This is a genomic window from Massilia haematophila, assembly GCF_042647645.1.
GTDB classification, from domain to species: Bacteria; Pseudomonadota; Gammaproteobacteria; order Burkholderiales; family Burkholderiaceae_D; genus Telluria; species Telluria haematophila.
The window spans coordinates 4,045,787-4,103,457 of sequence record NZ_JBHRVV010000001.1; the positions used below are offsets into that span (position 1 = coordinate 4,045,787).

At 65.4% G+C, this 57,671-nt stretch carries 46 protein-coding genes and 1 tRNA gene (1 of these 47 cut by a window edge); 23 read left to right on the forward strand and 24 right to left on the reverse strand.

The annotated features are described in order from the left end of the window. Positions 1-533: 533 nt before the first annotated feature. The 3 genes from ACFOPH_RS17915 to ACFOPH_RS17925 all read right to left on the reverse strand — a co-directional run bounded on the left by ACFOPH_RS17915 (position 534) and on the right by ACFOPH_RS17925 (position 4,574). On the reverse strand, positions 534-1,460 hold the full coding sequence (locus tag ACFOPH_RS17915) for a hypothetical protein (protein WP_379736729.1): 927 nt from the start codon (positions 1,458-1,460) through the stop codon (positions 534-536). 286 nt (positions 1,461-1,746) lie between these two features. Next, complete coding sequence (locus ACFOPH_RS17920) at positions 1,747-2,982, reverse strand: pyridoxal-dependent decarboxylase, exosortase A system-associated (RefSeq protein WP_379736731.1); 1,236 nt, start codon at positions 2,980-2,982, stop codon at positions 1,747-1,749. Then, a complete protein-coding gene (locus ACFOPH_RS17925) occupies positions 2,979-4,574 on the reverse strand; it encodes an acyl-CoA ligase (AMP-forming), exosortase A system-associated (RefSeq protein WP_379736733.1) in 1,596 nt (531 codons plus the stop codon). Before ACFOPH_RS17925 ends, ACFOPH_RS17920 begins: the two co-directional genes overlap by 4 nt. Positions 4,575-4,737: 163 nt before the next feature. Between ACFOPH_RS17925 and ACFOPH_RS17930 the strand changes: the two genes are divergently transcribed. The 10 genes from ACFOPH_RS17930 (at position 4,738) to ACFOPH_RS17975 (ending at position 14,447) form a co-directional block, all read left to right on the forward strand. Continuing rightward, the gene (locus ACFOPH_RS17930) at positions 4,738-7,005 is read left to right on the forward strand and encodes a GNAT family N-acetyltransferase (protein ID WP_379736735.1); all 2,268 of its coding nucleotides are present in this window, start codon (positions 4,738-4,740) and stop codon (positions 7,003-7,005) included. Further along, complete coding sequence (locus ACFOPH_RS17935; protein ID WP_312549687.1) at positions 7,002-7,250, forward strand: acyl carrier protein; 249 nt, start codon at positions 7,002-7,004, stop codon at positions 7,248-7,250. The genes ACFOPH_RS17930 and ACFOPH_RS17935 overlap by 4 nt, the downstream gene beginning before the upstream one ends. Before the next feature lie 16 nt (positions 7,251-7,266). Then, positions 7,267-8,106: a hydrolase 2, exosortase A system-associated gene (locus tag ACFOPH_RS17940; RefSeq protein ID WP_379736737.1), complete on the forward strand. Its 840-nt coding sequence runs from the start codon at positions 7,267-7,269 to the stop codon at positions 8,104-8,106. Beyond that, entirely contained in the window at positions 8,099-8,950 is an 852-nt protein-coding gene (locus ACFOPH_RS17945) for a hydrolase 1, exosortase A system-associated (protein ID WP_379736739.1), read from the forward strand. The genes ACFOPH_RS17940 and ACFOPH_RS17945 overlap by 8 nt, the downstream gene beginning before the upstream one ends. Positions 8,951-9,097: 147 nt before the next feature. Continuing rightward, the gene (locus tag ACFOPH_RS17950) at positions 9,098-10,384 is read left to right on the forward strand and encodes a hypothetical protein (RefSeq protein ID WP_379736741.1); all 1,287 of its coding nucleotides are present in this window, start codon (positions 9,098-9,100) and stop codon (positions 10,382-10,384) included. Continuing rightward, positions 10,377-11,300 (forward strand): aminoglycoside N(3)-acetyltransferase, encoded by a 924-nt coding sequence (locus ACFOPH_RS17955; protein WP_312548495.1) that lies wholly within the window; start codon positions 10,377-10,379, stop codon positions 11,298-11,300. The genes ACFOPH_RS17950 and ACFOPH_RS17955 overlap by 8 nt, the downstream gene beginning before the upstream one ends. A gap of 108 nt (positions 11,301-11,408) precedes the next feature. Then, a complete protein-coding gene (modA, locus tag ACFOPH_RS17960; RefSeq protein ID WP_312548494.1) occupies positions 11,409-12,167 on the forward strand; it encodes a molybdate ABC transporter substrate-binding protein in 759 nt (252 codons plus the stop codon). A gap of 21 nt (positions 12,168-12,188) precedes the next feature. Continuing rightward, positions 12,189-12,860, forward strand: coding sequence for a molybdate ABC transporter permease subunit (gene modB, locus ACFOPH_RS17965; protein WP_312548493.1), 672 nt, complete (start codon positions 12,189-12,191; stop codon positions 12,858-12,860). Between the two features lie 11 nt (positions 12,861-12,871). Beyond that, positions 12,872-13,573, forward strand: coding sequence for an ATP-binding cassette domain-containing protein (locus tag ACFOPH_RS17970; protein ID WP_312548491.1), 702 nt, complete (start codon positions 12,872-12,874; stop codon positions 13,571-13,573). Positions 13,574-13,631: 58 nt separating this feature from the next. Beyond that, positions 13,632-14,447: a TOBE domain-containing protein gene (locus ACFOPH_RS17975; protein WP_312548501.1), complete on the forward strand. Its 816-nt coding sequence runs from the start codon at positions 13,632-13,634 to the stop codon at positions 14,445-14,447. Positions 14,448-14,459: 12 nt separating this feature from the next. Here ACFOPH_RS17975 and ACFOPH_RS17980 read toward each other — a convergent pair whose 3' ends face one another. From ACFOPH_RS17980 to ACFOPH_RS18005, 6 genes are all read right to left on the reverse strand, one after another. After that, on the reverse strand, positions 14,460-15,881 hold the full coding sequence (locus tag ACFOPH_RS17980; protein WP_312548489.1) for a right-handed parallel beta-helix repeat-containing protein: 1,422 nt from the start codon (positions 15,879-15,881) through the stop codon (positions 14,460-14,462). Next, positions 15,878-17,239, reverse strand: a complete 1,362-nt coding sequence (gene prsR / locus ACFOPH_RS17985; RefSeq protein ID WP_312548487.1) for a PEP-CTERM-box response regulator transcription factor — start codon at positions 17,237-17,239, stop codon at positions 15,878-15,880. The genes ACFOPH_RS17980 and prsR overlap by 4 nt, the downstream gene beginning before the upstream one ends. 13 nt (positions 17,240-17,252) lie before the next feature. Next, positions 17,253-19,334: an XrtA/PEP-CTERM system histidine kinase PrsK gene (gene prsK / locus ACFOPH_RS17990; RefSeq protein ID WP_312548486.1), complete on the reverse strand. Its 2,082-nt coding sequence runs from the start codon at positions 19,332-19,334 to the stop codon at positions 17,253-17,255. A 100-nt stretch (positions 19,335-19,434) separates the two neighbouring features. Then, on the reverse strand, positions 19,435-20,838 hold the full coding sequence (locus ACFOPH_RS17995; RefSeq protein WP_379736744.1) for a TIGR03013 family XrtA/PEP-CTERM system glycosyltransferase: 1,404 nt from the start codon (positions 20,836-20,838) through the stop codon (positions 19,435-19,437). Between the two features lie 31 nt (positions 20,839-20,869). Continuing rightward, complete coding sequence (locus tag ACFOPH_RS18000; protein WP_312548484.1) at positions 20,870-21,922, reverse strand: SDR family oxidoreductase; 1,053 nt, start codon at positions 21,920-21,922, stop codon at positions 20,870-20,872. 115 nt (positions 21,923-22,037) lie between these two features. Further along, positions 22,038-23,327 carry a nucleotide sugar dehydrogenase gene (locus ACFOPH_RS18005; RefSeq protein WP_379736746.1) on the reverse strand — a complete coding sequence of 430 codons (1,290 nt, stop codon included), beginning with the start codon at positions 23,325-23,327 and terminating at the stop codon, positions 22,038-22,040. Between the two features lie 482 nt (positions 23,328-23,809). Between ACFOPH_RS18005 and ACFOPH_RS18010 the strand changes: the two genes are divergently transcribed. Together ACFOPH_RS18010 and ACFOPH_RS18015 are read left to right on the forward strand one after the other, a co-directional pair. Next, the gene (locus ACFOPH_RS18010) at positions 23,810-24,883 is read left to right on the forward strand and encodes a GNAT family N-acetyltransferase (RefSeq protein WP_379736748.1); all 1,074 of its coding nucleotides are present in this window, start codon (positions 23,810-23,812) and stop codon (positions 24,881-24,883) included. 217 nt (positions 24,884-25,100) lie between these two features. Beyond that, on the forward strand, positions 25,101-26,621 hold the full coding sequence (locus ACFOPH_RS18015) for a GMC oxidoreductase (protein ID WP_379736750.1): 1,521 nt from the start codon (positions 25,101-25,103) through the stop codon (positions 26,619-26,621). A 95-nt stretch (positions 26,622-26,716) separates the two neighbouring features. On the opposite strand, the gene ACFOPH_RS18020 is transcribed toward ACFOPH_RS18015, so the two are convergent. Then, a tRNA-Arg gene (locus ACFOPH_RS18020) sits at positions 26,717-26,792 on the reverse strand. A gap of 194 nt (positions 26,793-26,986) precedes the next feature. Here ACFOPH_RS18020 and ACFOPH_RS18025 point away from each other — a divergent pair. After that, positions 26,987-27,904 (forward strand): c-type cytochrome, encoded by a 918-nt coding sequence (locus ACFOPH_RS18025; protein WP_379736752.1) that lies wholly within the window; start codon positions 26,987-26,989, stop codon positions 27,902-27,904. A 358-nt stretch (positions 27,905-28,262) separates the two neighbouring features. Next, on the forward strand, positions 28,263-30,563 hold the full coding sequence (locus ACFOPH_RS18030) for an RIFT barrel domain-containing protein (protein ID WP_379736754.1): 2,301 nt from the start codon (positions 28,263-28,265) through the stop codon (positions 30,561-30,563). A gap of 87 nt (positions 30,564-30,650) precedes the next feature. Here the strand turns inward: ACFOPH_RS18030 and ACFOPH_RS18035 are convergent, their stop codons facing one another. The 6 genes from ACFOPH_RS18035 to ACFOPH_RS18060 form a co-directional block, all read right to left on the reverse strand. Then, positions 30,651-30,851, reverse strand: coding sequence for a hypothetical protein (locus ACFOPH_RS18035; RefSeq protein WP_312548476.1), 201 nt, complete (start codon positions 30,849-30,851; stop codon positions 30,651-30,653). Positions 30,852-31,058: 207 nt separating this feature from the next. After that, on the reverse strand, positions 31,059-33,140 hold the full coding sequence (locus tag ACFOPH_RS18040; RefSeq protein ID WP_379736756.1) for a M13 family metallopeptidase: 2,082 nt from the start codon (positions 33,138-33,140) through the stop codon (positions 31,059-31,061). Between the two features lie 126 nt (positions 33,141-33,266). Beyond that, positions 33,267-35,321 carry a M13 family metallopeptidase gene (locus ACFOPH_RS18045; protein ID WP_379736758.1) on the reverse strand — a complete coding sequence of 685 codons (2,055 nt, stop codon included), beginning with the start codon at positions 35,319-35,321 and terminating at the stop codon, positions 33,267-33,269. Continuing rightward, a complete protein-coding gene (locus ACFOPH_RS18050; RefSeq protein WP_312548473.1) occupies positions 35,318-35,581 on the reverse strand; it encodes a hypothetical protein in 264 nt (87 codons plus the stop codon). Before ACFOPH_RS18050 ends, ACFOPH_RS18045 begins: the two co-directional genes overlap by 4 nt. 159 nt (positions 35,582-35,740) lie before the next feature. Continuing rightward, entirely contained in the window at positions 35,741-36,715 is a 975-nt protein-coding gene (locus ACFOPH_RS18055) for an IS1595 family transposase (protein ID WP_379736760.1), read from the reverse strand. Between the two features lie 419 nt (positions 36,716-37,134). Next, positions 37,135-40,383: a S41 family peptidase gene (locus ACFOPH_RS18060; RefSeq protein ID WP_379736763.1), complete on the reverse strand. Its 3,249-nt coding sequence runs from the start codon at positions 40,381-40,383 to the stop codon at positions 37,135-37,137. A gap of 180 nt (positions 40,384-40,563) precedes the next feature. On the opposite strand from ACFOPH_RS18060, the gene ACFOPH_RS18065 reads away from it, so the two are divergent. From ACFOPH_RS18065 to ACFOPH_RS18080, 4 genes are all read left to right on the forward strand, one after another. Continuing rightward, a complete protein-coding gene (locus tag ACFOPH_RS18065; protein ID WP_379736765.1) occupies positions 40,564-41,481 on the forward strand; it encodes a LysR family transcriptional regulator in 918 nt (305 codons plus the stop codon). Positions 41,482-41,661: 180 nt separating this feature from the next. Further along, positions 41,662-43,077 (forward strand): S41 family peptidase, encoded by a 1,416-nt coding sequence (locus ACFOPH_RS18070; RefSeq protein ID WP_312548468.1) that lies wholly within the window; start codon positions 41,662-41,664, stop codon positions 43,075-43,077. 197 nt (positions 43,078-43,274) lie between these two features. Beyond that, entirely contained in the window at positions 43,275-44,396 is a 1,122-nt protein-coding gene (locus ACFOPH_RS18075) for a beta-ketoacyl-ACP synthase III (protein WP_312548467.1), read from the forward strand. Between the two features lie 188 nt (positions 44,397-44,584). Then, on the forward strand, positions 44,585-45,343 hold the full coding sequence (locus tag ACFOPH_RS18080) for a hypothetical protein (RefSeq protein WP_312548466.1): 759 nt from the start codon (positions 44,585-44,587) through the stop codon (positions 45,341-45,343). Positions 45,344-45,552: 209 nt separating this feature from the next. On the opposite strand, the gene ACFOPH_RS18085 is transcribed toward ACFOPH_RS18080, so the two are convergent. The 8 genes from ACFOPH_RS18085 to ACFOPH_RS18120 all read right to left on the reverse strand — a co-directional run bounded on the left by ACFOPH_RS18085 (position 45,553) and on the right by ACFOPH_RS18120 (position 53,649). After that, positions 45,553-47,583, reverse strand: a complete 2,031-nt coding sequence (locus ACFOPH_RS18085) for an NADPH-dependent 2,4-dienoyl-CoA reductase (RefSeq protein ID WP_312548499.1) — start codon at positions 47,581-47,583, stop codon at positions 45,553-45,555. Positions 47,584-47,740: 157 nt separating this feature from the next. Further along, positions 47,741-48,196, reverse strand: a complete 456-nt coding sequence (locus tag ACFOPH_RS18090; RefSeq protein ID WP_312548464.1) for a hypothetical protein — start codon at positions 48,194-48,196, stop codon at positions 47,741-47,743. Between the two features lie 18 nt (positions 48,197-48,214). After that, complete coding sequence (locus ACFOPH_RS18095) at positions 48,215-48,670, reverse strand: DUF2721 domain-containing protein (protein WP_312548463.1); 456 nt, start codon at positions 48,668-48,670, stop codon at positions 48,215-48,217. Positions 48,671-48,749: 79 nt separating this feature from the next. Beyond that, positions 48,750-49,706, reverse strand: coding sequence for a prolyl aminopeptidase (gene pip, locus ACFOPH_RS18100; RefSeq protein ID WP_312548461.1), 957 nt, complete (start codon positions 49,704-49,706; stop codon positions 48,750-48,752). A gap of 51 nt (positions 49,707-49,757) precedes the next feature. Next, positions 49,758-51,074, reverse strand: coding sequence for an amino acid deaminase (locus ACFOPH_RS18105; protein WP_379736769.1), 1,317 nt, complete (start codon positions 51,072-51,074; stop codon positions 49,758-49,760). A 17-nt stretch (positions 51,075-51,091) separates the two neighbouring features. Next, positions 51,092-51,499 carry a DUF2750 domain-containing protein gene (locus ACFOPH_RS18110; RefSeq protein ID WP_312548459.1) on the reverse strand — a complete coding sequence of 136 codons (408 nt, stop codon included), beginning with the start codon at positions 51,497-51,499 and terminating at the stop codon, positions 51,092-51,094. Between the two features lie 170 nt (positions 51,500-51,669). Beyond that, positions 51,670-52,410: an acetoacetyl-CoA reductase gene (gene phbB, locus ACFOPH_RS18115; protein WP_379736771.1), complete on the reverse strand. Its 741-nt coding sequence runs from the start codon at positions 52,408-52,410 to the stop codon at positions 51,670-51,672. Between the two features lie 60 nt (positions 52,411-52,470). After that, on the reverse strand, positions 52,471-53,649 hold the full coding sequence (locus tag ACFOPH_RS18120; RefSeq protein WP_312548457.1) for an acetyl-CoA C-acetyltransferase: 1,179 nt from the start codon (positions 53,647-53,649) through the stop codon (positions 52,471-52,473). A 353-nt stretch (positions 53,650-54,002) separates the two neighbouring features. Between ACFOPH_RS18120 and minC the strand changes: the two genes are divergently transcribed. From minC to hemA, 5 genes are all read left to right on the forward strand, one after another. Beyond that, complete coding sequence (minC, locus tag ACFOPH_RS18125) at positions 54,003-54,797, forward strand: septum site-determining protein MinC (protein ID WP_379736773.1); 795 nt, start codon at positions 54,003-54,005, stop codon at positions 54,795-54,797. Between the two features lie 36 nt (positions 54,798-54,833). After that, a complete protein-coding gene (gene minD, locus ACFOPH_RS18130) occupies positions 54,834-55,649 on the forward strand; it encodes a septum site-determining protein MinD (RefSeq protein ID WP_312552477.1) in 816 nt (271 codons plus the stop codon). A gap of 1 nt (position 55,650) precedes the next feature. Beyond that, positions 55,651-55,902, forward strand: a complete 252-nt coding sequence (gene minE / locus ACFOPH_RS18135; RefSeq protein WP_136221750.1) for a cell division topological specificity factor MinE — start codon at positions 55,651-55,653, stop codon at positions 55,900-55,902. 414 nt (positions 55,903-56,316) lie between these two features. Continuing rightward, positions 56,317-57,006, forward strand: coding sequence for a response regulator transcription factor (locus ACFOPH_RS18140; RefSeq protein ID WP_312552471.1), 690 nt, complete (start codon positions 56,317-56,319; stop codon positions 57,004-57,006). 230 nt (positions 57,007-57,236) lie between these two features. Then, positions 57,237-57,671, forward strand: partial view of a glutamyl-tRNA reductase gene (hemA, locus tag ACFOPH_RS18145; protein WP_312552470.1) — the beginning only. 849 nt of this gene lie beyond the right edge of the window; 435 of the gene's 1,284 nt are visible here — the first part of the coding sequence; its start codon is at positions 57,237-57,239; its stop codon lies off the right edge, out of view.

Consider the following 57,671-nt stretch of genomic DNA (forward strand, 5'->3'; position numbering starts at 1 on the left):
TCGGAGGTCGGCACGACCGCAAGCGTTCCCGATGCGATCGGCATCAGGACAGGGACCGAAGGAAAAACAAGACCGCCTAGACCACATCGGAGGCTCGGCATCGGGAACTGGGCTAGGTCTATCTAACGAGACTTATTTGAAATTGGGTAGGCGGTGTGCGATGAGCGGAATCGACCTTACCGAAAAACAGTGGCGTCAGCTTGAACCGGGATACGAATGACGCTGCCGAGGCGTAAAAGAAGGCAGTAACCGACGAGTGATTAAGGCGTTCACGCGGCGGAATCGCTAGCAAAATGCATGTATGCGTAGATGGACATGGTTGTCATTGGCCATCCTCGTCATCGCTGGACAATGTAGCGATACAGCTAACGTTGGACAGGTGCTTGACGCCATCTTTGTGCCACGTGCGGGTTGAGGTCGTCCACGGAAACGTCTCACTTCCCTATGCGTCGAAAACGCGGACACAACTATTTGGCGGGCGTGACTATCGCCACAACGATCCAATGGCTCCTCTGAACTCAGTCAGACAGACCTTAGTCCTTGCTGTGCCGCTGCGCCCAGTCGATTTGCGCGCGCTTCGGCCACACCAGCGCCCACGACGCCGGGCGGTACTGGCCGGCGGCGTGCAGCGCGCGCCGCTTTTCCGACGTGGCGGTGGCGTTCTTGACGGCCTGCTCGTCGTGCGCGACGAACAGCGCGCGCGCCCCGCCCTCTTCCGGCACCGTGCGCAGGTAGGCCAGGTGCGGGCTGATGATCTCGACCATCGGGTCGTAGAACCAGCTGCCGGCAATCATGCCCAGCGCGTCGGGGTGCAGCGCGTACAGGTCGACGCAGCAGCGGTAGCACTCGTTACGGCCTTCCTCGTTGAATTCGTCCTGGTACAGGCGGTTCACGTGGATCGCGAAATACGGCTTGAAACCGCCGGCGCGCGCGAACAGCAGGGCGCGTCCGGGCAGTTGCAGCAGGCCGCCCTGCCACAGGATCGAGCGGCCCATGCCGGCGCGCGGATCGATCACGCTCGAGGCGCCCGCGTACAGGCGCAGCGTGGCCAGGCCGAACTCCTTGAGGAACACGTCGCCGTCCAGCCGGCAGTAAGGCAGGAAGGCCTCGTCGTGGTTGGCGATGCGCGCGAACTGGCGCAGCTGGTGCGCAAGCACCCGTGGCGGCAGGCGCCGCAGCAGCTCGCCGTCGAGCGATGCGCGCACGCCCATCAGGACGGCGGCCAGCAGGAAGCAGGCCCCGGCCTGCTCGCCACGCTCCTCCAGCACCTGGTTGTAGAGGGTGCGCGCTCCCGGGGGGATGCGCTTGAAGCTGCCGCAGGGCGGCGGGTCGGCGAACTGCGCGAGGAAGGCGCGCACGCGCTCGGCCGCATCGGGCAAATGGACCGCGCACAGCGCGAGGGCACGCTGCAACTGGTCGGACAAACGGGATTCGAAGCTGGAAGTCTGTTGCGCTAGCATGGTCTTGGTCCTGGGTGGCCGCAGCCGGTCCGTTCCGGGAGCGCGCAAAGCGTGCGCGTATAGCCGCCGCAGGTCAACACAGTGGATTACCTACTGTGTTTATTTTCCTGCAACAATTAATTTATCGCAAATCTTACAGGAGCGGCCACACGATTGCACCCATGTGGCATGCACGACACAGCTTAGAGCGCCTAAAAAAACCTTCAGAGCAAGGCGCGGCGACGAAGACAGTACGCCTGTACGGCGAGGAGCTGCAACGCAGCTATGGAGGTTTTGTTAGGCGCTCTCATACCAGCACTTCAGGCGCGTCTGGGTGGCTGAGAAAACCCTGCGGACTGGCCGAGCGGCCGTAGGCGCCCGACTGGAACACGACCACCAGGTCGCCCACCTGCGCCTGCGGCAGCTCCATGCGGTCGGCCAGCAGGTCGAGCGGGGTGCACAGCGGGCCGACCACGGAGGCGGTTTCGAGCGGACCGCTGGCGCTCATCCGGTTGCCGATCGCGACCGGGTAGTTCTTGCGGATCACCTGGCCGAAGTTGCCGGACGCGGCCAGGTGGTGGTGCAGGCCGCCGTCGGTGACGAGGAAGACCTGGCCGCGCGAAACCTTGCGGTCGATGACGCGCGCCACGTAGACGCCCGCTTCGCCGACCAGGTATCGTCCCAGTTCGATCGAGAGCTGGGCGTCGGGCAGGCTCGCCTTCACGCGCGGCAGCGCGGCTTCGAGTGCGGCGCCGATCGGCGCCAGGTCGAGCGCCGCCTCGCCCGGGAAATACGGAATGCCGAAGCCGCCGCCGATGTTCAGGATGCGCACCGGATCGCGCGCGTCCTGCGCCAGGCGTTCGGCCAGCAGCAGGGTCTGGGCCTGGGTCTCGACGATGGCCTCGGCCTTCAGGCTTTGCGAGCCGCTGAAGATGTGGAAGCCCAGCACCGCCAGGCCGAGTTCGAAGGCCAGCGCCAGCATGCGCGGCGCTTCCTCGGCGTCGATGCCGAACTGCTTGGCGCCGCCGCCCATGCGCATGCCGGAACCCTTCAGCTCGAAGTCCGGATTGATGCGCAGGACCAGCAGCGGCGCGATGCCAACCTCATTGCCGATGCGCGCCAGCGCGCGGATCTCGCGTTCGGACTCGGCATGCACGACGGCGCCGGCGGCCACCGCACGCGTGAGTTCCGCATCCGATTTGCCGGGGCCGGCAAAGCTAATGCGGTGAGGCTCCATGCCGGTGTCGAGCGCCACCTTCAGCTCGCCGCCAGACGCCACGTCGATGCCGTCGACCAGCCCCGCCATGTGCTGCACCAGCGCCGGCATCGGGTTGGCCTTCATCGAGAAGTGCAATTCGACCGCCTGCGGCAGGTGGGCGCGCACGTGGGCGACACGCTCGCTCAGGAGGCGCCGGTCATAGGCATAGAAGGGCGTGCTGCCGACGCGCTGGGCCAGGCGCGGCAAGGGGATGCCGCCGACCTGCAGGCAGTCGTCGACGACCGGGAACAGGGTCTGGGCGGCATGGACGGGCTTGGCGTTCATTGTGTATTTCCGGAGATCGTATCGAACATCGTCAGGTAATCGAGGCGTAGGATCTTGCGGTCGATCTTGCCGTTCGGGTTGCGCGGAAAGGCTTCGCGGCTCAGCGTCACGTGGGCCGGCACCATCCAGGCCGGCAGGCGGCGCTGGCATTCCTTCAGCAGGGCTGCGCCCGCGAGCGCGCCGTCCTTCGGCAGCGCCAGCAGCACGATGGCCTGGCCCAGCTGCGGATGCGGCACGCCGAAGGCCACCGCCTCGTCCACCAGGCCGGTGGCGTAGACCGCCTCCTCGACCTCGGTCGGGCTGACGCGGTAGCCCGACACCTTGATCATGTCGTCGCTGCGGCCGATGAAGTACAAGTAGCCCTCCTCGTCCATGCGCACGGTATCGCCGGACCAGACCGCCATCTCGACCAGCGGCAGTGCCGGGTCCTGGCCGGGCGCCGGCTTGAAGCGCTCGGCGGTCTTGACGGGATCGTTCCAGTAGCCGAGCGAGACCAGGGCGCCGCGGTGCACCAGTTCGCCCGGTTCGTTCGGTGCGCACGGCGTGCCGTCCGGGCGCACCACCATCACCTGGGCGTTCGGGATCGCGCGGCCCATCGAGTCCGGGCGGCGCTCGAGTTCCGCCGGCGGCAGGTAAGTCGAGCGGAAAGCCTCGGTCAGGCCGTACATCAGGAACAGTTCGGCCCGCGGCAGGGCCGCGCGCAGGCTGGCCACCGTCGTCGTCGGCATGGCGCCGCCGGAATTGGTCAAATAGCGCAGCGTGCAGTCCTGCGGCCACGGCAGGGTGCACAGCTGGAACCACAGCGGCGGCACCGCGGCCAGGCCGGTGATGCGCTCCTCGACCACGGCCTTCAGCACGTCCTTCGCGAACAGGTGGTTCAGCAGCACGGCGGTCGCGCCGGCCAGGAAGGCGCAGGTCAACTGGCTGAGGCCATAGTCGAAGCTGAGCGGCAGCACCGACAGGATGCGGTCGGCGGGCGTGATGTGCAGATAGCTGGCGACGCTGCGGGCGCCGGCCACCATGTTTCGATGCGACAGCACCACGCCTTTCGGCTTGCCGGTGCTGCCCGAGGTGTAGAGGATGGCCGCCATGTCGGCGTCGATCGCGCGGCGCGCGGCCAGCACGGCGGCATCCGGTGCGGCCTGGGCCATGTCCCAGGCACGCACGGCATATGCCGACTGCGACTGCGGTACGGCGGCGCCGGTGACGAACACGGTTTTCAGATCCGGACAGGACACCAGCACGGCTTCCAGCTGGGCCAGGCGCTCGTTTGATGTCACGAGGATGCGCACGTTGCAGTCGGCCAGGATGTGGGCGACCTGCTCGGCCTTCAGTTGCGGATTCACCGGCACGAAGACGGCGCCGGCCAGGGCGGCGCCGAACATCGCGGCCACGTTCTCGACGCGCTTTTCCAGGAACACGGCGACGCGCTCGCGCGGCTGCACGCCGGCATCCAGCAAGGCGCCGGCCGCGCCTTCGACGGCAGCGGCCAGCGCGGCATAGTCGAGCCGCGCCGAGCCGTGGACGAGCGCCTCGGCGCCGGGCGTGCGGCGCGCGGAATCGAACAGGAAATCGTGGATCAGGTCAGCCATGGCAAAAGGGGTTCGTGGATGGCGCCGGCAGCGAGGGAAGCACTGCTCTTCCCCAGGGCGCAGCCCGCAATCTTAACAGCTTGCAGCTTTTGACCGCAGCACGCCATTTGGTTTTCGACATGTCTCGTGGCAAATTTTTCAACACAAGGTTTATACTGGTCCAATGCTTGCGTATTCGCCATCCACCGCGTCTTCCTCCGCGTCTCCCGCCGCCGGTCCCGCGATTCCCCTTGCGCCGGTGCTGTCCGCCGCGTCGTTTCGCCGCCCGGCCAACACGCACGAATCGCCCGCGCGCACCGTGCTCGACGCCGGAGCATACCGGCTGGTGACCAGCGGGCGCGTGGCGATCGCCCTGGCCTTGCGCGAGCTGGGCGTCCAGGCCGGCGACACGGTGCTGGTGCCGGCCTACCACAGCCCTTCGATGATTCCACCGGTGCTGTGGCGCGGCGCCACGCCGGTCTTTTATCGCGTGACGGCGGACGCCGGCGTCGACCTCGACGACCTGGCGGCCAGGATCGGCCCAGGGACGCGCGCCGTGATGGTGACCCATTATTTCGGCTTCCCCCAGGACCTCGCCCCGATCCGCGCCCTGTGCGACGCGCGCGGCCTTGCCCTGGTCGAAGACTGCGCCCACGCCTTCATCGGCGAACATGGCGGCCGTCCCCTGGGCAGCTGGGGCGATTATGCGATTGCCAGCAGCATGAAATTTTTACCGATCTACGAAGGCGGCGCCCTGGTATCCAGCCGCCACGATTTGAGGAACGTGACCCTGCGCTCGGCCGGTGCCGGCTTCGAAGCCAAGGTCGCATTGAATTCCCTGGAAAAAGGGTTTGCCTATGGCCGCCTGCCGGCCGTGCGCGCCGCCTTGTGGCTGCCGCTGCGCGCGAAAAGTGCGCTATGGGGCATGCTCAAGCGTGGACGCAAGACTGCCGCCCCGGCGCTGGCGCCCGCTTCCTCGGACAGCAGCTTCGATTTCGACCCGCGCTGGCTCGACAAGCGCTCGTCCCTGTTTTCCCAAGCGGTGCTGAAAGCGGCGTCGCCGGCGCGCATCCAGGCGCTGCGGCGCCGCAATTACCGGCGCCTGGACGAGGCCCTGCGCGGCCTGCCCGGCCTGCGCGCCCTGCATCCGCAGCTGCCGGACGGCGCCTGCCCCTGGGTCTATCCGCTGCTGGCGGACGAGCCGGAAGCGCTGTTCCAGCGCCTGAAGGCGCGCGGCGTGCCGCTGACGCGCTTCGCTTATCCGCTGTGGCAGGGGGGTGGACGACGCCACCTGCCCGAACGCCGCGATGCTGTCGCGCCGCGTGCTGTCGCTGCCCTGCCACCAGGAGCTGCGCGAGGACGAACTCGACTGGATCATCGCGGCCGTGCGCAAGGAGGCGAGTGTATGAGCTGGAGCGTCGTTCCCGCGCGCGAGTTCGCGCGCCATGCCGAGGCCTGGGCCGCTTTGCACGCGCAGGGCCCGGCCACGAGCCTGCTGGCCGTCGATTTCGTCGCGCCCCTGGTCGAACAGTTCGGTCGCCCCGGCGACCTGCTCGCCATCGAGAAGAAGGGGACGGTCGTGCGCGCGATGGCGATCGTGCGCGCGACCCGGCGCGGCGCCTGGGCCACTTTCCAGCCGGCGCAGGCGCCGCTCGGCCTGTGGCTGCAGCAGCCGGGCCTGGACACCGAAGCGCTGGCGCGCAGCCTGCTGGGCGCCCTGCCCGGGTTCCCGCTGATCTTCGCGCTGACGCAAATGGACCCGATGCTGATGCCGCGCCCGCTCGATGGCGCCTGCGTGCGCACCCTCGACTACATCGACACCGCGCGCGTGACCCTGTCCGGTTCCTTCGCGGACTACTGGGGCGAGCGCGGCAAGAACCTGCGCGGCAACCTCAAAAAGCAGCGCGCGCGCCTGGAACGCGAGGGCGTCGTCACGCGCCTGCAGGTCGACCGCGCTCCGGAGGCGATGGCGCAGGCGGTGGAAGACTACGGCCGCCTGGAAAGCTCGGGCTGGAAAGCGAATCAAGGCACGGCGGTGCATGCCGGGAATGCCCAGGGCCGCTACTACCGCGCCATGCTCGAAGCGCTGGCCGGCCGCAACGCCGCCAGCGTTTACCGCTATTATTTCGGCGAGCAGTTGGTCGCGATGGACCTGTGCGTCGAGGATGACGCGAGCATCGTGGTACTGAAGACCAGCTACGACGAGAGCGTGCCCGGCAACCTGTCGCCCACGCTCCTGATGCGCGAGGAAGCCTGCCGCCGCCTGTTCGACGAGGGCCGCTTCGCGCGGCTCGAGTTCTACGGCCGCGTGATGGAATGGCACCTGCGCTGGACGGACGAGGTACGCACTATGTACCATGTCAACTATTACCGCTGGCCGGGGCTGCGCCGCCTGCACGCCCTGCTTGAATCGCGCACCCGCCCGGCACCAACACCGACGACGAGCTTATGAAGTACCTTGAAGAAGTCAAAACTCTCCTGATCGACGTGCTCAACCTGGGCCCGGCCGGCCAGGCCCTGGACGCCGATTCGCCGCTGCTGGGCAGCCTGCCCGAGCTCGACTCGATGGCCGTGGTCACCCTGATCGGCGCGCTCGACGAGCATTTCGGCATCGCCATCGACGACGACGACATCAGCGCCAGCACCTTCGCGACGCTCGGCAGCCTGGCCCGGTTCGTGGCCGAGCGCGCCGAATAAGCCGCTTGATCCCGCCATGACGCCGCCCGGCCACGCCCCCGCCGACGCCTTTTTCCTCGACACGCCCGACGGCCCGCGCTTCTGCCTGTTCCATGCGCCGCTGGGCGAATGCCGCGGCGCACTGGTCTATGTGCCCCCGTTCGCCGAGGAGATGAACCGTTCGCGCCGCATGGCCGCGCTGCAGGCGCGCGCGCTGGCCGCGCAGGGCATCGGCGTGCTGCTGCTCGACCTGCACGGCTGCGGCGACAGCGCCGGCGACTTCGGCGACGCTTCCTGGGACGGCTGGCTGCGCGACATCGCGGCGGCGCGCGCCTGGATCGAGGACAAGCTCGGGCGCAGCGCCGGCCTGTGGGGCCTGCGCCTGGGCGCCCTGCTGGCGGTCGCGCACGCCCAGCGCGCCCCGCAGCCGCCCGAACGGCTGCTGCTGTGGCAACCGGTCACCCTCGGTTCCGGTTACCTGAACCAGTTCCTGCGTCTGCGCCTGGCGGGCGAACTGCTCCAGGGCGGCAGCGACAGCGGCGGCACCGAAGCGCTGCGGGCAAGCCTGAAGGCCGGCGAATCGCTGGAGATCGCCGGCTATACGCTGTCGCCGGCGCTGGCTGACGGCATCGACGCGGCCGACGCGCGGGCGCTGGCGCCGCGCTGCCCGATCCACTGGTGCGAAGTCGTCGCCGCGCCCGGCCGGCCGCTGCCGCCGGCGGCGGCGCGCGTGGTCGACACCTGGAAACTGCAGGGCAGCCGGGTCGAGGTGCACCTGGCCGACGGTCCGCAGTTCTGGGCCGCGCCGGAAACGGTCGACTGCCCCAACCTGATCGCGGCGACCAACGCCGCCCTCACCCTTCCCGCCCATGCCTGAAGAACGCGCTCTCTCCTTCGCCTGCCGCGGCGCCTGGCTGTACGGCATCGTCAGCCTGCCGGCGACGCCCCATCCGCGCGGCGTCCTGATCGTGGTCGGCGGTCCGCAATACCGTGCCGGCAGCCACCGCCAGTTCACCCTGCTCGCGCGCGACCTGGCCGCCGCCGGGATTCCCGCGATGCGCTTCGACTACCGCGGCATGGGCGACAGCGAGGGCGACCTGCGCAACTTCGAGAACGTCGACGACGACCTGCGCGCGGCAATCGACCGCTTTTTCGTGGAATGCCCCGGCATGAAGGAAGTGGTGCTGTGGGGCCTGTGCGACGGCGCCTCGGCGGCGGCGATGTATGCGCCGCAGGATGCGCGCGTGGGCGGACTGGTGCTGCTCAATCCCTGGGTGCGCACCGAGGAAGGCGCGGCGCGCGCCACCATCAAGCATTACTACCGCGCGCGCCTGTTCGACGCGCGCCTGTGGAAGAAGATCGCCGGCGGCCAGTTCGACGTGAAAGCCTCGCTGCGCTCGCTGTGGCGGGACCTCGGCAAGGCGTTCCGGCCGCGCCCGGCCAGCGCCAGCGCCACGGCCGGCAGCAACGCGCCCCTGCCCGAGCGCATGCAGGCGGCGCTGACCCGTTTCGGCGGACGCGTGCTGGTAGTGCTCAGCGGCGCCGACCTGACGGCCCAGGAATTCGCCGACCTGTCCGCGCGTCCCGGCGCCTGGCAGCGCCTCCTGGCGACGCCGCGCTTCACGAAGCAGAAGATCGACAAGGCCGACCACACCTTCTCGCGCCGCCCCTGGCAGGACCAGGTGTCGAACTGGACCCGCGACTGGCTGCGTTCCTGGTGAGCGCACCACTGTTGCGTACTTACACTTCATCACTTTCCTAACTGAAAATATCTTTTTAAAATGTATTTTTAGCAATTAGCTCATGGCAAAATAGCCTACTGGGATACCCGTGCCGGCTGAAGGCACTAACCGCATGCGAGGACACCAGTGCTAAAACTACTAAAATCGGTCAAGAACCATTTTTCCCCGCAACCAGCGCTGACGGTTCTCGCCCAGAGCGAGCTGAAGGCCGACATGCAGGGCTTGCCGGCGCACGATCCCGGTCCCGAAGCCGTGATCGCCGGCTGCACGACATGGTTATGCCTGGCGCAGGACAGGTCGGCATCGAACGATGGCGGCGTGGCGCGCGACTTCTCGCTGCAGAATGGCTGGGCCACCTCCTACCCCGAAACCACCGGCTACATCGTCCCGACCATGATCGCCATGGCGCACCGCAACGGCGACGCCAGCCTGCACGCGCGTGCGCGGCGCATGCTGGACTGGTGCGTGGCGATCCAGTTCGCGGAAGGCGGCTTCCAGGGAGGGAAGATCGATGCCAAGCCCCGTGTCCCGGTCACCTTCAACACGGGCCAGATCCTGCTCGGGCTGGCGGCCGGCGCCGCCGAATACGGCGATGCGCGCTACCTCGACGCCATGCACCGCGCGGCCGCCTGGCTGCGCGACAGCCTGGACGCCGACGGCTGCTGGCGCAAGTTCGGCACGCCGTTCGCCAAGCCTGGCGAGAAGGCCTACGAAACCCACGTGTCGTGGGGGCTGTTCGAGGCCGAGCGCGTTGCCCCCGGCCACGGCTACGGCGCCGCCGGCCTGCGCCAGGTGGAGTGGGCGCTCACCAAGCAGCAGGCGAACGGCTGGTTCGCTTCGAACTGCCTGACCGACGTCGACCATCCCCTCACCCACACCATCGGCTACGTGCTGCGCGGCGTGATCGAGGGCCAGCTGCTGTCCGGGCGCGCCGACCTGCTGGAGGCCGCGGCGCGCACCGCCAACGGCCTGCTCGGCGCGATCGACAAGGACGGCTACCTGGCCGGGCGCCTGGACCGCAACTTCGGCGCAGCCGCAAACTACGCCTGCCTGACCGGTTCGGTGCAGATCGCGCATTGCTTCTTCCTGCTGCACCGCCTGACCGGCGACGCCCGCTACCTGGCCGCCGGCCGCACCCTGAACGCCTTCGTGCGCCGCACCGTGCGCCTGGACGGCTCCGGCGACACGGTCGGCGGCATCAAGGGCTCGTTCCCGGTCGACGGCGCCTATGGCCAGTGGCAATACCTGAACTGGGCCGCGAAGTTCTGCATCGACGCCAATGTGCTGGAAGTCGAGCTGACGGCGGCCGTGCTGGCCGAGGTCGAGCTGGCAAAGGCCGGACTGGCATCGGTCCACCTGGCCAAGGCCGAACCGGCGCAAGCCGCGCTGGCGGGCAGCGACAGCGATGCTTAAGCCGCTCAAGAACATCGTCAAGGCGGTACTGGAAAGCACGCGCCGGCGCCGCAACGAACAGCAGATCCGCCGCTCGAGCCGGCTCGTCACGCGCGCCGAGCTGGCGCGCGACCTGGCGCGCCTGGGCATCGCGCGCGGCGACACGCTGTTCGTGCACTCGTCGCTGAAGAGCCTGGGCTATGTCGACGGCGGCGCGGCGGCGGTGGTGGGCGCGCTGCAGGACGCCGTCGGGCCGGAAGGCACGCTCCTGGTGCCGACCTATTACCTGCCGGCCGGCACCGTCAAGGCCGCATGCGAGATGGAAGGCTATGTGTTCGACCCGAACCGCCACGGCACCAACATGGGCCGCCTGCCCGAAACCTTCCTGACCCAGGCGGCGACCCACCGCAGCGTGCACCCGACCCATTCCGTGTCGGCCTGGGGCAAGCATGCGCAATTCCTGACCGAGGGCCACCACCAGGCGCCCTCGATCTTCGGCGCGGGTTCGCCCTGGCAGCGCTTCGTCGGCCTCGAGAACGCCAAGGTGCTGGGCCTGGGCGTGTCGATGGGGCCGGTAACCTTCTACCACGTGGTCGAGGATGCGCTCGGCGACGCCTTCCCCGAACCGGTCTGGGACGAGCGGACTTACCATATTCCCTGCCTGGACCGCGACGGCCGGCGCTGGGAAGTGCCGGTGCGGCCCTTCGCGCGCGCGGTGGCGGCGCGCCGCATCGACTACGCGGCGCGCGAGGACCTGCGCGACTACTTCCGCCGCGAATTCGAGCGCACCGGGCTGCGCGTGAACGGCCAGGTCGGCGACGCCGAAGCCTGGTTCATCCCGGCCCAGGGCTTCTTCGACCACCTGCAACTCCTCGCCGCCGACGGCATCACCATCTATTCGATGCCCGAACAGCTCGCCGCCAGGCCGCTGGTGTAAAAACTTCATCTGCGCAGGCACGCGTCCGGTGTATTCGCGGGAATCGCAATATACCGACGTATATAACGGTGGTACACTGGCAAGATCATCCACTTCTGGAGACTTCCCTTGTCCGCTTCCTTGCCTCGGCGCCTGCTTGCCGCCACCCTGCTGTTCACTGCGAGCGGCGTTGCCTGCGCCGCCGAGATTACCGTGTCCGCCGCCGCCAGCCTGACCGATGCCTTCAAGGACATCGTGCGCGGATACGAAGCGGCCCACCCCGGCAGCAAGGTGCTGCTCAATGTCGGCGCATCGGGAGCCCTGCTGCAACAGATCGCCAAGGGTGCCCCGGTCGACGTGTTCGCCTCGGCCGACCAGGAAACGATGGACGCCGCGGTGGCGCAGCAACTGGTGGCGCCGCGCGAGCGCGTCGATTTCGTGCGCAATTCACTGGTGCTGATCGTTCCGGCCGCCAGCACGCTGGATATCAAGCGTCTTGAGGATCTGCGCCAGGGCGCGGTCGCGCGCCTCGCCGTCGGCAACCCAGCCAGCGTGCCGGCCGGGCGCTACACGCGCCAGGCGCTCGGCGCCGCCGGGCTCTGGGAAGCGCTGGGCCCGAAAATGGTCATGACCCAGAACGTGCGCCAGGCGCTCGACTATGTGGCACGCGGCGAGCTGGACGCCGGCTTCGTATACGGCTCGGACGCGCGGTTGCTGAAGGACAAAGTGAAGGTGGCGCTGGAGCTGCCGCTCGCCACCCCGATCAGCTATCCGATCGCGGTCACCGCCGCCAGCAAGGAGGCCGCCGAGGCGCGCCGCTTCGTTGCCTGGGTCCAGGCGTCGGCGGCCCAGGCGGTCTTGGCGCGCTACGGCTTCCTTAAGCCCTGAGCGCCGCGCCCCGCTGCCATCATGCACCCGACTTGGACCGCCCTGGCGCTGTCGCTGAAGGTCGCCTGCTGGGCGACCGCGATCGCGCTCGTGCTGGGCGTGGCCGTCGGCTTCCTACTGGCGCGGCGGCGCTTTCCCGGGCGCGAGCTGCTCGATACGCTCCTGACCCTGCCGATGGTGATGCCACCCACCGTACTCGGCTACTACCTGCTGGTGCTGCTGGGCCGTGAAGGCCCGCTCGGCCGTGGCTTGCAGGCACATTTCGGCATCAACCTGATCTTCACTTGGCAGGGCGCGGTCATCGCCTCGGCGATCGTCGCCTTCCCGCTGGTGTTCAAGCCGGCGCGCGCCGCCTTCGAGACGGTCGACGCGCGCCTGGAGGACGCCGCGCGCGTGATCGGCATCTCCGAGACAGCAATCTTCCTGCGCGTCACCCTGCCGCTGGCCTGGCGCGGGATCCTGGCCGGCGCCCTGCTCGCCTTTGCGCGCGCAATGGGCGAGTTCGGCGCCACCCTGATGGTGGCCGGCAGCATTCCCGGCCGCACGCAGACGCTGTCGATTGCCGTCTACGAGGCGGTACAGGCTGGACAGGACGAGGCCGCCAACCTGCTCGTGCTGATCACCTCGGCGGTCTGCGTCGCCGTGCTGCTGACGGCCGGACGCCTGGCACCGGGACGCGTCGCCCAGCGCTGAAAGAAGTCATCGTGCATTTCGACATCGACATCCAGAAAACCCTGCGCTCGGGCAAGCGCGACTTCCGCCTCGACCTGCGCCTGCAGTCCAACAGCCGGCGCGTCGTCATCTTCGGCCCCTCGGGCGCCGGCAAAAGCCTGGCGTTACAGGCAATCGCCGGCCTGCTGCGACCGGACAGCGGCCGTATCGCGGTCGGCGGCGCGCTGCTGTTCGACGCGGCCCGCAAGATCGACCTGCCGCCCCAGGCGCGGCGCATGGGTTATCTGTTCCAGGACTATGCGTTGTTTCCGCACCTGAGCGTGCGCCAGAACATCGCCTTCGGACAGGCGCGCGGCTGGCGCAACCCGGGACGGGAGGTGCGCAGCGAGGCCGTCGAGCGCTGGCTCGCGGCCTTCCGCCTGGCGCACCTGGCGCACCAATTGCCGGCCGAGCTCTCGGGCGGCCAGCGCCAGCGGGTGGCGCTGGCGCGCGCGCTGGTCGCGCAACCGGCCGCGCTGCTACTCGACGAACCGTTCGCGGCACTCGACCCGGCGCTGCGCGCCGGCCTGCGCACCGAACTCGACTGCCTGCAACGAGAACTGTCGCTGCCGATGATCCTGATCACCCACGACCTGGCCGACGCCGAGGTCTTCGGCGAACAGGTCCTGCACCTGCGCGAGGGCAGGCTCGGCGCGGACCCGACTCTGCTTGCCGAAGAGGAAACACAAGGGTAGGATCTTGCTCTTGCGCGCCATCTGGTCGCCACCCATCCACCTGTCACGAGTCCGCCGTATGACAATCCCATCCGACAAGCCGCTCGAACTGCAAGGCTCGCTTTGGCTGACGGCCGGCGACGAGAATTTCGGCGGCGCGGGCCGCCTCGCCCTGCTGGCGAAGATTGCCGAGTGCGGCTCCATCACGCAGGCAGCGAAGGCGGCGGGAATGAGCTACAAGGGGGCCTGGGATGCGATCGACACCATGAACAACCTGGCGGGCGAGGCCCTGGTGGAACGCCAGGCCGGGGGCAAGGGTGGCGGCGGCACGCGCCTGACGGCGCGCGGCACGCAACTGGTCCGGAATTTCCAGCACGTGGAACAGGAGCACCGGCGCTTTATCGAACGACTGGGACGACAAAGCGCAGGTCTCGCCGACGAATACCTGCTCATCAGGAGAATCAGCATGCGCACCAGCGCGCGTAACCAGTTCCTCGGCAAGGTCGCCTCGATCAAAAGCGGCGCGGTGAACGACGAGATCGAACTCGACGTCGCTGGCGGACACCGAATCGTCGCCGTCATCACCCACGGCAGCACGCAGGAACTCGGACTGCAGGCTGGTGCCGAAGCCTTTGCACTGATCAAGGCCTCGTCCATCATTTTGATGGAGGGTGACGATGCCACGCGCGTCTCGGCGCGCAATCGATTGCGCGGCACCATTGCGCGCGTCCAGGCCGGCGCCGTCAACACGGAAGTGGTCATCGACCTAGCCGGCGGTGCGGCAGTGGCCGCTATCGTCACCAACGAGAGCAGCGAAGCGCTCGAGCTGGCTATCGGCAAGAGCGTCACGGCCATTTTCAAGGCGTCCAGCGTGATCCTGGCCGTGCCGGACTAAAGAGCCGGAATATCATTGGCCCGCGCCGGTCCGGCAGGCGGAAAAGTCCTCGAAAGCGCCGTAGGTCGCCGGCGCGCCGCGCGCCGCGCCGCACAGGTCCTGACCGGTGCCGGGCCCGCCGCGGCGCGGCGTCTCGCCGCGCCAGCGCAGGTCCAGCCGGCCCGGATCGGCGAACAGCGCGCGTTGCGGATGGCGGCCCAGATACAGCTGCCAGATCGGCGTGGCGAGATTCTCGCCCAGGCGCACGGCGCCGCCCTCGTCGCTGCGGATCGGGCCATCGACCAGATTGCCATCCAGCGTAGCGACGCTTTGCGGGAAGCGCACCTGCACCCCGGCCGTGTCGAGCAGGGTATTGTCGAGGATGCGGGTGCCGGCCGCGCTGTTCAGGTAGATGCCAACGTCCGAACAGCCGGCGACCAGGTTGGCGCGCATGATTCCCTCGTCGTGTTCGGTGATGCATTGACGGTCGCGGCAATATTTTTTGCCGGTGCCGCCGCCGCCGAACGACAGGCCGATGCGCTTGCCGCGTTCGCCCTGTAAAGCTTGCTCGCACAGCACCACGTTGCGCTCGAAGACGGTGCGCTGGGCGCCGCCCTTGGCAAAGGCGCCGTAGCTGGTGCCGTCGCCGCCGTGCTTGACGAAGTCGCGGATCAGGTTGGCGCGCACGGTCCAGTCGCTGGCGCCGACCAGGTCGACCGGCGTCACCGGCCGCGACGTGCGGCGCGCGCCGCCGTTGGACAGGGTGTTCGATTCGATCAGGCCGTGGTCCGGGAACACGCCCTTCTGGCCGTTGATCTTGAAGTGGGCATTGAAGTCGCGGATCGTGTTGTTGCGCGCCACGAAGTGATGGGCCCGGCCGACGACGTGAAAAGCGTGCTGGCAGTTGTCGTCGTAGCGGCAGGCGCCGCGGATGTCGAGGTTCTCGAAGCGCCAGTGGGGCGCCGACACCGTGACCCCTTCGCTGCTGTTGAAGGCGATCGTCACCGTGCCCGGGCGCTCGGCGCGCACCACGATCGGTGCGCTTTCGAGGCCGGGACGGCTGGCGAACAGCGTGCCCTTGACCGCATAGGTGCCGGGCAGGAAGGTGATGAGGTCGCCCGGCACGGCGCTGGCGAAGGCGCGGCGCGCTTCCTCGACGCTGGCCACCCGCCGTTCGTTGCCGCCGGCGGTCATGGCCGGGTCGGGCTGGGCGCCGACCGCCAGCGGCGGCAGCGCATAGCCCTGCCCTTCCCCGCGGTCGAGTCGCAGCAGCATGCCGGCGACGACGCGCCCCGCGCCTTCGATGAGGTCGTTGTGGCCGCTCGTACGGTGCAAAAGATAAGGCGCCAGGGCGCGCGGCGTGGCGCCCTGCGATTGCAAGTACGCGAGGCCGGCGGCGGCGGCGCCGAGTCCGAGCAGCGCCAGCAAGGCCAGCGCCCCGGCGGCACGCTTCACGTACCGGTCTTGATGTTGTGGCGGCTCATCAGGTCGTACATGGTCGGGCGGCTGATGCCGAGGATCTCGGACGCCTTGACGATGTTGCCGTCGACCCGGGCCAGGGCCTTGATGATGGCCTTGTACTCGGCCTCGTCGCGCACCTGGCGCAGGTTGATCGGCTCTTCTTCCAGCCCCTCGCCAGGCAGCCCGAGGTCGTCGGCCACGATGGTGTTCCCGTCGGCCATGATGACGGCGCGCTTGATGCAGTTTTCCATCTCGCGCACGTTGCCCGGCCAGGCATAGCCCTCGATCGCCGCGATCGCGTCCGGCGCGAAGTGCAGCGTGCCGCGCGACTCCTGGGCGCAGAATTTATTTTTGAAGTGGTGCGCCAGCAGGGCGGCGTCGCCTTCGCGCTCGCGCAGCGGCGGGATCGTCACCACGATCTCGGACAGGCGGTAGTACAAGTCCTCGCGGAAGCGGCCGGTGGCGCACAGTTCCTTCAGCTTCTGGTGGGTCGCGCAGACGATGCGCACGTCGACCGGGATCTCCTCGTGGCCGCCGATGCGCTCGATCACGCGCTCCTGCAGGAAGCGCAGCAGCTTGGCCTGCAGCGGCATCGGCAGGTCCCCGACCTCGTCGAGGAAGAAGGTGCCGCCGTGGGCCAGTTCCACTTTACCCTTGGTCTGTTTGGCGGCGCCGGTGAAGGCGCCCTTCTCGTAGCCGAACAGTTCACTTTCGAGCAGGTTTTCCGGAATGGCCGCGCAGTTGATCGCCATGAAGCGTTCCTTGGCGCGCGGCGACAGTGCGTGCACGGCGCGCGCCAGCACCTCTTTACCCGTGCCCGATTCGCCCAGCAGCATGACGGAAGCCGAGGTCGGCGCCACCTTTTCGACGCTGCGGCAAACCTTCAGCATCGAGGGCGCGCGCGAGATCACGCCCGACATCGGCGAATCGGCCTGTTCCCGCTGCATACGGCGGTTTTCCTGCTGCAGGTTGTGCAGGAAGAAGGCGCGCTGGATCACCAGGTTCAGCACCTCGGGGTCGCACGGCTTCTGGTGGAAATCGTAGGCGCCCAGGCCGATCGCCTTGACGGCGTTGGCATGGTCCTGGTTGCCGGTCAGGACGATCACGCGCGTGTCCGGCGCCAGGGCCAGGATCTGCTGCAGCGTCGCCAGGCCCTCGGTCGAGCCGTCCGGGTCGGGCGGCAGACCCAGGTCCATGGTGACCACGGCCGGCTCGTGGCGGCGGATCTGCGCCAGCGCCGCTTCGCGGTCGCCGGCGACCACGACGTCATAGGCGTCCAGGCTCCACTTGAGCTGCTTCTGCAGGCCCGGGTCGTCTTCGATGATCAGGAGTTTCGGTTTGTTCTGTGTCACGGTGTTCCTCGCGTCAGGCTGCCCGTTCGACGAGCAGCGCATCCTGCCGGTACAGCGGCAGGATGACGTTGAAAGTAGTGCCGGACGAAGGCCTGCTGGAGACTTCCAAGCGCCCGCCCAGCTCGTTGATGTATTCGCGGCTCTCGAACACGCCGATGCCCATGCCCGCCGACTTGGTCGACTCGAAAGGCTTGAACAGGCGCTCGCGGATGAATTCCTCGCTCATGCCTTCGCCGGTGTCGGCGATCTCGATCTGCACCGCTTCGCCGGCGCGCGCCAGGCGGATCGTCACGCTGCCGTCCTTCGGCGTGGCTTCGATCGCGTTCTGGATCAGGTGGCCCAGCACGCGCTCGAGACGCTCGCGGTCGGCCAGCACGCGCAGGCCGACGTCGACCACCTCGAGCTGCGGACGCGGCACGAACGCGGCCTTCTGCGCCATCGCCTGGCGCACCACCGCGTCCACCGCCAGCGGCGCCGGCTTTTCCTGGAGGTCGGTGCGGCTCAGCTTCTGCAGCATCAGCTTCATCTTCTGCACCGACAGCGACACCGTTTCCAGCATGTCGGCCTGGAACTCGGGATTATGCTTGTGCTTTTCGGCGTTGGCGTTCATCAGCGACAGCTGTGAGACCAGGTTCTTCAGGTCGTGCACGACAAAGGTCGACATGCGGTTGAAGGACTCGAACTGGCGCGCCACCATCAGGGCGTTGGCCGCTTCCTGCTGCGCCAGGTAGCTGGCGGCCTGGCTGCCCGCGATGTCGAGCAAATCGATCACTTCCCAATTGAGCTTGATCGGGCTGCGCGCGGTCTGCAGCACCACGAAGCCGAACAGTCTGCTACCCATCATCAGCGGCACCACCAGCCAGCCGCGCGGATACTCGCGCAGCCACTGCGGCAATTCGAGGCCGTCGTATTTTTCCGGCTCGGTGACGACTTCGCCCAGGTCGATCACCCATTGCGTGCGCTCGAGGAAGCGGCACAGGGCCGAGTCGCCCGGCTCGACCGTGTCGATGCCCGGCACCTGCCAGGCGGCGACCGGTTCGAAGGCGCCGGATTCGCGCCGCTGCCACAACTGTCCGCCGGGGCTTTCGACCAGGGCCGCCACCGCCTGGATGGCGCGCTCGCCGAGGTTGTCGCCGCCTTCGGACAGGGTGCGCGTGAAACGCATCCATTCCTCGCGGTAGTCGTAGCCGTAGCTGTAGAAATGCTTGCTGATGAAGACCTTCAGCCAGGCGCGGAAGGTGCCCGAGAACAGGATCCCGGCCAGCAGCAGCAAGGCGCCGAACAGGAAGGTCACCTGCATCACGGTGCCCCAGTTGCCGCCGAAGTAGCGCAGGTAGTAGCCGGCCGAGCCCATCGCCAGCAGGTAGATGGCCGAACCGAACAGCGCCGCCGAATGGAACATGGCGCGGCGCGACACCGCCAGCGGCGAGCTCCAGGACTTGGCGCGCGTCATCGACAGCGCGATCAGCGGCACGGTCAACGCGTTGACGACGCCGCGCGCGGCCCAGATGTCGGGATCGACCTCGCGGAACAGCATCGCGTGGCTGTACAAATAAAAGTCGTAGGCGAACATGCCGCCGATGGCCAGGCAGACGAACTTGATGGCCCAGCGTTCCTGCGCGGTCTTGTTGCGGTAGGCCTGCTCGACCAGCAGCATGCCGCCGACCGCCTGCGCCACGCGCGCCGTCACCGGCAGCACCGAGTCGAGCAGGGCCAGGTCCCAGTGGCCGGCAAAGGCGGCGACCAGCGCCAGCAGGTAGCACACGGCGGCCACGAACAGCACCGGGCGCAGGCCGAAGGGCAGGCGGCTGCCCGGCTTGTGGTAGTCGCCCAGCAGCACCACCAGGAACAGCGACCAGGCGGCGTTGCGCGCCACTTCCAGCGCGTCCGACAGGTCGGTCCACAGCATGCGGTCGAGCGCGGACGAGGCCAGCGCGCCGGCCCACAGCGCCGAGGCGACGCAAGCCAGGATCAGCACCGGCCCGTAGGCGCGGCCGCGCCAGCCCGCCAGCAGCGGCACGGCCAGGGCCACGAAGCCGAGGGCCGCCAACCCATGGCTGTAGGCGGCGATACTGGTCAGGGGAAGACTATCCATGGATCTCGTACCGGGCGCGGTGGTCCGGAGAATGCCTTGTCCCGGCCGCGGCCGGGACAAGGCGATGTTCGTACAGTTCGTGCAATCAGCAAGGAAACGGTCAGCGGCCGCTGCGGAACAGCACCACCTTGAGCGTATCGATCAGGATCAGGAAGTCGAGGAACAGGCTGTTGTTCTTCACGTAGTACAGGTCGTACTGCAGCTTTTGCAGCGCGTCCTCGGCCGAGGAACCGTAGCCGTAGCGTACCTGGGCCCAGCCGGTGATGCCCGGCTTGATGCTGTGGCGGACATTGTAGTACGGGACCACCTCGATCAGCTGCTCGACAAAATACGGACGCTCCGGACGCGGGCCGACGAAGGACATCTCGCCCTTGAACACGTTCAGGATCTGCGGCAGTTCGTCGATCCGGGTCTTGCGCATGAAGTTGCCGAAGCGCGTGACGCGCGGGTCGTTCTGCGCCGCCCACTGCGGCTTGCCGGCCTTCTCGGCGTCGGTGCGCATGCTGCGGAATTTATGCACGAAGAAGCTCTTGCCGTCCTTGCCGACCCGCTCCTGCGAATAGAAGATCGGGCCGCGGTCTTCCAGCCAGATGGCCAGCGCCGCCAGCAGCATCAGCGGGAAGGTGAACAGCAGGATCGCGGTGCTGCAGACCAGGTCGAAGCTGCGCTTCATGAAGGTGCGCACGAAACTCTGGTCGAAGCCGCCGCCGAACACCAGCCAGCTCGGCTGGATCGAGTCGACCCGGATCTGGCAGGTCTCGCGCTCGAAGAAGGTGGCGGCGTCGGTGACTTTCATGCCCTGCAGTTTGCAGTCCAACAGTTCCTTGATCGGGAAGCCGCCGCGGCGGTTCTGCACCGACACCACGATTTCCTGCACGTTGTACTGGCGCGCCAGCTTGACCAGCGAGTCGCCCTCGCGCACCTTCAAGAGGCTGTTCTGCGGCACGCACAGTTCCTCGCCGCTGGCGGGAATGAAGCCGGCGACGTCGTAGCGGTGATAGCGCGCGGCGCGGTCGGCCAGGTCGGCACATTCCTTGGCCAGCGGACCGCCGCCGAGGAACATGATGCGCGACTGCAGAAAGCGCGCTTCGGAGGTCTTGAAGAAGACCATGCGCGCCAGGTAGATCCCGACCGCCGACAGGGCGAACACCAGCAGCAGGATGCCGCGGCCCAGCGACAGCTCCGGCGCGATGTAGAACACCAGCGTCAGGATCAGGAATCCCATCACGAACGAGGGCAGCAGCTTCATGAGGAAGGGATGGCGCAGGCCGTCTTCGAAGTCGAGCTGGTACATGCCCATCGCGCTCATGCTGAACACGATGGCCAGCGCGAACGCGATCGCGGAGGTGAAGAAATGCTCGAGCGGGGGCAGGTTTACGCCATCGCCGAATTCCATGTAGCGCAAGGCCACGCCGGCATAGGCGGCGCCGAGCAGCACCAGCACCTCGACGACCAGCAATACGGATACGATCTTCGACACGTAGTGGTTAGAGATTCTAAACACGTCAGTCCTCCTGAATTCTTCTTACTTTTTCTTACTCGGATACCACATGCGAACCCTGGCCCAGCAGGTCTTGGACATACCAGTCCATCGCCTGGCGCAGGCCTTCGCCGATCCGGTGCGTGGGCGCATAGCCCAGCAGCGCGGCGGCCTTCCCGATGTCCGCCTGCGAATGGCGCACGTCGCCACGGCGGAAATCGACGTACTGCGGCTGGTGCGTCTCGACGTGCGGGAAGCGTTCCCGCAGCAGCTCGCGCATCATGCCGTACAGCTGGTTCAGGCTGGTGCGCTCGTTGAGCGCCACGTTGTAGACCTGGTTCACCGCTTCGGTGGAGGCCAGCGCCGCCAGCAGATTCGCCTGGACCACGTTGTCGATGTAGCAGAAATCGCGGCTGGTCTCGCCGTCGCCGTTGATGCGCAGCGGCGCGTTGCGGATCAGCGCGGCCACCCATTGCGGGATCACGGCGGCATACGCGCCGTTCGGATCCTGGCGCGGGCCGAACACGTTGAAGTAGCGCAGGCCGATCGATTCCATGCCGTAGGTACGGCCGAACACGTTCGCATACAGCTCGTTGACGTACTTCGTCACCGCATACGGCGACAGCGGATTGCCGATCACCTCTTCCACCTTCGGCAGGTCCGGATGGTCGCCGTAGGTCGAGCTCGAGGCGGCGTAGACGAAGCGGCGCACTTTCGCATCACGCGCGGCCACCAGCATGTTGAGGAAGCCGGTGACGTTGGTGGCGTTGGTGGCGATCGGATCGTCGATCGAACGCGACACCGAACCGAGCGCGGCCTGGTGCAGCACGAAGTCGACGCCGGCGCAGGCGCGCGCGCAGTCGGCTTCGTTGCGGATATCGCCCTCGATGAAATTAAATTTCATCCAGACGTCATTCGTGACAGATTCTTTCACCTGCTCGAGGTTGCGGCGATGCCCGGTGGCAAAGTTGTCGAGGCCGGTTACGCGCTGGCCGAGCTTGAGCAGCGCCTCGACCAGGTTCGAGCCAATGAAGCCGGCCGCGCCGGTGACCAGCCAGTGATGGCTGTGCTGGCCCAGATGCTGCCTTACGTCTTGAATCTTATTCACAGTTTTCGGAACACTTTCTCGATTGCGCGATGCGACAGATTGACCTCTGCATCCGGCGTACCGGACGCAGTCGACAAGGCCGCCACGGCAGCGGCGGCCTTGTCGCGGTCCGGCTTTACAGGCGCCAGACGCAGTAGCCGGCTTCTTTCAGCGCTTCCGGATCGAATTGCGACTTGACGTCGATGAAGCAGCCGCCGTCGTTGAGCTTGGACTGGAAGTCGGTCAGCGACAGCGCCAGCACTTCCTTGTGCGGCACGGCGGCGATCAGGGCGTCGGCCTTCGGCAGGCTGTCCCAGGATTCCAGCTTGATGCCGTACTCGTGCTCGGCCTCGCCGGCTTCGGCCAGCGGGTCGTAGACGTGGACGTCGACGCCGTAGCTTTCCAGCTCGTGCACGATGTCGGCGACCTTCGAGTTGCGCAGGTCCGGGCAGTTTTCCTTGAAGGTCAGGCCGATCACGTTGACCTTCGCGCCCTTGACCTGGAAGCCCGACGAGATCATCGACTTCACGGTCTTTTCCGCGACAAACTTGGCCATACCGTCGTTGATGCGGCGGCCCGCCAGGATCACCTGCGGGTGGTAGCCGACCATCTCGGCCTTGTGCGTCAGGTAGTAGGGATCGACGCCGATGCAGTGGCCGCCGACCAGGCCCGGACGGAAGGGCAGGAAGTTCCACTTGGTGCCGGCCGCCTTCAGTACTTCGAGCGTATCGATGCCGATCTTGTCGAAGATGATCGCCAGTTCGTTCATCAGCGCGATGTTCAGGTCGCGCTGGGTGTTCTCGATGACCTTGGCCGCTTCGGCGACCTTGATGCTCGAGGCGCGGTGCACGCCGGCGGTGATCACCGACTCGTACAGCTGGGCGATGCTTTCCAGGGTCTCGTCGTCGTCGCCCGACACGACCTTCAGGATCGTGGTCAGGGTGTGTTCCTTGTCGCCCGGGTTGATGCGCTCCGGCGAGAAGCCGACGTGGAAGTCCTCTTTCCACTTCATGCCCGAGTGTTTCTCCAGCAGCGGGATGCAGACTTCCTCGGTGGCGCCCGGGTACACGGTCGATTCGAAGACGACGATGGCGCCCTTCTTCATGTGCTTGCCGACCGTGGTGCTGGCGCCGGCCAGCGGGGTGAAGTCCGGGTTGTGGGCGATGTCGACCGGGGTCGGCACGGCGACCACGACGTAGTCGGCCTGGGCCAGCATGGTCGGGTCGGTCGTCACGTCCAGCTGGCGCGCGGCCTGCAGCTGTTCGGTGGAGACTTCGCCCGTCGGATCAATAAATTTCTTGTAGTTCTCGATTTTGGCGGCCGACAGATCGAAACCGATCGTTCGTACCTTCTTGCCGAATTCCACTGCCAGCGGCAGTCCGACGTAACCCAGTCCAACTACCGCGACGACCTGATCTGCTTTCATTATCAGCTTCCGTTATCGAATAAAGTTTTGCTATTATGCTAATTTTTAATATAGCATGGAAACAGGAGGCGCCTCAATATCGCTACTCCGTTTGTAGAACACCAACAACAAGCTTGATCAACCGATGTTGTATTTGCATCGGGACGCTTCCAATGCTGTCGGTTCCGTGCAAGCTTTGGATGACCCCGCCCAAGATACGCGACCGGTCTGCTTGCTTTTTGCCACGCGATGATGACGGGCGCATGACGCCACGCTCGGCATCGCGCTGCCTGTGGTGCCGACGGGTCTCACCGTCACGCATGCTGCATGGACACCGTGCAATATTAGCATTTTCTGAAATACAAGTTCCGTAAGAAAATGAATTGTGCGCACCCCACACGCTTGGCTTGATCGGCGTTAAAAAAGTTGTCAATCGTTTACAATCTGGCGCGAACAATCATGCATTGGCGATAAATCGCCGGTGTACACCGCAGGAGCAGCGCTTGAACGACCTCGAATTCGCCTACCTGAACAACGACTCCCCCGCCAACGACGAGCTCGACGCCTTTGCGCGCGCTCAAGCCGGCGCCAGCGCCTACCACTTGGCGGCCTGGCGCCGGGCCGTCGAGACCGCGTATGGCTATCCCGGCCAGGTGCTGGTGGCGCGCCGCGGCGGCGCGATCCAGGGCCTGCTGCCGCTGTCGGCGGTGGCCCGCCCGCTCGGTAAACCGCGCTGGATCTCGCTGCCCTTCTGCGACCTGGGCGGCCCGCTCGCCGCCACGCCGGACATCGCCGAGGCGCTGGCCGCGCGCGCGCGCAAGGACGTCGGCGCCGGCGGCGCAACCGGACTGGAACTGCGCTGCTCGGCGCCGGACACCGTGGAGGAAGCGGCGCTCGAAGGACGCAAGGTGCGCATGCTGCTCGGCCTGCCCGACAGCGCCGCCGCCTTGATGCAGAGCTACCCGCCCAAGCTGCGCAGCCAGGTACGCAAGGCGGAAAAGAATGGCCTGACGTCGGAAGTGGTGACGGGCGCGGCGGCGGTGGCCGAGTTCTACGACGTCTACAGCCGCAACATGCGCCGCCTGGGCAGCCCGCCGCACAGCCGCGGCTGGTTCGACGCGATCCACCGCCACTACAGCGCCAGCCAGGACATGTTCATCGTCATCGTGCGCCACGAAGGCAAGGCGGTCGGCGCCGGCTGGGTGCTGCTGTGCGGCGACAAGGCCGTCATCCCCTGGGCCTCGACCCTGGCCGACTACAACCCGCTGGCGCCAAACATGCTGTTGTATTGGGCGATCCAGTCCCGTTTGTGCGAAACCGGCGTGCGCCAGTTCGACTTCGGCCGTTCCACTTACGGCGAAGGCACCTATAAATTCAAGAAGCAGTGGGGGGCTGTGCCGGTGGCGCTCGACTGGAAAGAGTGGGACGCGCAAGGCGTTGCCCCCATCGTCGCGCCGACCACGGGCGGCGGCGCGAAGTCCAGCCTGCGTCCGCTGGTCGAAAGCGCCTGGCAGAAGCTGCCGCTGGCGGTGACCAATAGCCTAGGGCCGCGGCTGCGGCGCTACATCACCCTCTGATCCCCCTCAACAAGCGCCCCACCCTTCCCTGGGTGGGGCAGCTTATCCTCTTCTTTTAAATAACTAGCCAATCCCCGGCAGTTATTTAATAATGGAGATATTGCTGAATTAGCATCTTCATGATGCGGTGCCGCCTGTCGCCGGGCAGCGCCGGTCGATTTGCCTGGCTGGCGCGTGCATCCGGGACGCGCCCTTCTTCCACTTCGCCCGCACGCCCATGCTCATCGACGCAAGATTGCTGGACCAGGACGCCACGATCGTGGCCGATATCTGCATCGTCGGCACCGGCATGGGAGCGATGTCGGTGGCGCATGCGCTGGTGCGCGCGGGCCGCGACGTGTTGTTCGTCGAAGCCGGCCCGCTCAAGGCCGCCCGCCGCTCGCGTCCGGCGGTGCAGACCGAGAACGTCGGCCGGCCATTCGGACTGTCGGTCAGCCGCGGGCTCGAGGTCGGCGGCGGCACCGCCTTCTGGCATGGCGTCTGCGCGCCCCTGGACCAGGAGGATTTCCTCGCGCGGCCCTGGATCCCGCACAGCGGCTGGCCGATCGACCACGCCGAACTGGCGCGCTGGTATCCGCTGGCCCGCGACTTCCTCGGCAGCCAGGACGGAGCGAGCGCGACGGCACAGCGCGCGGGCCCGGTCTTTCCCGCCGCCGACGTGCTCGACGCCAAGCCCTACCGCTACCGGGTCCCGCCCTTCCGCGGCAAGGAACTTCTATTGGAATGGTGCAGGCATGGACGCGCGCGCTGCCTCTACCACGCCACGGCGCTGCAATTGCTGCAGGCACAGGGCAAGGCCCGGTCGCTGCTCGTCGGCAGCGCGGGCAAGCAGTTCAGGGTCATCGCCAGGCGCTTCGTGATCGCGGCCGGCGCCCTGGAAACGCCGCGTTTACTGCTGAACTCGCTCCAGCAGGACAACGCGCCGCCGCCATCCTGGTGGCTCGGCCGCAACCTCATCGACCATCCCGCCGGCTACCTGTCGCAGGTGCGCTTCAAGCAGCCCTTCGACGAGCAATCCGCCGGCGAGGATGACGGCGGGCCGGCCACGCGCACCATGTCGGGCTTTATGCTCAGGGGCGAGATGCAGCGCCGACACCGCCTGCCCAACCATGCCGTCTTCATTCGCAAAGGGATCAGCCGGCTGCCGGTGCCCACCGCGGCGATGATGTCCTTCCTCGGCATGCGCGGCCCGCGCGACGTGGCCTTCACCCACCTGGCGTCGATAGTGCGCCACCCTTACATCCTCTGGCGCATCGCGCACCAGAAGCTGCCTTTACGCACGCGTTCGCGCTACGGGGACTTGTTCTTCATGACGGAACAATTGCCGAATCCCGACAGCCGGGTCAGGCTGTCGACACGGTCGCGCGACGAATTCGGTTTTCCGATCGCCCGGGTCGACTGGCGCCTCAGCGAACAGGACACGGCGATGTTCGCCGACTACCACGCGCTCCTGATGGCCAGCCTGCGCCGGAACGACAGCGTGCGCGGCCTGCGCGCCGATCCCGTGAGCCGCTGGGAGGAAACGGTGACCTCCGCCGCCCATCACCTCGGCACCGCGCGCATGGCGGCCACGCCCGAGCAAGGCGTGGTCGACTGCCAGTTGAAGGTCTTCGGCTTCGAGAATGTCTGGGTCGGCGACGGTTCGGTCTTTCCGACCGCCGGCAGCGTCAACCCGTCGCTGACGATCTGCGCGCTGGGACATCGCCTGGGGGCGCACATGCTCCAGGCGGCACGATGAAACAGGGGAAAGCGTGAGGCAGATGGTCCGCGTGCCCGGCCTGCTTGGAGAAAGTCGGCACATCGGGGGCGGTGCGGGAAGGTGAAAACGTCAGGTGGTGCGGCTGGCTGGGATCGAACCAGCGACCCTTGGCTTCGGAGGCCAATACTCTATCCACTGAGCTACAGCCGCACGGGAAACTCCTGAGCGATGCGAAGGATACAGTCTTTCGCGCCTGCCGTCCACGGAAAGTGTGGATGCGCTTGCGTGGATGTGCCATGGGGCATTTTTTGAGACTATAATCGCCGATTGGCGGCCTTTGCAAAAATGCATGCAAGATGGGCAAGCGCCGGGTAGCAGGTTTTTTTAATCGTATTAAGGAAATCATGAGCGACGCACACAATGAACAATCGTTTATCCGGACGCCCAAGCAACTCATCGCGGTGGTCGCTGGCTTTTTCCTGGTAATTGTCATCGGCATCATCCTGCTGGTCGCTTTTGTCACAACCGACAAGCTCGAGGGCGCCGGTACGCAGAGTCTGAGCGACGAAGCCGTCACTACGCGCCTGCGCCCGGTGGCCGAGGAAGGTTTCACGCTGGTCGACGCCAACGCGCCGAAAGTGCTGCAGGCGGGCGACGCCGTGTATACCGCCGTGTGCGCGGCCTGCCACAGCACCGGCGCCGCCGGTGCGCCGAAGACCGGCGTCGCGGGCGACTGGACGCCGCGCCTGGCCCAGGGCTACGACACCCTGATCAAGCATGCCATCGAGGGTATCCGCGCGATGCCGGCGAAAGGCGGCAATCCGGACCTCGACAACGTCGAGGTCGAACGCGCCGTCGTCTACATGGCCAACCAGAGCGGCGCCAAGTTCAAGGAACCGGCGGTTCCGGCAGCGCCGGCAGCAGCGCCGGCCGCCGGCGCCCAGACCGAAGTGGCTGCCGCTCCGGCTGCCCAGAACGCGGCAACGGCCGCGCCGGTCGCCGGCACCCCGTCGACTCCGGCGCCGGCTGCAGCGGCCCCTGCTGCTGCTGCTGCGCCGGCCGTTGCCAGCGCCGACACCGGCAAGACCCTCTACAACAGCGCCTGCGTGGCCTGCCACGGCGCCGGCATCGCCGGTGCGCCGAAACTGGCCGATAAGGCAGCCTGGGCGCCGCGCATCCAGCAGGGCAACGCCGTGCTGTACGAGCATGCGATCAAGGGCTTCCAGGGCAAGGCCGGCGTGATGCCGCCAAAAGGCGGCGCCAGCGCGCCGGATGCCGACGTCAAGGCTGCGGTCGACTTCATGGTCGCCGCCGCGCGCTGAGCGGCATTATAAAAGTGACATCCGGTTACAGGTAAGGCGCCCATCCTTGGCGCCAAACGGCCTGAGCCGGATCAAGCAGCTGGCTTGCGAACCGCCCTTTGGGCGGTTTTTTTATTGTGGATCTTTCGAAAAACGCAATATAAATACAAGCAAAAAACGCTTTCCTACTGAATAATATTCATGAAGAAAGCGATAATGTTGTGTTGTATTTGGGCGAAATTCTGAACAGACAGCTTGATTTTGCTGTTCCTGAGTTTTGCTTTGGCGTAACCTTCAGGAATTCCGTGAGGCAATAATTTGTTCCTCACAGTAACTCTCCTGAAGACCTGCCATGACTCTCCCACTCCATACTCATGCAATGCGAATTGCCGCAATCGCGGTGTTCGGTAGCACCCTGGCAGCCTGCGGCGGCGGCGGCGGCTCGGGCAGCAACACCAACCTGGCCAGCTCCAGCTCCAGCGACGCGACTCCAGCCCCGACCCCGGCGACCCAGACGCCGCCGCCTGTCGGCGCGTCCCCGAGCGGCACCCCGGTCGTTTCCGTTACCCCCGAGACCACCGCGCCCAGCGTTCCTAGTGTTCCCAGCGGCACGACGACTGCGCCGATCTCGGGCACGACGTCCGATCCGATGCCCCTGCCGATCGCCTCGGTGGGCGAGTATGCCGAGTACGGCGTCGTCACCGACGTGCGCATCCAGAACACCGGCAGCGCGTCCCAGGTGAATGCACCGTTCACCTTCGGTCAGGTCTTCGCCATCGGCGACCTGCCGCAGGGCTATTCGCTGGTCGGCCGCCTCGACGACGGCACCAAGGTGCCGCTGCAGCTCGACGTCAAGGCCTACCACGCCGACGGCTCGGTACGCCACGCCGTCGTCTCGGCCATCCTGCCGGGCCTTGCCGCGTCCCAGGTGCGCACCCTGGCGCTGATGAAGACCAATGCGCCGATCACCCCGGGCACGCTGTCGCCGAAGGTGCTGCTGTCGAACGGCTTCAGCTCCTCGGTGCATGCCGTCATCAACGGCGTCGAGTATAAAGCGTCGGCCGACGACATGATCAAGAGCGGCTGGAAATACAACACCTGGCTGTCGGGCGCCGTCGCCAACGAATGGCAGGTCTCGGCACCGCTGCGCAGCGTCGACGGCACCGAACACCCGCACCTGACGGCGCGCTTCGCGATCCGTTGGTACGACAGCATCAAGAAGGCCCGCGTCGACGTCACCGTGGAAAACAACTGGGCCTACGAGCTCAATCCGAGCAACATCACCTACGACGCCAAGGTCGTGGTGCGCGGCCAGGAAGTCTACGTGAAGCCGGCCATGACCCACCTGCACCACAGCCGCTGGCGCAAGCTGTTCTGGTGGGGCGACGAGCCGCAAGTGCACGTGCGCCACAACAGCGCCTACCTGATCGCCAGCCGCGCGGTGCCGAACTACGACCAGAGCGTGGTCACCCCGGAAGCGACACTGAACAACCTGATGGCGAAATGGACTGGCAGCGCCATCGAGCCGATGGGTGTGGGTTTGGCCAATCCCTACATGCCGAGTACCGGCGGCCGTAATGACATCGGCCTGTTGCCGGGCTGGGCCGCGACTTACCTGCTGACTATGGATCCGCGTGCCAAAGCTGTCACGCTGGGTACCGCTGACCTGGCCGGCAGCTGGTCCTCGCACTACCGTGACAGGAACACGGACCGTCCCGTCAGCTTGGTGGACTTTCCGTACATGACCATCCTCGGCACCAAGGGCGACACCAAGAATCCTGTGACAAAACAGTATGAAGCCTTCCCGGTCTGCCCAAGCACGAGCTGCACCACGCCGAACAAGCACGACACCTCGCACCAGCCGGCTTTCGCCTACCTTCCTTACTTGGTAACGGGCGACTATTATTACCTGGAAGAGCTGCAGTTCTGGGCTTCTTACAATGTGTTTCAGTCGAACCCGGGCTGGCGCAAGAACGTTCAGGGGCTGGTGGCTGACGACCAAGTGCGCGGCCAGGCATGGAGCATGCGCACGCTGGCTGAAGCGGCCTACATCACGCCGGACAGTGACCGTCTGAAGGAACACTTCCAGCGCATCCTGGCAAGCAATCTTGACTGGTACAACACCAAGTACACGAACAACCCGGACGCCAACTTCTTCGGTGTGCTCGACATGAATAGCGCTGTTATCTACAACAGCAAGCGCGGCGTGGCGCCGTGGCAGGACGACTTTTTCACCTCGGCCATCGGCCATGCGGTGGAACTCGGCTTCGAACAAGCGCGTGGCCTGTTGATCTGGAAGGCCAAGTCGCCGGCAATGCGCATGACCGACCCGGGCATCTGCTGGATTGACGGGGCGTTGTACGCGATGAGCATTCGTGACTCGGCCACCAGCCCCTTTTACACCAGCATGTCGCAGGCCGCGGACGCAAGCGAGACGGCCACTTTCCGCTCGCTGACCTGCGGCAGCGCCGAGATGGCTTCCTTCCTGAAATTGAAGGTGGGAGAGATGACCGGTTACTCGTCAACCGTGATCGGCTACCCGTCGAACATGCAGCCGGCCCTGGCGTATGCCGTGGATGTTCGCCTGAGCAACGGTGCCGCCGCCTGGAACAAATTCATGGCGCGCAGTGTCAAGCCGAACTACGGCACCGGCCCGCAATTCGCCATCGTGCCGCGCTAAACGGCGGCAGTCCCCGGCACAGCAAGGTGACCGAGGTTCATGAGATAGTCACCTCCACCCTATAAGCTCCAAGCTTGTAGGGTGTTTTCACTTTGAACGAAGGCCATCATGCAAAACGCTACGCTTGTCGGCAAAGTCTTGTGCAAGCACAGCTCTCACGTGCATGATCAGAACCGCCAAAGCAGGGCTCTGCTGCGCAATAAATTCGGTTGTAAGTAACTGATCCCGGTTCTTATTGCCTTCCATGCCCGCACTGTCATGACGAAAACGTGCGCCAGCGTCCATCATATGGTCCGGCTACTTGCTGACGATGGCTTATGGTTCAGGGCACCGAAAACCAAATCGTAATAGTGCCAGTCGGCACTGTGCCGCGCGTGCGACATCATATGAATCAAGGTGGCAACAAGGGGACGGCCTTAGAAACTATTAGCCTTCCACCGGACAAAAAAACCGCCCGGCTTGCGCGGGGCGGTCTTGCGGCCGGGGTCGACGTATTTACCAGATGATGACGCGGTCCTTCGGCGCCAGGTACATCTTGTCGCCCTGCTTGACCTTGAAGGCTTCGTAGAAGCCCGGCTGGTTCTTCAGGGTGCCGTTGGCGCGGAACTGGCCCGGCGAGTGCGGGTCGGTCTTCACCTGGGCGATCTGGGCCGGCTCGCGCATCTTCGAGCGCCACACCTGGGCCCAGCCCATGTACAGGCGCTGTTCGCCGGTCAGGCCGTTGATCACCGGCGCCTTCTTGCCTTTCAGCGAGATCTTGTAGGCTTTCGCAGCGATGGCGAGACCCGAGTTGTCGGCGATGTTCTCGCCCAGGGTCAGTTCGCCGTTGACGTGGTAGCCGGGCAGCGGGCTGTAGGCGCTGTACTGCTCGACCAGCATCTTGGTCTTGGCCTTGAAGTTCTTGTGGTCCGACGGGCTCCACCAGTCGCGCAGGTTGCCGTCGCCGTCGTACTGGGCGCCCTGGTCGTCGAAGCCGTGGCTGATCTCGTGGCCGATCACGGCGCCGATGCCGCCGTAGTTGACCGCGTCATCCGCGTTGGCGTCAAAGAACGGCGGCTGCAGGATCGAGGCCGGGAACACGATCTCGTTCAGTTCCGGGTTGTAGTAGGCGTTCACCGTCTGCGGCGTCATGCCCCACTCGTCGCGGTCGATCGGTTTACCGAGCTTGTTCAGCTCGCGGTTGTACTCGACTTCGCGCGCGCGCATCACGTTGCCGACCAGGTCGTCACGCTTGACGGTGAGAGCCGTGTAGTCCTTCCACTTGTTCGGGTAGCCGATCTTCGGGGTGAACTTGGCCAGCTTGGCTTGCGCTTCCTTCTTGGTCGCCGGGCTCATCCAGTCGAGCGTGTTGATCGACTCCTTATAGGCGGCCAGCAGGTTCGCGACCAGCTTTTCCATGCGCGCCTTGCGCTCGGCCGGGAAGTGCTCGGCGACGTACAGCTTGCCGACCGCTTCGCCCAGGCCGCGCTCGACCGCGCCGACGCCGCGCTTCCAGCGCGGTTCCTGCTGCGGCGCGCCCGACAGGGTGGTGCCGTAGAAGGCGAAGCGCTGCTCGGCGAAGTTCTTCGACAGGTAGCTGCCGTAGGCGTCGATCAGGTGCATCTGCAGGTAGGCCTTCCAGGTCTCGAGCGGGGTCTTGCCCGCGACCTCGGCAAAGCCCTTCAGGTAGGTCGGCTGGCTGACGATGACGTAGGAGGCCTTGGCGGCGATGCCGGCGCCGTCCAGCCAGGCTTTCCAGTCGAAGCCCGGCGCCACGTCGGCCAGCTTGGCCAGTTCGACCTTGTTGTAGGTCTTGACCGGGTCGCGGTTCTCGACCTTGGTCCACTGCACGCGCGCGATCTCGGTCTCGAAGTCGAGGACGGCCTTGGCATTGGCGGCGGCGTTCTTGTCGCCGGCCATCGTCAGCATCTTTTCCATGTGCTGCTGGTACTTGGCGCGCGCGTCGGCCAGCTTGGCGTCGTCCGATTTCAGGTAGTAGTCGCGGTCCGGCATGCCCAGGCCGGCCTGGTACAGGTCGGCGACGTACTTGGTCGAGTCCTTGGCGTCCTGGTGGATGTAGAACACCACCGGCACTTCCAGGCCCAGCTTGACCATGCGCGCCAGCACAGCCGGCAGTTCGGATTTGTCCTTGATCGCGGCGATCTTCGCCAGCTCGGCGTTCAGCGGAGTGATGCCCAGTTGCTCGAGCTTCGCTTCATCCATGAAGTTGGCGTAGAAGTCGCCGATCTTTTGCGTCTCGCTGCCGGCGGCGGCGTTCTTGTCGGCGGCGGCACGCTCGATGATCGCGCGCAGCTGCGGCAGGGTGTCGTCGCGCAGCTTCATGAACGAGCCCCAGCTCGACTTGTCTGCCGGAATCTCGACGGTTTTGAGCCACTTGCCGTTCAGGTATTCGAAGAAATCGTCCTGCGGGCGCACGGACGGTTCGATGTATTCGGTGGCGATGCCGGCCGACAGCACCGGCGCTTTCGTGGTCTTGGCGGCAGCGCCGGCAGCACCCGCGGCACCCGCGGCGCCTTCAGCTTGGGCAAAGCCGGCGATCAGGGCCAGCGTCAGGGCGCTGAGCATGTGTTCTTTCATCTGTCTCTCCACTGTTTTTGAATGAGATCGGCCGGCGCCCTGTGGGGCGCCGGCCGTTTTTTCCGTCAGGTCAGATATGCATACTTCCCGTAGATACGGGCTTTCTGCATGATCAGCTGGAAGACTTTACCAGATCGAGACGCGATCTTTCGGCGCCAGGTACATTTTGTCGCCTTCTTTCACGCCGAACGCTTCGTAGAAGGCCGGGTGGTTCATGACGGTGCCGTTGGCGCGGAACTGGCCCGGCGAATGCGGGTCGGTTTTCACCTGCACGATCTGTTGCGCTTCGCGCATCTTCGAACGCCACACCTGGCCGAAGCCCATGAAGAAGCGCTGGTCGCCGGTCAGGCCGTCGATCACCGGCGCAGGCTTGCCCTTCAGCGAGATCTTGTAGGCTTTATAGGCGATGGCCAGGCCCGAGTTGTCGCCGATGTTCTCGCCCAGGGTCAGTTCGCCGTTGACGTTGTAGCCAGGCAGCGGGCTGTAGCCGTTGTATTGCTTGACCAGCATGTCGGTGCGCTTCTGGAAGGCGTCGCGGTCTTCCTTGGTCCACCAGTTGCGCAAATTGCCTTCGCCGTCGGACTGGCTGCCCTTGTCGTCGAAGCCGTGGCCGATCTCGTGGCCGATCACGGCGCCGATCGCGCCGTAGTTCACCGCGTCGTCGGCGCGCATGTCGAAGAACGGCGGCTGCAGGATCGCGGCCGGGAACACGATCTCGTTCATCGAGCTGCTGTAGTAGGCGTTCACCGTCTGCGGCGTCATGCCCCATTCTTCGCGGTCGATCGGCTTACCCAGCTTGGTGATGTTGCGGTTGTAGGCGAACTCGGAAGCGCGCTTCACGTTGCCGACCAGGTCGTCGGAGCGGATCGCCAGCTTCGAGTAGTCGCGCCACTTGTTCGGGTAGCCGACCTTCGGCACGAACTTGGCCAGCTTGGCCTGGGCTTCGACCTTGGTGGCCGGGGTCATCCAGTCGAGCTGGTCGATGCTTTCCTTGTAGGCGGCGGTGACATTCTTGACCAGCTCTTCCATGCGCGCCTTGCGCTCGGCCGGGAAGTACTTGGCCACGTACAGCTTGCCGGCGGCTTCGCCCAGCGCGCCTTCGACCAGCGACACGCCCGACTTCCAGCGCGGACGGTTCTCGGTGACGCCGGTCAGCACGGTGCCGTAGAAGGCGAAGTTGGCGTCGACAAAGGCCTTCGACAGGTAAGGCGAGTATTCGCGCAGCAGCTGCCATTCGAAGTAGGACTTCAGGGTCGCCAGGTCGGTCTTGGCCAGCACCTCGTTGAAGCCGGTCAGGTAGCTCGGCTGGGCGACGATGACGTAGTCCAGCTTGTTGCCCACGCCGCTTGCGGCCAGCGCCGCGTTCCAGTCGTAGCCCGGGGTCAGCTTGCCCAGCTCGGCCACGCTCATCTTGTTGTAGCGCTTGACCGGGTCGCGGTTCTCGACCTTGGTCCACTGCACCTTCGCCAGTTCGGTTTCGAAGGCAACGATGGCCTTGGCCTGCTCGGCGGCGTTCTTCTCGCCGGCCAGGCCCAGGATCTGGGCCACGTGCGCTTCGTACTTGGCGCGGGTTTCCGCCATGCGCTTGTCGTCGAGCTTCAGGTAGTAGTCGCGGTCCGGCATGCCCAGGCCGCTCTGGCCGATGTAGGTCGCGTACTTGGTCGAGGCGCGCGCATCCTGGCCGACGCGGATGCCGTACGGGGTCGCCACGCCGATCTTCGACAGGTGGGCGACCAGGTTCGGCACGCCCTTCTTGTCCTTCAGGGTACGGATGCGCTGCAGCTCGCTCGCCAGCGGCTTCACGCCCAGGGTTTCTAGTTTGGCTTCATCCATGAAGCTGGCGTACAGGTCGCCGATCTTCTGCTCGTCGGTGCCGGCCTTCTTGCCCGTGTCCTTCTGCGCGGCCTCGATGATCTCGCGCAGGTGGGCCTGGGCGTCGTCGCGCAGCTGCATGAAGGTGCCCCAGCTGGCCTTGTCGGCCGGGATCTCGGTCGATTTCAGCCACTTGCCGTTCAGGTAAGTGAAGAAGTCGTCCTGCGGACGCACCGAGGTGTCGATGTACTGGACGTCGATCCCGGAGATCGGCGCGCCCGTTTGGGCGGTGGCGCTTGGGGTGTCGCCGGCATGGGCGAAAGCCGCCAGCACGGACAGGGTCAGGGTGCTCAGAAGGGTACGTTTCACAGGAAAGTCCTCGATTGCTGAAAAAGCGGCGCGTGGCCACGAAAAAACGGGACGCGGCCGGTAAGCCAGGTCCCAGGGTTCAATGTGCTGCGATGCGGCGTCCGCGCGGCGGCGGGCGCATGGCGAATGGCGGTGGCGCCGGCGCGACAGGCCGGCGGCGAACAGGTGTCCAGGGAAGCGGCGGCGCCCCGGCGAATGCCGGGGGAGGCGTACACGCCGCGCCCGTCAGGGCGACGCAGGCGCGGGTTCAGCGTCTTCATCTCTTGTATTTTTTATAGGACCGCACGCCTGGGCGGCACGGCCGATGTTATGTGTTGTCGGGCCATTCTAGCGGCTGCCGGGCCGGCCGTTACAGCCGGGGCCGTTTTTTTACTTTTCGATACAACCGCCGCCACACCGCGGAAAATAAAAAGGCGCTGTCACCGTTCGTTGTGGATGAGCCCGATCGCAAGGCGGAGTAACTGATCGGCAGAAGTGACCTTGCCGCCATCGAGCATCCGGCGCCATCCCAGGTAGTTCGGCAGGTAGCGCGATGCGACCCCATGGAAAGGCGCCAGCCATGCCCGCAAGCGCTGGTGATAGGCGTTCACGTTCTGTACGTGGATGGCGCCCTTCGGGCCTGGCCGGACACGCTCGCCGGCGCTGACATTGACGGCCTGGTGCGCAATGCCATGGGCGCGGGCGAAAACACGATAGGCCGCGTTCGCGTCCGTCACAAGCAGAACGTCCCTGTCCAGGAAAGGCAGCAGGTGATGCTCGAGCTGAACCTTGCTGACGGGGCCGCGGCCGACGACGGCATCGATGGTCTGCCTGTTGCGGTCACGCGCCACGAGGATGCAGTCGAGTTCGCGTGAAATGCCGCGCCTGCTGGCCGCGCCACCCCGCTTGCGCGCCGGCCGATCGAGCTTGCGCGAACCTTTTTGGGATTCCAGGATGAACATTTCGTCGGCCTCGGCGATACCGTTCAGGGATTCCGGCCGGTCCGCCTTCACCCGGTCCAGGAAGCGATGCCGCCAGCGAAAAGCGGTGTTCCGGTGTACCTTGACGCCGTCGGCCGCCGCCCGCACCGGGCGGGATGCCCGCAGCGCATCGAGATAATCTAGCCATTTCCCACGCAGCCGCAAGCCTGCCAATGGCGTGCCGGTCAAGTCGTTGAAGGTGCGCCGGCACGCGCGGCAGCGGTAGCGCTGCAGGTCGTTGGAGTGCCCATGCCGGTGCCAGCGTTCGCACCGGCAATGCGGGCAGCAGCGTGCGGTCGACCTGACTTGTGCGATCAGCGCGAGCACCTGGTGCAGCCCGGCAGCCGGTCGCAAGGCGTCGAGGACGCGCAGCCGTTGGGGCCCGCTCAGTGCGGGCAAGGCCGCAAACCACTTCGTGAAGCGAAGCGCTTTCATGGTCGACCCGTATCGATGGCGATGCGGGTTGGACCGTGAATGAGCTCGACAGTTCACCGCTCATCCATAGCTAACGGTGACAGCGCCAATAAAAAAGCCCACGGAGAACCGTGGGCAAAATCCACTGCGAAAACGGTGGAGAGAGAAAAACTGCAATTGACTATAGGACCACGCCAAACCCGCCGCGCCGATTCTTACAATTGCTTACCGGAAGTCCAAACGGCTTTACAAACGCCGGCTGTTACGTCTCAATAAAGACTTGAAACATACCGACAGAAACAATGACTCAGCAAAGCCGCCGGGGCAGGCACTGTAGTCACGATCCTTGAACAGGACACCCCAAAAGCGAAGTTCGACCCCATTAAGATCATGATAAAAATGGGGAAATACCGGGAAGTCCAACGCGACAGAGCCCCGCTCTATTGGCGTGATTCCGCTGTTGCCTGATCCGGGAGCCGGTTCGCTTGGCCGTCAATCGCCTCGATCATCAGCTTCACTGCGGTTTCGAGTTGCGCATCGTGCCCTGCCAGCAGGTCGGCGGGCATGTTCTCCACCACCACATCAGGATCGACGCCGTGGTTTTCCACGACTTCTTTCCTCTGCATGCCGTAGACGGCCCTGGACGGAATCGTGATAAAGCCGCCATCGATCAACTGTACGTTGCCGTTATAGCCGCGCAGGCCGCCCCAGGTACGCGTCCCTACGGCTTGGCCGAGACCATACTGCTGGAACAGATACGGAAACAGCTCCCCGTTCGAGCCCGTCCAACGATTGATCAGTATTACCTTGGGGCCGGCACCGAGTTCCTGCGGCTGCGTGTCCATGGCGCCGGTGCGGTTCCCGTTGAACGCAGCCTGCGTCCGGCGCAAGCGTTCGATCATGTAGTCCGCTACCGAGCCGCCGCCGTTCCAGCGTACATCCATGATCAGCGCCTGTCTGTTCAGCTGTGCGTAGAACTGGCGCGTGAACTGCTCCAGGCCACGTTGCCCCATGTCCGCCAAATAGACGTAGCCCACACGTCCGGATGACAGCCGATCCACCGTTTCCCGGTTGTGCTCGATCCAAGCCAGTTCGCGCAGGTTCATCTCATTGACCACCGGCTGGACGCGCACGTGCCGGCGCGTGCCTTGTGGTGAGTCCGCAACGTCCAGGTCGACGGGACTGGAGGCATTCAGCCCCTGCAGAAGCGCGTCCGGCACCATGGGCGCCCGCAACTCCATTCCGTTGATGGCCAAGACGTAATTGCCGGCCTTGACCGGCAACCCGGGTTGTCTCAGCGGGCTGCGATACTCGCGCAGCGTATTGTCGCCGGCATGGATTTTCGCAAGCTTATACCGTCCGGTATTCCGGTCGAGCGCCCAATCGACGCCGAGTCGGGGCCGGTCCGGGGTGTCGGCCGCATGACCGTCGTCGCCGCCCCCGACATACATGTGGGAATTCGACAGTTCCCCGAGCATCTCGCCAAGCAGCCAGTTCAAGTCGCTGCGCGAACCGAGCAGCGGCAGCAGTTTCGCGTAGCGTACGCGCACGGCATCCCAGTTCTGGCCGTTCATCGTCGGAGAAACGAACAGGTCGCGCTGGAGCCGCCAGGCATGATGGAACATCTGCGCCCATTCGACGGACGGATCCACCGTCACGCGCAGGCGATCGAGGTCAAGGCGCTGCGCCGGGGCAGCCGCGGCGCCGGGCTCGGCATCCAGCACGCTGTAGTCGTCCCCCTGTTTGACAAGCACTTTTTCGCCATCCAGCGACAGCGAATAGCTGTCCAGGCCTTCGGCGACGACACTGTCTTTTTCGGTGTCGATATCGAAGCGGTGCAGGGTCGGTTTTTCGCCTTTTAATACGCCATTGAACAGGGGGATAGGCTGTGTCAGGTAATAAAGCCGGCCCTTGCGGGCATCGAGCTGGACGATATTGCCCGGCTCCACCGGCACGGCCACGGCCTGCGCCATCAGGTTCTCCGGGACCATGATCTCCGTACTATCGGGCAGGTGGATCGCGTAAATGCCCGTGGATTTCACCATCGCAAAGTCAATTTCTTGGTCGGAAGGCACAGCATTCACGTGACGGGCCGAGGTAAAGTACAGGCGCTTACCGTCGGGTGACCACGCCGGGTTGGCGTCAGTGCCTTCGCCCTTGCCCAGGCGGTGCGTGCGGCCGGTTGCGATCTCGTACAGGTAAAGATCGCGCCGCTTGGCGGTCGCGGCCATGCTGAACGCCAGCCAGCGACCGTCGGGTGAAAAGACTTGGTCGTGGATGCCTTGGCGCTTGTCCTGCGCCACCTGACGCGGCGCACCGCCATCCATACCGATCAGCCACAAGCGGTGCTCACCATCGCTGAAACTCAGGCTGCGTCCATCCGGCGCGAACACAGGCGTGAAGAAATAACCCTTCTCGAAATGCGTCAGCAGCCGCTCTGGCCCGCCGTCGACGGAACGCACCGCAACTTGGCGGGCGCCATCGACCTCGGTCACGTAAGCCACCGTGCGGTTATCCGGGGACCAGGCTGGGGCGTCCTCTTCGACACCGGCGCTATTCGTGAGGTTGACCGGCCTGCCGTCCTGCGTCGGGACGCTGAACAGCTCGCCGCGTGCGGAAAAAAGGCTGTGCCGCCCATCGGGTGCGAGTGCATAGTTGACGCGGTCGGGCAGGTCAAGGTCACCGTCGCGTACGACAGCGGCGCCGCGCACCAAGTCCTTGACGGCAACGGTGCGCTTCATCGTGCGCGGGTTGTCGCCCGGGAGCGACACCTTCACCTCGCCAAGGCGCTCGTTGGGCAGGTCCAGGCGATACAGTTTGCCGCCCTGCTGGAAAGTAATCGCGTTATCGCCAAGCGCCGGCGTATCGATGTCGTAGTCGGTGAAATGCGTTACCTGGCGCCGCTGGTTGGTGTCCAGGTCGAGCATCCAGATATTCGCCCGCCGCTCGCTGTCCTGGTCCGACAGGTAGTAGATCTTTCGGCCATACCACATCGGGAACCCATTGATGCCGGCCCAATCGGTCAGCCGGCGAAGCTCGCGCGTCTCGAAGTCATACGTAAACACCTCACGCGACATGCCGCCATCGTAGCGTTTCCAATTGCCGCTCTGCGTCAGCAACCGGTTATAGGCAATGGTGTGGCCGTCTGGCCCATAGGTGGCCATGCCGACCGCGTTGTCGAGCGGCATGGCCTCGGGAAGTCCGCCCGCCACCGGAACCCGGTAGAGCTCCCGGACGAGCCGGTTCCATTGCGTGTGCTGGCTCAGGTAGACGATATATCTCGAATCCGGCGACCAGGTCACGACAATATTGTCCAGCCCACGTCCGTTGTGATAGGTCAGCCTCATGGCATTACCGCCCGCCGCCGGTATCACCCAAACATCGCTACCGGCATTGTTCATTCCTGTATAAGCAATCCAACGGCCATCCGGCGACACACGCGGATACACATCGGTCCCTGGCCCCTTTGTCAACTGTACTGCCGTACCGCCGCTGCGCGGCACCGTCCAGAGATGCTCGTTCGCACCGAAGACGATCTTGCCGTCGTACGCTTGCGGATACCTTGGCAGGGCCGCGAACGCGGCGGCGCCATTGACCAGCAGAGTGAACGCCAGCAGGGATGGGATGAACTTCCATGATCGCGAGGGGGTAGGAAGCGTGCTGCCGACTGCCGGTTTTGGGAATGCCATAGATGCTGCTTTTCAAAAAATCAATGGGTGATTGCTCCCTATCGGGTAGCCAAGGTTTCGTATGGAAAATCCTAACCGCTCTGCATCAATTCAACAAATCGATCCAAAATATGAGTTGCATCGATTATTTCGATGCACCATCAGCATGGTAGGCTGCGCCTGGACCTCATCGATACGTCTATGCAAGCAATCAATCACTTCAACCTGCGCACCTTCGACCTGAATCTGCTGCTGGCTTTCGACGCTCTCATGCAAGAGTTGAGCGTGACACGCGCGGCGGCGCGGCTGAAAATCCGGCAACCGGCGATGAGCCATGCATTGGCGAACCTGCGCACGCTCTTCGACGATGCGCTGTTCATCCGTACCGGCCACGTGATGCAGGCTACCGCGCGTGCAAAAGCGCTGCACGCCGCCCTCCATCCGCTTTTGCTGCAAATGCAGGAGGCCCTCGCCGCAAAGGCCCGGTTCGACGCGGCCAGCGAAACGCGCACTTTCCGTTTGGGCATCAATGGACAAGCGGAGGCGATCATCGTCCCGGCCCTGGTCGCTCATCTCGGACAGCATGCCCCCGGCATACGGATCCAATCGATTCCCATCGCAGAGCAAGCCTTCCATGTCTTGCTGAACGACGACCGGATCGACTTGATGATCGCGCATGCATCCGACGACCTGGGATGGTTGCGCCGGGAGAAGCTGTACCGCGAACAATACGTCTGCTGCTTCAATCCTTCTCTGCTCGCCTGTTCGACACCGATCACGGCAGACGAGTATTTTGCTGCCGTACACGGCTTGGTGTCGGCCGACATGGATCTATCGGGATTTCTGGCATACATGCTCCGGCATGCTGCGGCGCAGTTGCAGGTGACGCATTCCTCGCACAATGTGATGACGCTGCTTGCCATGGCCGCGCAGTCGCCGCTCATCGCCTCACTGCACGGCCGGGTCGCTGCGCGCCATGCGGCGGCGTTCGGCCTGGCCATCAGCCCCTTGCCGTTCGACGTCGACGATCTGGAGGTCGACATGATCTGGCACCCGCGCAGCGACAACGATCCCGCGCTCGACTGGTTCCGCGCATTAGTACGCTCGTGCGTGCCTTGAACTGGTTCTAGCGTGTCTATCGACACTTGAGCGCTTAACGGAATCCCGTAGAGCGCGTAGACAAAATCGAAGGCCTATCCATGGCATGCTGACCCGCCTGGGCGCGAATCGGGTTTATACTGGACGCGCGCTATCTCATGCGTGCACAGCGGGGCCATGCGCCGCCGCACAGAACGATCTATGGGCTCCACTCTGAAGAACACCGGCCTGCTGGCCGTTGGCGTTGCCGCCGGCGTCGCGGTCACGATGCAGTTTTCCGCGCTCGCCTACAAGCCGGTCGAGCCGAGCATGCCGCTCGACGAACTGCGCCAGCTTGCGCGGGTGGCCGGCATCATCCAGTCCGAATACGTCGAACCGGTCAAGGGCGACAAGCTGCTGACCGAGGCCATCAACGGCATGGTCGGCTCGCTCGACCCGCATTCCGGCTACCTCGATCCGGCCGCCTACCGCGAGCTGCGCGAAGGCACCGAGGGCCGCTTCGTCGGCCTGGGCATCGAGATCGGCCAGAGCGACGAAGGCTATGTCGAGATCGTCGCGCCGATGGAGGATTCGCCGGCCGAGCGCGCCGGCATCCAGGCGGGCGACCTGATCACCCGCATCGACGGCGCCGACGTGCGTGGCCTGGGACTGGAAGAAGCGGTCAAGCGCATGCGCGGCACGCCCGGCACCCGCGTCACGCTCACCATTGCGCGCGCCAGCGCGCCGCAGCCGCTGGTGCTGACGGTCGAGCGCCAGGAAATCGTGCAGAAAAGCGTCAAGGCCAAGCTCGTCGAGCCGGGCTACGCCTGGCTGCGCATCTCGCAGTTCCAGGAGCCGACGGTGGACGACATGGCCGCCAAGCTGGCCGAGCTGGCGCGCAAGGAACCGCAACTGAAGGGCCTGGTGCTCGACCTGCGCAACGACCCGGGCGGCCTGCTGCAAGGCGCGATCGGGGTGGCCGCGGCCTTCCTGCCCGAGGGCGCGGAAATCGTTTCGACCAATGGCCAGCTGGCCGAGATGCGCCAGCGCTTCTTCGGCCGGCCCGAATACTACATGCTGCGCAGCGGGCGCGATCCGCTGGCGAACGTACCGCACGTCTTCAAGACCCTGCCGCTGGTGGTGCTGGTGAATACCGGCTCGGCCTCGGCCTCGGAAATCGTCGCCGGCGCGCTGCAGGACCACAAGCGCGCCGTCGTCGTCGGCAGCCAGACCTTCGGCAAGGGCTCGGTGCAGACCATCCGCCCGATCGGTCGCGAAGCCGCGGTCAAGCTGACCACGGCGCGCTATTACACGCCGGCCGGACGCTCGATCCAGGCGCGCGGCATCGTGCCCGACTTCCCGGTCGACGAAACCGCCGAGGACGACGGCCTGAACGCGCTGCGCATGCGCGAAGCCGACCTCGAGCGCCACCTGTCGGGCGAGGCCGAGGAAGCGACGCGCCAGGACGACATCGAGGCGCAGATGGCCCTGCTCGACACGCTACGCCAGCGCAAGCCGCTCGCCTACGGCAGCGACGACGACTTCCAGCTGGCGCAGGCGGTCAGGCACCTGAAGGGCGAACCGATGCAGTTGTCGAAGCGGCAGGAAGACGCGAAGCTGGCCGGGCACGCGCGCTGAGCACAGCCGGCGCAGGTGAGCGCAGGTGAGCGCAGGTGAGCGCAGGATGCAGTATCAATATGGCAAATAACGTCATCTAGAACCGAAGAAACTGCCTACAAAATAGACACCCCGACAATTCCCAGCTACTCCCCGATTGTGTAGAATCCCCGTCAGTCTGCGGGGAACACCCCGTTATCTCCTTTGAAAGTCCTCTTATGAAAACTGTCGTCATCAGCGGCACCGGCCTGTTTACGCCCCCGTATTCCATCTCGAACGACGAGCTGGTGACGGCGTTCAATGCCTACGTCGAGCAGTTCAACGTCGAGAATGCCGCCGCCATCGCCGAAGGCAGCGTCACCGCGCTCGAACCGTCGAGCAGCGCCTTTATCGAAAAGGCATCCGGCATCCAGTCGCGCTACGTGATGGAAAAGGAAGGCATCCTCGATCCGTCGCGCATGACCTCGCGCATCCCCGAACGTTCGGACGAGGAACTGTCGCTGCAGGCCGAGATTTGCGTCGCCGCCGCCAAGGATGCCCTCGCGCGCGCCGGCCGCGTGGCCAGCGACATCGACATGGTGCTGGTCGCCGCCTCCAACATGCAGCGCGCCTACCCGGCCATGGCGGTCGAGGTGCAGGAAGCGCTGGGCATCGAAGGCTTCGGCTTCGACATGAACGTGGCCTGCTCCTCGGCCACCTTCGGCATCCAGACCGCGATGGCCGCCGTCCAGACCGGCCAGGCGCGCGCCGTGCTGGTGCTGAATCCGGAAATCACCAGCGCCCACCTGAACTTCCGCGACCGCGACAGCCACTTCATCTTCGGCGATGCCTGCACCGCGATGGTCATCGAAGCGGCCGATACCGCCGTCAGCGCGCACCAGTTCGAGATCCTCGATTCGAAACTGAAGACCAAGTTCTCGAACAACATCCGCAACAACTTCGGCTTCATGAACCGCTTCGACGAGTCGGGCGTGGGCAAGGCCGATAAACTGTTCCGCCAGCAGGGCCGCAAGGTGTTCAAGGAAGTGTGCCCGATGGCCGCCGAGATGATCAAGGAAACGGTGGAAGCGGCCGGCTTGCAGATCCCGCAGGTCTCGCGCTACTGGCTGCACCAGGCCAACCTGAACATGAACCTCCTGATCGCGCGCATGCTGCTCGGGCGCGACGCCGAGCCGGGCGAGGCGCCGGTGATCCTCGACAGCTACGCCAACACCTCGTCGGCCGGCTCGATCATCGCCTTCCACAAGTACCAGGACGACCTGCCCGCGGGCGCGAACGGCGTCATCTGCTCGTTTGGCGCCGGCTACTCGATCGGCTGCGTCGTGGTGCGTAAAAAGTAAGCGATTCCTGCCTGCTCGGCAGTCAAACAAGGGGTGCGTTTCGGCGCACCCCTTGTTTTTTTATCCACACTGTCGTTACAGCGCAACTTCTGCTGCATTGCGGCATCGAATAATTAAATAATTTATATTATTTCTGCTAATATCCGCCTGAAAGTTGAACTTCAATCAATAATAAAAAGGGGAAAGTCATGGCAGAGATCAGCGATACGCAGGCGGTGCGTACAGAGGCACGCCAGCTCGTCGTCGGCCCGTCCGACTTGTATGCTCTGCATCGCAAGATTCTCTTCCTCGCATTCCTGCTGGTGCTGGCGCACAGCGGCGCGATGGCGCTGAAGTACTACGCCGGCAACGACATGGCGCTCGGCCTGGTGCCGCTCTTCGACTTCTACGAAGAGCACAACATCCCGACCTATTTCTCGTCCCTGAACCTGCTGCTCACCTCTTGCCTGCTGTTCGCGACCGCGCGCCTGGCGCATGTGGCCGGTCACAAGGACGTCCTGGCGTGGCGCATCCTGGCGGCCGGTTTCCTGTTCATGTCGGTCGACGAATTCGCCGACCTGCGCATCATCCTGAGCAAGATGGTCAAGGCGGTGGCGGGCGCCCACTTCGAAGCGGTGCCCGTGCTGTCGGTGGCGTGGACGATACCGGTGGCGGCCATCGTCATCGCGGTGGCGATCTACATGATTCCCTTCCTGCTGCGCCTGAAGAAGGTCTACATGATCAACTTCGCGCTGGCCGGCGCGGCTTTCGTGTTCGCGGCCATCGGCTTCGAGACCATCGAAGGCCACCATGTGGCGCAGACCGGCGGCGTGCGCGACTTCGCCTTCATGCTGATGGTGACCGCGGAAGAGTCGATGGAAATCTTCTCGATCATCTACTTCCAGTACTTCCTGCTTCGCTATATCAACGAATATCACCGCGGGGTGTACCTGCGCCTGAGCTACTGAAGGATTCGCGGTGTAAAGCGCAGGGACGTAGGGTGGGCGCCCCGTGCCCACGCGTTCAAATCACGCAAGAAGGGCCAGCACAGCGCAATGTCAAACGCCTATTGAACGCATGGGCGGCGCCAAGCCGCCTTGCGTCGTGTTGGCGCGAAAAGCAGGCCAACAATGCTCATCGTTCACGCGTAGGCACAGGGGCGCCCACCCCACAACGATCACAAGCGCGCAGCCAGCTCCGCCCCTTCGCGGATCGCGCGCTTCGCATCCAGCTCGGCCGCCAGCGCCGCGCCACCGATCTTGTGGAAGCGCGGGCCGTTACCGGCCTCGGCGGCCGTCAGCTCATCCAGGCTTTCCTGCCCGGCGCAGATCACCACGTTGTCTACCTCCAGCACCTGCTGCTTTCCGCCGACCGTGATGTGCAGGCCGGCGTCGTCGATGCGGTCGTACTGCACGCCCGCCATCATCCTGACACCACCACGGGAGAGCGCCGCGCGGTGCACCCAGCCCGAGGTCTTGCCGAGGCCCGCGCCCGGCCGCGTGGTCTTGCGCTGCAGGAGCCACAACTGGCGGTAGGGATGCGCCGGCACGGGTTGCACCAGGCCGCCCGGCGTCGAGACGTTCAGGTCGACGCCCCATTCTCCAGTCCAGGTCGACACCGGCTGGGGCAACGGGTGTGCAGGATCGTGCAGCAGGAATTCGCCGGTGTCGAAACCGATGCCGCCGGCGCCGATGATCGCCACGCGTTTGCCGACCTGGACCTTGTCGCGCAGGACCTCGAGATAGGACAGCACCATCGGGTGCTCGATGCCGGGAATCGCGGGTTTGCGCATGCGTACGCCGGTGGCGACGATCACCTCGTCGAAGCCCTGCGCCAGCAGCTCCTCGCGCGTGACGCGGCGGTTCAGCGCGACCTGCACGCCGGTCGTTTCCAGCTTGCGCCCGAAGTAACGGATGGTTTCGGCGAACTCCTCCTTGCCGGGGATCTGCATGGCGACGTTGAACTGGCCGCCGATGCGGTGCGACGCCTCGAACAGCGTCACCTGGTGGCCGCGCTCGGCCGCCACGGTCGCGGCCGACAGGCCGGCGGGCCCCGCCCCGACCACCGCAATGCGGCGCGGCGTGTTCGTCTTCACGTACACCAGTTCGGTCTCGTGGCAGGCGCGTGGATTGACCAGGCAGCTGGCGCGCCGGTTCGCAAAGGTGTGGTCGAGACAAGCCTGGTTGCAGCCGATGCAGGTATTGATCTCGTCGACGCGTCCGCTCGCCGCTTTCGCGACAAAGGCGGCATCGGCCAGGAAGGGACGCGCCATCGACACCATGTCGGCGTCGCCGCGCGCAAGCAAGGTCTCAGCCTCGTGCGGCATGTTGATGCGGTTCGAGGCCACCACCGGAATGCCGACCTCCTTGCGCAGGCGCCCCGCCACGCCGGCAAAGGCCGCGCGCGGCACCGAGGTGACGATGGTCGGCACGCGCGCCTCGTGCCAGCCGTAGCCGGTGTTCAGGATGGTCACGCCGGCCTGTTCCAGCGCACGCGCGACGGTGACCACTTCGTCCCAGGTATTGCCGCCTTCGACCAGGTCGAGCACCGAGTGGCGGTACATGATGATGAAGTCGGAGCCGACGGTATCGCGGATGCGGCGCACCACTTCCAGCGCCAGGCGCATGCGGTTCTCGATCGGGCCGCCCCACTGGTCGCTGCGCGTGTTCACGCGCGCGCACAGGAACTGGTTCAGCAGGTAACCCTCGCTGCCCATCACCTCGACGCCGTCGTAGCCGGCCATCTTCGCCAGCTTCGCGCAGCGCGCGTAGGCGCGGATGGTGGCCTCGATGCCGCGCTCGGTCAGCGCCCGCGGTTTGAAGGGAGAAATCGGCGACTTGGTGGCGCTGGCCGAGACCACGAAGGGTTGATAACCGTAGCGCCCGGCGTGCAGGATCTGCAGCAGGATCTTGCCGCCCTCTTCGTGCACGGCGCGGGTGACGCGGCGGTGGTTCGGCACGTCGCCGAGAAAATTCAGGGTGCCGCCCATCGGCAGCAGCCAGCCCTGGCGGTTCGGCGAGATGCCGCCGGTGACGATCAGGCCGACGCCGCCGGCCGCGCGTTCGCGGTAGAAGGCGGCCAGCTTGCCGTAGTTGTAGAAGCGGTCTTCGAGCCCGGTGTGCATCGAGCCCATCATCACGCGGTTCTTCAGCGTGGTGAAGCCCAGGTCGAGCGGTTGCAGCAGGTGGGGGTAGGCAGTGTTTGTCATCACGGCATTAAACCGTGAATCTGTGGAGCGGGGGTTCTAAACGTGAGGTGGCGTTTCGATGTGCATGCGTTGTACCGCGTGGGTTCGAGAACCCACCCTACGGATCGCGGTGGTAGGGTGGGTTCTCGAACCCACCTTCCCTACGCATGCGAACCGCTTACACCAAGTGACTCTCCGGTGCCCGCAACTCCGCAAACTGCTCGATGCTGCCGATCCGCACCACGACCGGATTCAAACTCGCGTTCGGCGACATCGAGCGCCAGGCGAACTGCCATTCCTGCTCGCGCGCCTGGGCCGCGCTCTTGGTGAAGGCGGCGCCCAGCGGCGAGCGCGAACCGTATTCGACGGCGCCGTCGATGCCGGCCCAGTTGGGCAGCGCGCGCTGCACCGCGCGGTGCAGGCGCTCGCCGAATTCCTCGGTGTTGTGGATCACCAGGCAGCAGTCGGCCGGGGCGAGCACGTCGAACAAGGCCTTGTTCCAGGCGCGCGAGAACGAGAGGGTCAAAAAGCCGCCGGTCGGGACCAGGCGGAACTGGCCGGCCGTGAGCGCCTGCTCGAGGTCGCTGCGCATGCCGTAGCGGTGCAGGGTGGGAGGGCGCTGGTAGTCGTGCATGGGGTACTCGATTCTTGGTTAATTGCGGCGCACCGGCGGCGTCAGGCTGGCGTCGTGGCGCATGCGCATGAAGCGCGAGGAGATGAAGATCTCGCGCAGGAAAAAGACGAAACTGAAGATTAGGGCAAGCATGGCCAGCACGAAGGAGGCGGCGATGTACTTGTCGAGCCTGATGTTGGTGGAGTCGCCGAAGAACAGCATGGCAATGACCAGGCAGACCAGGAAGCCGCACGCGGTGCTCGAGCTGATCGCGTAGTTGATCAGGTGCGAGCGCCGGTACAGCACCTCGAGTTCCTCGGTGTAGTCCTCGTTGGCGGCGATATGCAGCCGGTCCTCCAGCACGCGCGTGCGGTCGATGATGCGCGCCAGGCGATTGGTCAGCACCGTCAGCTTGGTTCCTACGCCGGTCAGCAGGAACACGGGCGCGATCGCCAACTGGATCATGTGGCCGATGTCGCTAATCTGGATATTCATGGGAACACGTTTCTTGGCTTTGTGGGTGTGTCAGGCGTAGTGTAGCAGCCGCACGCGCGGCGCAGAAATGCGCCCCGCCTCAATCGAAACGCTTGCTGCGCTTGAACTGTTCGGTGGCCGCGACCAGCGCGCGCGCGATGCCCGTCTCCAGCGCGCCGTGGCCAGCGTCCGGAATCATGCGCAGCTTCGCGCCCGGCCATGCCGCGTGCAGGCGGTGCGCCGACAGCGGCGGGCAGATCACGTCGTAGCGGCCCTGCACGATCACGGCCGGCAAATGGGCGATGCGGCCGATGTTGCGCACCAGCTGGTCTTCCGACAGGAAGGCGCCGTTGGCCATGTAGTGCGCCTCCAGGCGGCCCACGCCCAGGTCGAGCGTGTCGGAAGGCTGCTCTTCCTCCTGCGGCAGGAGGAACACGCGGCGGCCCTCGAAACGGCTCCAGGCGCGCGCCGCCGGCCAGTAGACGGCCGGGTCGTCGCACAGCAGGCGCCGTGTATAGGCCTGCAGCAGCTCGCCGCGCTCGGCCAATGGAATCGGCGCGATGAATTCCTCGTACAGCTCGGGATAGAACCACTGCACGCCGTGCAGGAACCAGTCGACTTCGGCCGCGGTGCACAGGAAGATCCCGCGCAGGACGAAGCCGAGGCAGCGTTCGGGGTGCGCCTGGCCATAGGCCAGCGCCAGCGTCGAGCCCCAGGAACCGCCGAACACCAGCCATTGCGGGATGCCGAACATGACGCGCAGGCGCTCGATGTCCTCGATCAGCAGCTGCGTCGTGTTGTTGCGCCACTCGCCCAGCGGGGTGGACTTGCCGGCGCCGCGCTGGTCGAACAGGATCACGCGGTAGGCGTGCGGGTCGAAGAAGCGGCGGTGCTGGGGCGACAGGCCGGCGCCCGGGCCGCCGTGCAGGAACAGCACCGGAATGCCGTTCGGGTTGCCGACTTCCTCCCAGTAGATCGTGTGCAGTTCGTCGACGGCGAGCATGCCGTGGCGGATGGGCTGGATCGGCGGGAACAGCGACGGTGGGGTGGCGGGCATGGCGGCTCTCTGGAAGGTCGAGCAAGAATTGTAGCCTACCGCCCCGCCCTTTCAGAAGAAGGTATTGAAGGCGCCGCGCACGGCGTAATCGTCGTCCACCGCCAACAAAAGCTGCCACTTGTCGAAGGTCGTGCACGGGTGCGAAATGCCGCAGCCGACCAGGTCGCCCACCGCCAGTTCGCTGCACAGCGGGTGCCCCTCGGGCAGGCGCAGGTAGGCGTGCTGGTCGTTCATCTTGACGATCTCGCAGCCCGGCGGCAGCGCGTTCGGCGCGCCGGGGCCGGGACGGTGGTAGAACAGCGGCGCCGGCAGGTCCGCGTCGTAGGACGCGTCGCGCTTGCCCATGGTAAGGATCGCAAGATTCGGCTCGGGACGCGACTGCACCATCGACCAGACTTCCAGCGCCGGACGCAGGCCATCGGACTCGTCTTCTCGCGCGTCCAGCTCGCGCAGATGGCGCCCGTACAGGCCATGGTCGCTGGTCAGGTAGCAGCCGCTGCGCAGCACCGCGCGCACCGGCCGCGACAGCTTCCCGACATGGGCGAAGCCGCGTGCGACCAGGTCGAAATAGGACGAGCCGCCGGCCGACAGCAGGATCTCCGGTCCCGTGAACAGGCCCTCGTCGTCGGCGCTCTGCACCAGCGCCACCAGCTGGGCGAGAAAAGCGTCGACGGCGCGCAGGTCGGCCTCGCGGTCGCTTGTTACCAGCAGCCCTTCGTAGCCTTCGAAGCCGGCCAGCAGCAAGCCAGGGGCGCCCTCGACCGCGCGCGCCACCGTCAATGCTTCCTCAGGCGTGCGGCAACCGGCGCGCTTGCCGGCCAGTCCCAGCTCGACCAGCACCGGCAGCGGACGTTGTAACGGATGGGCGGCCACCGCCTGCGCCAGGCGTGCAACGCCGGCCAGCGAATCGGCCAGCACGATGCAGTCGAAGTCGGGGTCGCCATGCAACAGGGCGAGGATGGCCTGGATGTCGGCTGGCGCGACCAGTTGGTTCGCCAGCAGCACGCGCCGCACGCCGAAGCGGTGCGCGACCTGCACCTGGGTCGCGCTGGCCAGCGTGATGCCCCAGGCGCCGTTGGCGAGCTGGGCGCCGAAGAGCTGCGGGCTCATCGTCGTCTTGCCGTGCGGCGCCAGCGAAACCTTGTGGCGTTCGCAGAAGCGGCGCATCCAGTCGAGGTTGTGCTTCAGGGCCGCGGTCTTCAGTACAGCGACCGGGAAACTGGTATCGGCATGCAGCACCTTCCAGCCCTGTACACCGATCGCGCCCTGGCGCAAGGGCTCGGTGATCGGCAAACCTTTGACGCCTGGAACCAACAATTGTTCATCGAGGCAGGCCAGGGCCAGCCCATCGTGCGGCAGTGGATGCATGGAGTATCTCTTCGGTTTTAGTCGTTGCGGTCGGAGGGGGCTGGCTCGCCATACCGGCGCAGCCGCCCTTCCAGGTCGGCGCGCAACTGATCGTGACTTGGGGTCAAGCCGTATTCGTCCGGCGTATAGGTAATGCCCGGCAGCACGCCATCGTTCTCGAGCTGGGGCAGCAGCTCATCCAACAGTTCCTGCAGGGCGAAGGCGTGGGGTTCATAGCCTTCCCACTCGAGCACGGCGCACTGCCGGGCCAGCTCGCTTGACGGCCAGAGCGGAAACACCAGCGCGCCATCGTCGGTTTTACCAATCGCCCAGCCGTCACGGTACAGGCCCCAGACCTCGCCGGTGGCGGCCACGCGGCGCACGAAGTGTTCGTAGCGCAGTTGCTTGGGGAGAAGGATGACGGAAGAGGTGTCGCTGGCGTCCATGGGTTTCGGCTTTTGCTGTGGGCTCCCGTGCAGGATACAAAAAATCGCCCCTGTCAGCCGCGCTCTTGTCGGACAGAAGGTTGGTTCTCGCCGTTACGGCGCTCGCCCGCGCCGCAGGCGTAAAAAAAGCACCGCCGCGGCGGTGCTTCCGGTCGCCATGCCAGCGGCAATCACGACATGTGCTGCCCGCCATTGATCGCGATATTCGCACCAGTGACGAACGCCGCCTCGTCCGACGCCAGGTAGGCAACCAGGCCGGCCACTTCTTCCGGCTTGCCCAGGCGGCCCATCGGGATCTGCGGGATGATCTTGGTTTCCAGCACTTCGCTCGGGATGTCCATCACCATCTTGGTGCCGATGTAGCCCGGCGAGATGGTATTCACGGTCACGCCCTTGCGCGCCACCTCCAGGGCCAGCGCCTTGGTGAAGCCGTGCATGCCGGCTTTCGCGGCCGAGTAATTGGTCTGGCCGAAGGCGCCCTTCTGGCCGTTGACCGAGGAAATGTTGATGATGCGTCCCCAGCCGCGCTCGACCATGCCGTCGCAGACGGGTTTCGTCATGTTGAACACCGAGTCCAGGTTGGTCCTGATGACCGCGTCCCAGTTGACCTTGTCCATCTTCTTGAAGGTCATGTCACGCGTGATGCCGGCATTGTTGACCAGCACGTCGACCGCGCCGACTTCCTGCTCGACCTGCTTGACGCAGGCCTGGGCCGAATCGTAATCGGCCACGTCGCAGGGGTACGCCTTGAAGTTGTACCCCTGCTCGCGCATCGCCGCCAGCCAGCTTTCGGCCTTGGTGTTGCCCGGCGAGTGAGTCGTGACGACCGTGTACCCCAGAGCGGCCAGCTTGATGCATACCGCTTCGCCCAGGCCGCCCATGCCGCCGGTCACTAATGCTACTCGAGCCATTGTCTTCTCCTAGTTTTTGTCCGTCACTTTTCAGAACCTACAGCTGCTGCCCGGCCACGCTTAATCGCGTTCGACCGCCAGCGCCACCCCCATCCCCCCGCCGATGCACAGGCTGGCCAAACCACGCTTGGCGTCGCGGCGCGCCATCTCATACAGCAGGGTGACCAGGACGCGTGCGCCCGAGGCACCGATCGGGTGCCCCAATGCGATTGCGCCGCCGTTGACGTTGATCTTCGACGTATCCCAGCCCATTTCCTTGTTGACGGCGATCGCCTGCGCGGCGAAGGCCTCGTTGATTTCCATCAGGTCCACGTCCTGGTGCGTCCAGCCCGCCTTTTGCAGGCACAGGCGCGAGGCCGACACCGGGCCCATGCCCATGATGCTCGGGTCCAGACCGGCCGACGAATAAGCCTTGATGCGCGCCAGCGGGGTCAGGCCGAGTTCGCGCGCCTTCGAGGCGCTCATCATGATCACGGCGGCGGCGCCGTCGTTGATGCCGGAGGCATTGCCGGCGGTCACGGTACCTTCCTTGTTGAAGGCGGGACGCAGGCTGGCCAGCGCCTCGAGCGTGCTGCCGTGCTTCGGATATTCGTCGGTGTCGAATACGGTGACGCCCTTCTTCGAGGGAATCTCGACCGGGATGATCTCGTCCTTGAAGCGGCCTTCCTTCACGGCGGCCTCGGCCTTCAATTGCGACTGCAGCGCGAATTCGTCCTGTTCGGCGCGCGAAATCTCGTACTTGCGCGCCACGTTCTCGGCGGTCACGCCCATGTGGTACTGGTTGTAGACGTCCCACAGGCCGTCGACGATCATGGTGTCGACCAGCTTGGCGTCGCCCATGCGGAAGCCGTCGCGCGAACCGTTGAGCACGTGCGGCGAGGCGCTCATGTTTTCCTGGCCGCCGGCGATGACGATCTGGGCGTCGCCGCACTTGATGGCCTGGGCCGCCAGGTGGGTGGCTTTCAGGCCGCTGCCGCAGACCATGTTGATGGTTTGCGCAGGCACCATGTCGGGCAGGCCGCCCTTGAGCGCGGCCTGGCGCGCCGGGTTCTGGCCGGCGCCGGCGGTCAGCACCTGACCCATGATCACTTCGCTGACGCTGGCAGGATCGATGCCGCTTTTCGCCAGCAACTGGCGGATCACGTGCGCGCCGAGCTCCGCGGCGGGAATCTTGGCGAGCGAGCCGCCGAATTTGCCGACCGGGGTCCGGCCGGCTGCTACGATCACGACGTCTTCCATGTTTGTCTCCGGTAACTAGCTGGGCAAGGGGTGTTGGGCCGCATGCGAGTTGGCGGGCCCGGCCGCAAAGAGTCGACCGCGCCCTCGCATTGCCGCCGGTACGGTCCGGCGGAAACCTCGCATGTTAATTTCGTGCCCGTGTTAGCGTTTGAGCCAGATCAATCTTATCAGCTTATTCATGGAAAACAACCTGTATTGACCATCAGGTAAGCATCGCCCTTTTCCCATGACGACGGGCAAAATTTGGAACAGACAAGCATCCCGAATTGCCCCTAGGAATGATGCTGGAAACGCTGCCCTTTTGGGCAAATTTCACAGTAGAATGCACGGGCTATAGCCAACCAGAACTGTTTATGTCGAAAAGTCCGTCCAGCCTGCCCATCGAAATCAAGATCTCCACGGTTGTTGCGATCTCGGCGATCCTGCATTCGTCCGATCCGATCGCGATCGATGCGGCCCTGAAGCAGATGACCGGCGGGGTCTCGGACTTTTTCGAGGACGAATTTGCCGTCATCGACGTTGGCGCCATCAGTGCCGGGACGGCCTACATCGACTGGCGCGCGCTGGTCGACCTGCTGAAAAAATACCGCCTGAACGCGGTCGCCGTGCGCGGCGCCACGCCCGAGATGGCCGAGGCCGTCAAGGCGCTGGGCCTGGCGCTGGACGACGGCGCCGGCGCCGACCGCGCCCGCGAGGACGTCGCCGCGGCCACCGCCGCCGCCGCGCCCGCACCGGCGCCCGCGCCCGCGCCGGCTCCTGCTCCCGTCCCGGCGCCGGCGCCGGCGCCGGCCGCGCCGCTGCCGGCCATGATCGTCGACACCCCGGTGCGCGCCGGCCAGCGCGTCTATGCGCGCGGCTGCGACCTGATCATCACCGCGGTGGTAAACAACGGCGCCGAAATCATTGCCGACGGCAGCATCCACGTCTACGCGCCGATGCACGGTCGCGCCCTGGCCGGCGCCTCGGGCAACGCCGCCTCGCGCATCTTCGGCCTGTCGCTGCAACCGGAGCTGGTGTCGATCGCGGGCGTCTATCGCACGTTCGATGAAGGTTTCCCGGCCGAACTGGCACGCCAGCCGGCCCAAATTCGCCTGGTCGGCGACCGGATCGATATATCATCGCTGAGTCCGGCTTCGACCCGCGCGTAATCAGACACTGACCAGATACTTGTAAAGGACCTTTTTGTGGCAAGAATTATTGTTGTGACGTCCGGCAAGGGCGGCGTGGGCAAAACCACCTCGAGCGCGAGCTTCTCCACTGGCCTTGCCCTGCGCGGCCACAAGACTGCGGTGCTGGACTTCGACGTCGGCCTGCGCAACCTCGACCTGATCATGGGCTGCGAACGCCGCGTGGTGTACGACCTGGTCAACGTGATCAACGGCGAAGCGACGCTGAACCAGGCCCTGATCAAGGACAAGCATTGCGACAACCTGTTCATCCTGCCCGCCTCGCAAACGCGCGACAAGGAAGCGCTGACCGAGGAAGGCGTCGAGCGCGTGCTCAACGAACTGGTCAAGATGGGCTTCGAGTACATCATCTGCGATTCGCCGGCCGGCATCGAGCACGGCGCGCTGATGGCGCTGACCTTCGCCGACGAGGCGCTGATCGTGACCAACCCGGAAGTGTCGTCGGTGCGCGACTCGGACCGCATCCTGGGCATCCTGCAGGCCAAGTCGCGCCGCGCCCAGAGCGGCGGTGAACCGGTCAAGGAACACCTGTTGATCACCCGCTACTCGCCGCGCCGCGTCGAGAACGACGAAATGCTGTCCTACCAGGACGTGCAGGAAATCCTGCGCATTCCGCTGCTGGGCATCATCCCGGAATCGGAGTCGGTGCTGCATGCCTCGAACCAGGGCAACCCGGCGATCCATTTCAAGGGCACCGACGTGGCCGAGGCCTACGAGGACGTGATCGCGCGCTTCCTGGGCGAAGACCGCCCGCTGCGCTTCACGACCTACGAAAAGCCGGGTCTGTTGCAACGCATCTTTGGGACCAAGTGACATGGCATTGCTCTCATTCCTGTTCCCCGAAAAGAAGAAGAGCGCGAACGCGGCCAAGGAACGGCTGCAAATCATCATCGCCCGCGAGCGGACCAACCGCGCCGGTCCCGATTTCCTGCCGGCCCTGCACCGCGAGCTGATCGAGGTGATCTCGAAGTACACCAAGGTCAACGCCGACGACATCAAGATTTCGCTCGACCGCCAGGGCAACCTGGAAGTGCTCGACGTCAACGTCGTGCTGCCGGACGCCTGACCCGCTTCCTCCGCCCGTCCGCCTGCCGGACGGGCACTGCCCTTCCCCGCCTTTCCCTGTCGTGCTTGCCTGAATCCGTCTTCAGGCCGATCATGTCCACATGCCCTGCGGCGCCTGCCGCCTGTCCCGCCATCGCCCTTGCCGATGGGGACGCATGGTCACAAATTGTCGTCCGGTTTCTCAGTGTTGCGTTTCTGCCGCACGTTGCGGTTTTTTCGCTGCCACCCGAAAACTGTCGGAATTGAGTATTTACCCAGTGATGACTCGGCGAAACTCCGTCCCCGTTTACCTCTGACTCTTCCTTTCGGTAAAAATCAAAAATTTACGAGTAGCATTATTTTGTCAAAGTCTGTTATAGTCGGTTTAACGATGTAGGATTGATCCTACAGGTTAATTTGACAATAGTGTGCCGCCATGAGAATAGCTGTCCTTGACAATGACCGTAGCCAGGCTGACCTGATTTGCCAGGTCCTCAGCTCCGCTGGACACAGCTGCCAATCCTTCGGGGACGGCAAGGAATTGCTGGCCCAGATGCGCAAGGACAGCACCGATTTGCTGATCATGGATTGGCCTGCGGGCGACGGCGAAGCGGCCGACGTCCTGCGCCGCGCCAAGGAAAAGATGGTGCCGGATGCGCCCGCCATGTTCCTGGTCGGCAGCGGCGCCGAAGACGACATCGTGGCCGGCATGGAAGCCGGCGCCGACGACTACCTGGTCAAGCCCCTGCGCCGCGGCGAACTGGTGGCGCGCGTGTCTGCCCTGCTGCGCCGCGCCTACCCGGCGCAAACCGGCACCGAGCAGTTGCAGTTCGGTCCCTACGTCTTCGAGACCCGTCCGGGCCGCCTGCTGAAGGACGGCAACGTCATCGACGTCACGCAAAAAGAGTTTTACCTGGCCCTGCTGTTTTTCCGCAACATCGGCCGCCCGCTGTCGCGCGCCTATATCCACGAGTCGGTCTGGGTGCGCGAAACCGCCATCCCGTCGCGCACCATGGACACCCACGTTTCGCGCGTGCGCAACAAGCTGAGCCTGCGTCCGGAGAATGGCTTCCGGCTGGTGCCGGTGTATAGCTACGGGTACCGGCTGGAAAAGCTCGGCGCTTGATGCTTGGGGTACGTCATCGAGGCCAGTGGCCTCGATGAGGTGCCCGCGCGCGACTGATGAGCAGACGCAGCAGACGCAGCGGTCGACAGGCCAACGTAGTGCATGCGTCACGCGTGGGCACGGGGCGCCCACCCTACGTTGCAGCATCGTTAACGATCTGCCGGTCCCATGAAACCCTGCGCGCATGAGGGTATAATTCCTCCACCCGATTCCCACCGTCTTATTCCAGAATGCAACTGCTCGCCGTTGGCCTGAACCATACGACTGCACCGGTCGCGCTGCGCGAACAGCTCGCGCTCGGCCCGGAGCAGCTCGGCCGCGCGGTGCAGTCGGCGCGCGAATGGTTCGGCCGCTTCGGCCAGGCCGAGCGCCGCGGCAGCGACGAAGCCGCGATCCTCTCCACCTGCAACCGCACCGAACTGTACGCTGCCAGCGGCGTGCCCGATCCGCTCGACGCCTCGGCCCAGTTCCTGGCGCATTACCACGCGCTGAACTACGCCGAACTGCGGCCGCACCTGTACATGCTGCCGCAGGGCGACGCCGTGCGCCATGCCTTCCGCGTCGCCTCCGGGCTCGACTCGATGGTGCTGGGCGAGCCGCAGATCCTTGGCCAGATGAAGGACGCGGTGCGCACCGCCGAGGAAGCCGGTGGTCTCGGCACCTAC

What these genes read in the sequence shown, in the direction of transcription:
- ACFOPH_RS17915 (WP_379736729.1), bottom strand. Translation starts at nt 1,460, where the DNA reads ATGCTAGCGCAACAGACTTCCAGCTTCGAATCCCGTTTGTCCGACCAG.
- ACFOPH_RS17920 (WP_379736731.1), bottom strand. Translation starts at nt 2,982, where the DNA reads ATGAACGCCAAGCCCGTCCATGCCGCCCAGACCCTGTTCCCGGTCGTC.
- ACFOPH_RS17925 (WP_379736733.1), bottom strand. Translation starts at nt 4,574, where the DNA reads ATGGCTGACCTGATCCACGATTTCCTGTTCGATTCCGCGCGCCGCACG.
- ACFOPH_RS17930 (WP_379736735.1), top strand. Translation starts at nt 4,738, where the DNA reads ATGCTTGCGTATTCGCCATCCACCGCGTCTTCCTCCGCGTCTCCCGCC.
- ACFOPH_RS17935 (WP_312549687.1), top strand. Translation starts at nt 7,002, where the DNA reads ATGAAGTACCTTGAAGAAGTCAAAACTCTCCTGATCGACGTGCTCAAC.
- ACFOPH_RS17940 (WP_379736737.1), top strand. Translation starts at nt 7,267, where the DNA reads ATGACGCCGCCCGGCCACGCCCCCGCCGACGCCTTTTTCCTCGACACG.
- ACFOPH_RS17945 (WP_379736739.1), top strand. Translation starts at nt 8,099, where the DNA reads ATGCCTGAAGAACGCGCTCTCTCCTTCGCCTGCCGCGGCGCCTGGCTG.
- ACFOPH_RS17955 (WP_312548495.1), top strand. Translation starts at nt 10,377, where the DNA reads ATGCTTAAGCCGCTCAAGAACATCGTCAAGGCGGTACTGGAAAGCACG.
- modB (WP_312548493.1), top strand. Translation starts at nt 12,189, where the DNA reads ATGCACCCGACTTGGACCGCCCTGGCGCTGTCGCTGAAGGTCGCCTGC.
- ACFOPH_RS17975 (WP_312548501.1), top strand. Translation starts at nt 13,632, where the DNA reads ATGACAATCCCATCCGACAAGCCGCTCGAACTGCAAGGCTCGCTTTGG.
- prsK (WP_312548486.1), bottom strand. Translation starts at nt 19,334, where the DNA reads ATGGATAGTCTTCCCCTGACCAGTATCGCCGCCTACAGCCATGGGTTG.
- ACFOPH_RS18005 (WP_379736746.1), bottom strand. Translation starts at nt 23,327, where the DNA reads ATGAAAGCAGATCAGGTCGTCGCGGTAGTTGGACTGGGTTACGTCGGA.
- ACFOPH_RS18015 (WP_379736750.1), top strand. Translation starts at nt 25,101, where the DNA reads ATGCTCATCGACGCAAGATTGCTGGACCAGGACGCCACGATCGTGGCC.
- ACFOPH_RS18025 (WP_379736752.1), top strand. Translation starts at nt 26,987, where the DNA reads ATGAGCGACGCACACAATGAACAATCGTTTATCCGGACGCCCAAGCAA.
- ACFOPH_RS18030 (WP_379736754.1), top strand. Translation starts at nt 28,263, where the DNA reads ATGCGAATTGCCGCAATCGCGGTGTTCGGTAGCACCCTGGCAGCCTGC.
- ACFOPH_RS18035 (WP_312548476.1), bottom strand. Translation starts at nt 30,851, where the DNA reads ATGATGGACGCTGGCGCACGTTTTCGTCATGACAGTGCGGGCATGGAA.
- ACFOPH_RS18040 (WP_379736756.1), bottom strand. Translation starts at nt 33,140, where the DNA reads ATGAAAGAACACATGCTCAGCGCCCTGACGCTGGCCCTGATCGCCGGC.
- ACFOPH_RS18050 (WP_312548473.1), bottom strand. Translation starts at nt 35,581, where the DNA reads ATGAAGACGCTGAACCCGCGCCTGCGTCGCCCTGACGGGCGCGGCGTG.
- ACFOPH_RS18055 (WP_379736760.1), bottom strand. Translation starts at nt 36,715, where the DNA reads ATGAAAGCGCTTCGCTTCACGAAGTGGTTTGCGGCCTTGCCCGCACTG.
- ACFOPH_RS18060 (WP_379736763.1), bottom strand. Translation starts at nt 40,383, where the DNA reads ATGGCATTCCCAAAACCGGCAGTCGGCAGCACGCTTCCTACCCCCTCG.
- ACFOPH_RS18065 (WP_379736765.1), top strand. Translation starts at nt 40,564, where the DNA reads ATGCAAGCAATCAATCACTTCAACCTGCGCACCTTCGACCTGAATCTG.
- ACFOPH_RS18070 (WP_312548468.1), top strand. Translation starts at nt 41,662, where the DNA reads ATGGGCTCCACTCTGAAGAACACCGGCCTGCTGGCCGTTGGCGTTGCC.
- ACFOPH_RS18075 (WP_312548467.1), top strand. Translation starts at nt 43,275, where the DNA reads ATGAAAACTGTCGTCATCAGCGGCACCGGCCTGTTTACGCCCCCGTAT.
- ACFOPH_RS18080 (WP_312548466.1), top strand. Translation starts at nt 44,585, where the DNA reads ATGGCAGAGATCAGCGATACGCAGGCGGTGCGTACAGAGGCACGCCAG.
- ACFOPH_RS18085 (WP_312548499.1), bottom strand. Translation starts at nt 47,583, where the DNA reads ATGACAAACACTGCCTACCCCCACCTGCTGCAACCGCTCGACCTGGGC.
- ACFOPH_RS18090 (WP_312548464.1), bottom strand. Translation starts at nt 48,196, where the DNA reads ATGCACGACTACCAGCGCCCTCCCACCCTGCACCGCTACGGCATGCGC.
- ACFOPH_RS18095 (WP_312548463.1), bottom strand. Translation starts at nt 48,670, where the DNA reads ATGAATATCCAGATTAGCGACATCGGCCACATGATCCAGTTGGCGATC.
- pip (WP_312548461.1), bottom strand. Translation starts at nt 49,706, where the DNA reads ATGCCCGCCACCCCACCGTCGCTGTTCCCGCCGATCCAGCCCATCCGC.
- ACFOPH_RS18105 (WP_379736769.1), bottom strand. Translation starts at nt 51,074, where the DNA reads ATGCATCCACTGCCGCACGATGGGCTGGCCCTGGCCTGCCTCGATGAA.
- ACFOPH_RS18110 (WP_312548459.1), bottom strand. Translation starts at nt 51,499, where the DNA reads ATGGACGCCAGCGACACCTCTTCCGTCATCCTTCTCCCCAAGCAACTG.
- phbB (WP_379736771.1), bottom strand. Translation starts at nt 52,410, where the DNA reads ATGGCTCGAGTAGCATTAGTGACCGGCGGCATGGGCGGCCTGGGCGAA.
- ACFOPH_RS18120 (WP_312548457.1), bottom strand. Translation starts at nt 53,649, where the DNA reads ATGGAAGACGTCGTGATCGTAGCAGCCGGCCGGACCCCGGTCGGCAAA.
- minC (WP_379736773.1), top strand. Translation starts at nt 54,003, where the DNA reads ATGTCGAAAAGTCCGTCCAGCCTGCCCATCGAAATCAAGATCTCCACG.
- minE (WP_136221750.1), top strand. Translation starts at nt 55,651, where the DNA reads ATGGCATTGCTCTCATTCCTGTTCCCCGAAAAGAAGAAGAGCGCGAAC.
- ACFOPH_RS18140 (WP_312552471.1), top strand. Translation starts at nt 56,317, where the DNA reads ATGAGAATAGCTGTCCTTGACAATGACCGTAGCCAGGCTGACCTGATT.